Here is a 57,671-nt window from a genome sequence, read left to right on the forward strand (position 1 = left end):
CCAGACATGGTACGCCAAGAGTTATGGGGATTACTACTCGCTTACAACTTAATACGCATAATCATGCTTGATGCAACTAAAGAAGAAGATATCTTGCCTACTCAATTAAGCTTTAGCCAATCTATGCGGCAGGTAATCGCTTTCTTCATGTTTACGCCAATACATAGTGCAAGTAAGTTACCTGTTCATTATGATGAGTTACTGACAACACTTAGGTTGTTTATCTTACCCGATAGGCTACCAGACAGGCATTATCCAAGGGTGATAAGAAGGAAACCAAATAAGTATCCTTACAAAAGAAAATGCCAGTCAGCTCTTAACTGACTGGCATTAGCCAATTGGCGGGTTTTTTAATACTTTCAACAAAGGCCTAAATTATAGGTCGCCTTCGTTTTCAGAAAGGAATTTAGCAACACCTTCAGGGCTTGCATCCATACCTTTTTTACCTTCAGTCCAACCTGCTGGACATACTTCACCGTGCTCGCTGTGGAACGCTAGTGCGTCAACCATGCGAAGCATTTCATCAATGTTACGGCCTAATGGTAAATCGTTAACTACTTGGTGACGTACTGTACCTTCTTCGTCGATTAGGAAAGAACCACGGAAAGCAACACCTGCTTCTGGGTGCTCAACGTCGTACGCTTGACAGATTTCGTGCTTAACGTCTGCAACTAGTGCATATTTAACTTGACCAATACCGCCGTCAGCAACAGCAGTGTTACGCCATGCGTTGTGTGAGAATTGTGAATCGATAGAAACACCGATTACTTCAACGCCACGCTTTTGGAACTCTTCAAAACGCTTGTCGAAAGCGATTAACTCTGAAGGACATACGAAAGTGAAGTCTAACGGGTAAAAGAAGATAACTGCTTTTTTACCTTTGATAGTGTCTTTTAGGTTGAAGTTTTCAACGATTTCACCGTTACCAAGAACAGCTGCTGCAGTAAAGTCTGGTGCCTGACGGCCAACTAATACACCCATTTTTATCTCCAAATATTTGAGTTTATTTCCAATTGCCTACGCAATACTCACATATATATGGTTCCGAAAAAACAAAAACCAAGAGTAAGTATCGATATTTAGCAAGATAGTTTAAAGAGGTTACAGGCAAATGAACAATCGAAAAAAGCGATATATGCAATCGGAAAAATTGATATAAAAAAGATATGCGCTATGTCTATCGAATTACCTTATGATGCAGGGTGATTATGAACCCACCTTATTGTTAAATAAATACAAAAAACCCAGCTTAAAGCTGGGTTCTCAAATATAAAAAGGCGCATAACTAAGGGCTGTTAGTCCATAATATCTTCTGGCATATCACCACGGATCTGCTGCCAGATTTCACCCGTTTGATGGCCGTATTTACGCATAAGCGAAATAGCCCCGTCGTGTTCATGACGCTCAGCAAGCGAGGTTAAATCTTTATAAAATTGGCGAGCAAGCTCACGTGTACGCGAATCAGAGAAGTAATGGCAACCGATTTTTGAGTAAAAACCTTTAAAGCCATTTAAGATAAGTACATAGATTCTGTTGTTACCTGCGACAGCAAGTTCATGATGCACTTTGTAATCGTAGTCTGCAAATGCTTGCGCGCTGTCTTCAAGCTGTTCACTTTGCGATAAAATTTCGATCACGCGTTCAGGTGCTAATTTTATTGCAGCACGAGTGTAAATGGCACTAATGTTAGTGCGAGCCGATAGAAGTTGATCGGTAAGCTCTGGCATTTTGTCTTCATCTAGTCGTGCTAACGTCTCTAGAATGTTAAGGCCTGAGGTTTCCCAGAAATTATTAACGCGAGTTGGTTTACCATGTTGAATCGTTAACCAGCCATCACGCGCCAAACGCTGTAGCACTTCACGCAAAGTGGTACGTGTAACACCTATTAACTCTGACAACTCTCGTTCTGCTGGAAGAATTGAGCCAGGCGGAAAGTCACCATTCCAAATAGATTCAACAATGTATTCTTCAGCAAAACCTGCTGGACTTTTCGCTTTAAAAATTCTCATTCAATTTCCACTTGAGTTAGCACATACTTCTATCGCACAAAGCGATCAACCCACTGATTGTACCAGATGCTCTGTAACTAACAAGTAAAGTCCATCCAGTGTACATAAAAATCTAAAGATAATAACGAAATAATTAGCCTAGTATTAATAAACCACACTTAAGTTAATAATTAACAATCGTTATCGTACTTTAGCTATACTAAAATTACACTAACAGCATATTTACTGTTAACGCTAAGTGAATTAACTTATTAGCGTTATCATCCCATCTAATAAGGTACTGCAATGCAGCAACGAGTTCTGCCGGCAATCTTTAAAAACTTTTTAGGGAATTCGCCACAATGGTATAAATACACCATTCTTGCTTTTTTATTGTTAAATCCGATTTTATTTCAATTAAACCCTTATATTGCTGGCTGGGTGCTGGTACTAGAGTTTATTTTTACCCTTGCTATGGCATTAAAATGCTATCCGCTTCAACCCGGTGGACTTCTGGCGATAGAAGCGATGTTTATTGGAATGACTTCAGCGGGTCAGGTCGAACATGAAATAGTTCAAAATGTGGATGTCATCTTACTGTTGATCTTTATGGTTGCGGGCATTTACTTTATGAAAGATCTGTTACTGTATATTTTCACTAAGTTAGTTGTCTCAGTTCGCAGTAAAACAGTGCTGTCGCTGTCTTTTACACTTGCTGCTGCATTCTTATCTGCATTTCTTGATGCCCTAACTGTCATGGCGGTTGTTATTGCCGTTGCAATGGGTTTTTACAGCATTTACCACAAAGTTGCTTCGGGGAAAGACTCCTGCAGTGAACATGATATAAACGACGATAATCAAGTGCGTCCTGTCAATCGTCAAGAATTGGAAGAATTTCGGGCATTTTTACGCAATTTGTTGATGCATGCTTCAATCGGTACTGCATTAGGGGGCGTATGCACCATGGTTGGTGAACCGCAAAATTTAATTATTGCAGAACGTGCTGGCTGGTTTTTCGGAGAGTTTTTCTTTCGCATGCTCCCCATCACCTTGCCTGTAATGATTGCAGGTGTAGCGACAACTATTCTACTCGAAAAAACGAAGACATTTGGTTACGGTGCTAAATTGCCAGTTCCTATTCACACCATATTATCTGAGCATGCTAAAAAGCTTGAGAAAAAACGAACAACGCGTGACAAAGTCAATTTGGCTATTCAAGCAGTAATAGCGGTGTGGCTCATCATTGGACTTGCTTTACACTTAGCAACCGTCGGGTTAATTGGTTTATCGGTGATTATTTTTGCCACTGCCAGTGCAGGGATCATTGAAGAGCACCAATTAGGAAAAGCATTTGAAGAAGCACTCCCCTTTACCGCTCTGCTGTGTGTATTCTTTTCAATTGTTGCAGTAATAATCGACCAACATTTGTTTACGCCGGTTATCAGTTGGGTGCTGACATTTGAAGGGCAGTTACAATTGGTGATGTTCTTTATTGCGAATGGATTACTTTCTATGGTGAGCGATAATGTTTTTGTTGGTACAGTTTATATTAATGAAGTCGCTGCCGCGTTAGAGGCGGGGCAAATCAGCCGTGATCAATTTGATTTGTTAGCCGTTGCAATTAATACAGGGACTAACTTGCCTAGTGTGGCGACACCAAATGGTCAAGCTGCATTTTTATTTTTACTCACCTCGACACTTGCCCCCGTGCTCAGGCTTTCTTACGGACGAATGGTCTTTATGGCACTACCCTATACAATCGTATTGACTGTTGTAGGTTTAAGTATGACGTTATTTAGTTTGTCTGATATGACTGAATTACTCTATCAATGGGGACTTATTCAACACCATTCGGGTGGATTACCTGGCTCATTAGGCGGTCACTAATAAGCAATGTATAGCGAGCAGCATACAATGTGCTCGCTTTTACTTATGCGACAGTGTTAATCAAGCACTTTAGCATCATTCGCTTTATTCAATAAGCTACGACTTTGTGTCAAGAAATGTGCCGTTGCATCTGAAAAATACGCTTTAGCTTCTGCAAAGGCATCTATAAGAGCGGCTTTATCACCCGCTTTTAATTTTTCTAATGTTTGCGCAAACGTATCTTGGTAGTTAGCCAATAAGGCTTCGACATCATCAAATTGCGCAAGCATAATATCAGAGTAAAGCTCTGGCGATTGCGCAAATAAACGACCAACCATCATGAGCTCTAGCTGATAAATGGGTGATGAACAACTTCTCAATTCTGCGAGTGTATGACTTTGTTTTGCTAAAAACTGACCATAAACAAAAGTCGTTAAGTGGCGCATGACCTGGATAATTTGCATTGCTTCATCATGCTTTTTAGCATCCATTTCCACTACCTGACAGCCCCACACTTGTAATTGTGCCAATAATCCTTGCGCAACTTCATGATTACGTCCTTCACATACCACAACAGTCTGCTTTACCCAATGAGATATATCGGGGCCAAACATTGGGTGTAAACCAACAACAGGGCCTGAATGAGCTGCCATTAATGCTTTTAATGGCTTTTGCTTCACCGAGGTTATATCAACCAATAAACACTCATCATCAAGCGTTGGTAATGCAGCTACTACCTGTTCTAACGCATTGATTGGCACACTCACTAACACCAGCTTTGCGCCTGCTAAAATAGCTTCACTATCAGCCTGCTGTTGTTTATCTAAAATACGGACTTCATACCCAGAACGAATAAATTGTTGGGCAAATAATTGCCCCATAGCCCCTTGACCACCCACAATGACAATCGGAGATAGCTGAGGAGCAGAACAGGCCAAGCTCCCTTGCTGATTTTGATACGCTTCTCGCATCATACGACGCAGGATATCTTCAACAAGCTCAGGGTTAACGCCTTGACTCATTGCCTCTTGGCGACGAGCTGCCAGCAAATCGGCTTCACGGTCGGGCGCATGTAATGGCGCCCCTGTTTGCTGCTTAATAGCCCCTATTTGTTCTGTAATACCATTACGCTTTGCTAATAACGCGACTAATTGCGCGTCACATTCATCGATCCCTGCTCTTAATTCTGCTAGCTTATCCACTGTTACTACACCTCAAACCCAAAACGTAAACTAAAATATACAAAAAAGTAAACCTTTTAATACGAAATATAGTACCAGCATAAGCAGCAAAGTACAAAGTCCTTGGGCTAATCACGCAGGGGAAATACGCCAGTTCAAATATTGCTGTACGGGAATTATTGAAAGAGGTGTGAAAAGTAAAATAAGAAGAAGCCAGCTAATTTCAATCCACAATAATGCTTCATCATTTTGAGGGATTAAACCTCTCGCTACCTGCGTTAAAAATGTCTGATTTATGACTGCATGGATGCAGAAGGTAGAGCAATGCAGGAGCTATTGCCGAGAATGACTAAATAACGACATTTTTGCCTTGTTATCAATGACGTTTTATCGCTTCAAAACTGCTCTCTTAATTAAGCGAATTAATACAATAGAAAAATTGTTCCCTTAAAACCAAAACGGGTTGCAACCCGAAGGCTGCAACCCGTTTTTTTTTGCGTTGATAAACAGCGCGTATTAGTTAAGTTTTTCTCTAATACGTGCAGATTTACCAGAACGCTCACGTAGATAGTAAAGCTTCGCACGGCGAACTGCACCGCGACGCTTAACTGTTACGCTGTCGATAAGAGGGCTGTGCGTTTGGAATACACGCTCAACACCTTCACCGCTCGAGATTTTACGAACTGTGAAAGCTGAGTGAAGACCACGATTACGCTTAGCGATTACAACACCTTCAAAGGCCTGTAGACGCTCTTTGTTACCTTCTTTTACACGTACCTGTACAACTACTGTATCACCAGCGCCGAATGCTGGTACGTCTGTTTTAAGCTGCTCTTCTTCAAGCGCTTTAATAATATTTTGGTTTACTTTTGCCATTATATTTCTCACTTTCCTAGGTGTAACTGTCTTCTAGCCACAAGCTTGTTGGTACTCTTGCTTGAATTCTGCAAGAAGTGCCGCTTGCTCCTCAGTCAGAGCTAGGTTATGCAACAAGTCAGGACGACGTAACCAAGTTCTACCTAATGACTGCTTTAAGCGCCATTTAGCAATTTCTTGGTGGTTTCCGCTGAGCAATACAGCAGGCACCTGTTTATCATCCAATGTTTCTGGCCGTGTATAGTGAGGACAATCAAGCAATCCATCCGAAAATGAATCTTGCTCTGCTGACTGATTGTGACCTAGTACACCAGGCACTAATCGCGCAACAGCGTCAATTAATGTCATAGCGGGTAGTTCACCACCACTCAGAATAAAATCACCTATTGACCATTCTTCGTCAACATATGACTCTATGATTCGCTCATCTATACCTTCATAGCGACCGGCAATCAAAATCAGTTTATCGGAATTGGCTAATTCAGCCGCACCTTGCTGATCTAATTTGCGCCCTTGCGGGGACATATAAATTACTTTTGCACCATCGCCTGCCGCTTTTTTAGCGTCAAGGATGGCTTGTTTCAATGGTTCAACCATCATCAACATGCCGGGACCGCCCCCATAAGGACGATCATCCACGGTTCTATGCTTATCAGTAGCGTAGTCACGTGGATTCCAGCAGTTAAAGTCAATTAAACCATTTTTAACTGCGCGACCTGTTACCCCTTGAGTGGTAATAGCATCAAACATGTCCGGGAAAAGGCTTATCACCCCTACCCATAACGAACTCGTTTGTGACATTAAAACCCTGGGTCCCAGTCTACGGTAATTTCTCTTGCTTCGTGTTTAACTTCTTTAATAACAGAGTCTGTTAAAAAAGGAATTAAACGCTCAGCTTGGCCAAATGCATCTTTTTTGTTTGCTTTCACAACCAAAACATCATTTGAACCTGTCTCCATTAGGTCATCAACCGTGCCTAAGTCGTAACCTTTATCGGTTACAACAGACATGCCAATGAGATCTCGCCAATAGAATTCACCTTGCGGTAATTCTGGTAGTTGCGCCGCGTCAACAGAGATTTCAACATTGGTGAAAGCCATTGCTTGGTCTCGATCGTTTACTTGCGCAACTTTAGCGATAAAGCCTTTGTTGTGGCGACGCCAGTCGACCACCTCTAAGGTCTGCCATTTACCTTGTTGCCCTATCAACCATGGGCTGAAATCGAAGATCCCTTCGGGATCATCAGTAAATGAATGCACCTTAAGCCAGCCCTTTATACCATAGGGGGCGCCGAGCTTTCCTACAACAATTATCGAGGTGTTCTCTTGACTCATGGTTACACTTACGCCTATTAAGCCGCTTTACGAGCGTCTTTAACTAATTTAGCTACGCGATCTGAAAGAGATGCGCCTTGACCTACCCAGTGTTCAACACGAGATAAATCTAAACGTACTTTTTCTTCCTGACCAGAAGCGATTGGGTTAAAGAAACCTACTTTCTCGATGAAGCGACCGTCACGCGAGAAACGGCTATCCGCAACCACAATTTGATAGAAAGGGCGTTTTTTAGCGCCACCACGTTGCAAACGAATAGTTACCATACCGTCCTCTAAATAGATTGACTGTTTTCATTAATAAGATTTACTCCCCAGTACGGGGAGCTGGGGAATTGTACGAGTTTTTTGCAACATTGCAAGTAAGAAGTGATGCAAAATGTAAGTTTAGTTGATTAAACACTGATCTGTGCGTTAAATCTTACATTTGCGCCTAAGTTCGGCATAATTTATCCATTAAAAAAGGAGCTATTTGCTCCTTTTTTACACGAAACGGACTTTTTGAAAATTAAAACTTAGGTCCGCCACCCATCATACCTGGTGGTAACATCCCTTTCATGCCGCGCATCATTTTCATCATGCCGCCTTTACCTTTCATTTTCTTCATCATCTTTTGCATCTGCGTAAATTGCTTAAGCAATTTATTGATTTCTTGTACTTGAGTACCAGAACCCGCTGCAATACGTTTTTTACGTGAGCCTTTAATGATTTCAGGGCGGGCGCGTTCTTTTGGCGTCATTGAGTTAATAATCGCCTCCATTTGCACAAATGTTTTATCACCCATTTGCCCTTTTACTGCATCGGGTAAATTTTGCATACCTGGCAATTTATCAAGCATCGACATCATACCGCCCATGTTTTTCATTTGGCGCAGCTGCTCAGCAAAATCATCAAGTGTAAAGCCATCGCCTTTAAATACTTTTTCAGCAACTTTAGCGGCTTTCTCCTTGTCGACTTTCATTTCGACTTCTTCGATCAATGAAAGTACATCACCCATGCCTAGAATACGCGACGCTATACGGTCAGGATGGAATGGTTCAAGAGCATCGGTGCGCTCACCCACACCCATGAACTTAATCGGCTTACCGGTGATATGGCGAATAGATAAAGCAGCACCACCACGGGCATCACCATCAGTTTTCGTTAGAATCACACCACTGAGTGGTAATGCTTCATCAAACGCTTTTGCTGTATTTGCAGCATCTTGACCTGTCATTGCGTCAACAACAAATAAGGTCTCAATAGGATTAATCGCACTGTGTAGTGCCTTGATTTCATCCATCATGTCGCTGTCAACGTGCAAACGGCCCGCTGTATCAACTAAAACAACGTCAATAAACTTTTTCTTCGCGTGGGCAATCGCATTACTGGCAATATCAACAGGCTTTTGCGAAATATCACTTGGGAAAAACTCAACCCCTACTTCAGTAGCTAGAGTTTCAAGCTGTTTGATTGCCGCAGGACGATATACGTCAGCACTCACCACAAGCACAGATTTCTTTTTGCGTTCTTTTAAGAACTTAGCAAGTTTACCCACACTGGTCGTTTTACCGGCACCTTGTAAACCCGCCATCATCACAACTGCTGGCGGCTGCGCATTCAGGCTTAGCTCTTCATTTGCTTCGCCCATGGCTTTTTCAAGCTCTTCACGAACGATTTTAATGAACACTTGGCCTGGACTTAAGCTTTTAGTTACTTCAACGCCAACTGCGCGTTCTTTAACTTGCTTAACAAAATCACGAACAACGGGTAACGCAACATCCGCTTCCAAAAATGCCATGCGGACTTCACGTAATGTATCTTTAATATTGTCTTCAGTTAAGCGTCCGCGGCCACTGATATTTTTTAAGGTTTTACCTAAGCGTTCTTGGAGATTCTCAAACATGTAAAGGTTCCGATAAAACGTGTTTCACCTGTAAAGCGCGCAAAAAACACAATTTAAGTTGCAATACAGGCAATATTAAATTTCAATTCCTAGCAGTATACCGTAAATGGTGGTCGACAATACAGTGTTCAAGTGCGCTGTTTGAGTTTCTTTTTACAAACTCTATGCTTTTGCCTTGCTATAAAATACAATGGCATCAATGAGACAAGGATTTATTGATATAAATTAAGTGGCCAAAACACGATGATTATTAGTTTAACTATTATTGCTAGTTTGTTTTATGTGTTAGCAACGTCGCATGTGCTTTCACGCCTTTTTCACAAACAAGGCCCAAGCCAAAAGCTCACGGTGATTTTAAGCACCGTAGCAATCCTTGCACATATGTTATTACTGGTGAATTCTGTTTTTCGAGCAGACGGCCAAGATTTAAGCATTGTTAATGTGGCACTTTTAACCTGCTGGGTCATTGTGGTGTCTGTCACGGCGGTGTCGCTTAAGTTTCCTGCAACGTTGCTATTGCCTGTTGTTTATGGCTTTGCAGCTATTTTAACGCTTGCTAGCCTATTTATACCGCATCATGTGATTATTCATACCATTGATGTAGAACTAGGCTTAGTGACACATATCTCGCTATCTTTGCTAGCTTATTGCGTACTTATTATCGCGACTTTATACGCTATACAATTTTACTTTATTGATAAGCGCTTAAAGCGTAAAGATTTAGCCATTGTGCACAGCCATTTACCCCCGCTAATGGTGGTCGAGCGTCAGCTCTACCAACTATTAACTTTAGGCACTATTTTACTCACCTTCGCACTTCTGTCTGGTTTTATATTCTTAGACGGTATGTTTGCCAGTGAGTTTATCCATAAAACGGTTTTATCATTGATTGCGTGGCTTATTTTCACGGTTGTTACGCTTGGTCACTTACGCCAAGGTTGGCGAGGAAAACCCGTGGTATTTTCGATCATGATAGCTGCATTTATCCTATCACTTGCTTATTTTGGCAGCCGTTTCATTCAAGAAGTGATACTAAATAAGTTTTAACTTGACTCAGCAAGCTCTCTCTAGCTTAATATGCATTGGTTTATAAAAAAAGGATCCATCGTTGGACGACATATCGACTAGTACCCTGTTTATCGTATTGGGATTATTGATACTTATTTCTGCTTATTTTTCGGGTTCTGAAACCGGAATTATGTCAATTAACCGTATTCGTTTACGCCATCTTGCGAAAGAAAACCATCGCGCAGCGAAACGCGTCAGTAAACTCTTAAGTCGCCCAGACAGACTTATTGGTCTGATCTTGATTGGTAACAACCTAGTTAATATCGCTGCAGCACAGGTTGCGACGATTATTGGTATTCGCTTATACGGTGACGTTGGCTTGGCTATTGCGACAGGTGCTCTGACTTTAGTGGTGTTAATTTTTGCTGAAGTTACACCAAAAACGCTCGCGGCTCTTTACCCTGAAAAAGTCGCGTTTCCTAGCTCTATCGTGCTTAAAGGCTTGCTTAAAATACTCTTCCCGTTCGTTGTAATGGTAAACTGGCTGACCAATGGTATGTTACGTTTATTTGGTATTACGACCGCGCAAATCGAGGAGCACAGCTTAAGTAAAGAAGAATTAAAAACCGTGGTTAATGAATCGGGTGCCTTATTGCCTGCACGTCACCAAAGCATGCTGACGTCTATCTTAGATTTAGAGCAAGTGACCGTCGAAGACATCATGATCCCACGCAACGAAATTGTCGCCATTGATATTAATGACGATTGGAAACTAATCAGTCGCCAACTAACACATGCACAGCATACTCGCGTATTACTTTATCGCGATCAAATTGATGATGCGGTTGGTTTTATTCACTCACGTGATGCACTTCGTCTATTGACGAAAGAGCAGTTTGATAAACCATCATTACTGCGTGCGGTCCGCGAGATTTACTTTATCCCTGAAGGTACCTCGCTGAACACACAGCTTTTGAAATTCCAACAATCAAAAGAACGAATTGGTTTAGTGGTTGATGAATACGGTGATATTCAAGGCCTTGTAACTCTTGAAGACATTCTTGAAGAAGTGGTAGGTGATTTCACCACAACGCAAACACGTACTCCAAGTGAAGAAGTGACAACTCAAGATGATGGCACAGTGCTTGTTGATGGTGGTGCAAACATCCGTGATCTAAATAAAGAGATGGGGTGGGAATTACCTATCGACGGCCCTAAAACTTTGAGTGGCTTAATTGTTGAATACCTTGAAGATATCCCAGATTCGAATTTAAGCCTACGAATAGCAGGCTACCCAATAGAAGTATTGGAAGTGAAAGAGAATATGGTGAAACTGGTGAAAGTTATTCCCAGTAAACGAACTGAATAACAGATAAGGAGTAGCTTGCTACTCCTTTTTTTATAGCTTATTTCATAATTCTACCCCGAAGTTTCCTATTTCATACCTATAAACACACATTAAGCTGCTAATTCGTCTACTATGGCTTGCATATTTTAACGTCTCGTTACATGGAGCAAAAATGGACGAAATATCGATCGAAAAAGTATATAACCAAGCAATTGAGCTACTCATGACGTATGGACCAAAGTTTATTTTAGCGATTTTGGTGCTTGTTATTGGTTGGTGGCTAATTGGCAGAATTGCCAAGATGACCGAAAAATCAATGTATAAAGTAAAGTTTGAAGCAGGCCTGACACACTTTCTAGTGTCGTTTATTTCTGTCATTCTGAAGATACTATTACTTATTTCTGTCGCCTCAATGATTGGCATAGAAACCACCTCATTCATCGCAATGCTCGGTGCTGCAGGTTTAGCTGTGGGTATGGCATTGCAAGGCAGTCTGGCTAATTTTGCAGGTGGTGTGCTGATCTTATTCTTTAAACCTTTTAAAGTGGGCGATGTTATTGAAGCACAAGGTTACATGGGGAAAGTCGTTGAAATTCAGATTTTCGTCACTATTTTGCTTACCTACGATAATGAAAAAATAATCATCCCGAATGGGGCCCTGTCAAACGGCTGCGTGAAGAATAAGTTTGCGGAAGCCACTCGCCGTGTCGACATTGAATTTGGTATTAGCTATGGCGATGACGTTCATAAAGCCCGTGAAGTACTTCTGAATGTCCTTAATGACTACGAATTAGTGCTTAAAGACCAAGAAGCGAAGAAACCTGTTGTGCATGTTAGTCAACATGGTGACAGCCACATTGGTATGCTCGTTTGGGCATGGGTTGATTCTGATAACTATTGGCCTGTGTATTTTGGCCTCTATGAAAAAGTGAAAATTGCTTTCGATGCAGCAGATATCACTATCCCATTCCCGCAGCGCGATGTGCATATTCACCAATTTCCTGGCAAGTAATCACATGCACAAGTGTACCTAACAGTAACAGAGTGGGTACTCTTTAATGTTATAGTGCAATTTAATGTTATAGTGCAATTGAATGCAATAAAAAAGCCCGTAGTTACGGGCTTTTTTATCTTTGTACGTGTTTAGCCAAATAAGCGCTCAAACCAGTTTTTATCAAGCTCATCTTCACACTGTTTAAGCTGAGCACCATACCGGCTCGCACGGTGTTTTACTTTATTAGCTACACTCATTAACCACTTTTTGCTTTTGTAGGTACCGCGCTTATACCCGCCCCACCCTTCGTGGTAATTTAGGTATTGTGCGTAAGCATCCCACTTTGATACACCATTCACTTTATGTGTTTTATAAACAAACCAAGCCATAAAATCGATGGCATCATCAAAGTCATCTCTGTCAGCGCCACTGTTGCCGGTTTCACGAATATAGTCTGACCACGTAGGTGTTTTTGCTTGCGAGTAACCATAGGCAGAGCTTGCTCGGCCGATAGGAATGATCCATAAAAAGTATTCCATCGGTGGAGCGGCATCATGACGGAATGAACTTTCTTGATACATCATGCTCATCAGCACATGTTTTGGCGAGCCCCACTTTTCTTGTGCATCACGTGCATCATAATACCAATCAGGTTTTTCTTCGAAAATCTTACAAATATCATGCGGTTGCTCTGGTGGAGCCGTGGCACAACCCGCCATAGAAGCGACCAGCGATAAAATAATTAAATTTTTTTTCATTTTTTTTAATATCTCGCTGAACTTTTTCTTATTGAGTCAGTCTGACTTTATGAATGCAGCAGTATAGCATTGTTTCATCCCTGAAGAATCTTTGACGCAGCCAACCTAGGCTGCGTTTTTTTATGCCTAAAAGCCGCTAAGCTTTAGCAAAGTAATCATCTAAAAAGGCCGTAAAAGATAGCGTATCTGCTGCTTTTACTTCACGCTCTTTTGCAATCGAATTGACGGCTTGTTCCCTTAAAAAAGCCGGATCGTAATACTGATAATCCGCAGCTAAATGATTTTCTTTATATTGCTGTGCAAGTGCTAAAGCAAACTGGCCGTTATCTTGGTTTTCTTTTGCAAGTGTTGCAACATAACGCCCTGAAAACGTTTTACTTGACTCAGTTACCCAACTCGACAGCTCATGAATTGTTTCGCTGTAGTAACTTACGCCATACGCACTGTCCATATAACGCGCAACAGGGATTAGACTCTCAAAAATAGTCGATGCCCAATCAACCAAGCTAACTGCTTCACCTTGTTTTGTTAATTGTAATTCAGGGTTGCGCCCTTCATTAACTACCGCATCAAGGTTCTGCGTGCTTAACTGTTGCTCTTGCCAATCCATTGTTGGAGATTCGCTTAAAAGACAATACGTTAAAAAGACATCGAGGAAACGGATTTGCTGTAAATCGATCCCTGTTTCACTGAATGGATTTACATCAAGTGCACGCACTTCTATGTACTCAATGCCCCCTCGTAATAGGGCATCTGTCGGTGTTTCGCCTGATGTAGCATTACGTTTTGGTCGAATTGGCGAGTAAAACTCATTTTCTATCTGTAAGATATTTTTATTAAGCTGCTTTGGTTCAGCACGGGTGTAGTCGTCAATATGACCGTAGATATCTGAAGGCGTATGAATGGCAGCTTTCAAACCTGCTACGTACTCCTCAAGCGAGTTATACATCACTCGCAACGATGATTGAGCGCTGTTTGTGTAACCTAAATTACCTAATCGCAGTGCGGTGCCAACCTCAAGGTACAATGTGCCTTTGCCCAACTTTTTAAATGGCAGATCAGTTTTTCGCCCTTGTAAAAATGAGCTACATAATGCAGGTGACGCACCAAATAAGTAACTTATTAACCAAAGCTCACGCTTAAAGTTTCGAATAAGCCCCAGATAACCATCTGAAATAAACGTGCTAAGTGGTTGCTCACTGGCACTCAACGCGTGCAAGCTCTGCCATAACTCATCAGGAAAAGAGATATTAAAATGCACACCAGCAATAGCTTGCATCATGCTGCCATACCGATTCTTTAATCCTTCTCGGTACAACGTTTTCATGCGCCCTATGTTTGAGTCACCAAACTGAGCCAGCACAATGTCATCTTGATTATCAATAAAGCATGGCATGCTGATAGGCCATAGCAGCTCATCATCCATCTGTGACAAGGTAAACTTTTGCAAATCTTTAAGCTGCGCTAATGTTTGCTCAGCCGATGTGCTAACAGGCGTAATGAATTCTAATAAAGACTCAGAAAAATCAGTGGTGATATGGTCATTGGTTAAAGCGCTTCCCACTCCTTGTGGATGACCCTGTTTTGAGATAACACCATTTGGTTTAATCCTTAATGCTTCTCGCTCGATGCCACGTTTAATCCCATTTATTGCGTGTGGAAAATGTGCTGTTAACGCTTCTAGCGTTTTATTTAAATTATGTTTTATCAAAAATGCTTCCTCGAGCCGCGTGGCTTTAATCCTAAGTGTATGGGGGCAAAAAATAAATACTCAAGAGTAAATAGTTGTTTGATTTTATGCTCCGTCACTCATAGCTCATCTTGCCATTGTGAATACTATTATACAATTGGTTTGAGGGCACTTCATTGATGCTAAATTGCTTCATCACCCCCATCAGCAAGACCGATTATTTCTGACATTCATTTCATGCAATACAAAAGGGTTAGTTTAAGCATAATTTATCAGACAAGTTATTGTTTTAGATCAAGGGATGAATAAAATTTCTAAAACTTTAGCAGTAATCAGCTTGTCCCCTCTTCCCTTACATTTTTCTGAGATTATAATCCGCACACCGTAACAAAGTATATTTCAAGGACTCATATGCGTCGTGGGCAAGAAATCATTAATCAAGAAGTGACATACTCTGAACAACAGGAGCTTGTCTCGACAACCGATTTACGTGGGGTAATTACCTACGTAAACACAGAATTTTGTAACATAGCGGGCTATACCGAAGATGAGCTATTAGGTAAAAACCATAACATAGTGCGCCACCCTGATATGCCTAAAGCCGCATTTAAAGAAATGTGGGAAAAGCTTAAACAAGGCCACTCTTGGCGAGGCATGGTAAAAAACCGCTGTAAAGATGGACGTTATTATTGGGTTGATGCCTTTGTCACACCCATTTACGAACATGGGCAATTAGTCGGCTATCAATCAGTGCGTACAAAACCCTCTGAACACTTGAAAACACGCGCTACGGCTTTGTATCAAAAGATTAATGATGGCAAATCAATCGCCTCGTTTCGCGAAAATGTGTCACTAAGACAAATAGTGTCTTTGATTATTATTCTTGCGGGGGTTATTGCACTTGGTTTTACCACATCGTTGATGACTGTATTAGCGACACTTGCCATTATTTTACTGCTTGCTGCGCTTAATTATGATGAGTTAATAGTGACTCCTTCAGCACTTAAATCACAGCGTGCAGAGTTTGATTCTGTGTCACGCTATGTGTATTGCGGTGCACACCCATTTAGTATTGCGCTATATAACCAGCAGATGCTATTTGCAAAATTACGAACAGTGCTGGGTCGCGTTAAAGACTCGACCTACTCCTTTAAGAATATCGCAACAAACTTAGATACGCAGTCATCGCTTACTGAGCAGGGTATAGCGGCACAAGGTCAGCGTTTAGGTGATATTGCGACTGCAATGACGCAAATGAGCGCAACCATTGGTGAAATATCAGCAAATACGCACCATACAGCTGAAAAGGTAAATGATACATACCAAAGCTGTACAGATATCAAACTGCATATTGAAGACAATAGCGCGATGGTATCAGACCTTGCTAACCAAGTTGAACAAGCAGCAACAACCGCTAATTCATTAGCCAGTGAAGCCGATAAAATCGGCCAAGTGATGACTGAAATTGAAGGTATAGCTGAGCAAACAAACTTACTTGCCTTAAACGCCGCAATTGAAGCTGCCCGTGCAGGTGATCATGGTCGAGGTTTTGCTGTCGTTGCCGATGAAGTGCGTGCACTTTCTTCACGAACACAGAATGCCACTGCGCAAATTCATAGTTCAATTAAAGAAATTCAAGATACATTATTTAGTTGGTCTAAAGTAATGCAGTCAACTAAGCAACAAGCTGATAGTTGTGTTGAAACAACCACACATACTCAAGCTGAGCTTGCGAGTATATTCGCACAGATAAATGAAATATCTGGTTTGGCGACCGAAATCTCTACCGCAGCCGAAGAGCAACAAGTTGTCAGTGCAGATATACGTGAAAACGTTGAAAGTATTAAAGGACACAGCGAAGAGAACTTAAAGCTCAGCTATAACGTAGCTAAAGATGCCGCAGGCCTCGTTGAGGGGTCGCGCAAAGTAAACGATATGCTATTAACGTTTAAAGTTTAGTGTTTCTTAAATAAGCGATTTATTAAAATTGTTTAATCAAACACAAAAGCCGCATCATTTGATGCGGCTTCTTTATTTTCCGATATTAACGAGTTGAAAAAACCAACCCATTTTCATCTGCATCAATATGGATAATAGCGCCAGGTAGGTATTCACCTCCAAGCAAGCGCTGCGCTAGCGGGTTTTCTATGGTGTGTTGAATTGCACGTTTTAACGGTCGTGCACCATAGACAGGATCAAAACCACTTTCTGCTATACGGTCAAGGGCAGCATCAGTTACCTCAAGAAGATAGCCTTTTTCGGTTAAGCGTTCACGCAGTTTACTTAACTGAATATCGGCAATTTCTTTAATATGATCATTCGCAAGTGGATGGAATACCACCGTTTCATCAATCCGGTTTATAAACTCGGGTCTGAATTGGCTTACCAACACTCCCATCACTTTCTCTTTTAGCGTTGCATAGTCGTTCGAACCAGCTTGCTCTTGGATGATGTCTGATCCTAAGTTTGAGGTCATAATGATCACCGTATTTTTAAAATCAACGGTACGACCTTGTCCATCAGTTAAACGGCCATCATCAAGCACTTGTAAAAGTATATTGAACACGTCGGGGTGCGCTTTTTCTACTTCATCAAGCAAAATAACAGAGTATGGACGACGACGAACAGCTTCTGTTAAATAGCCACCTTCTTCATATCCAACGTAACCCGGCGGTGCTCCCACTAAGCGTGCTACTGAGTGTTTCTCCATAAACTCAGACATATCAATGCGCACCATGGCATCTTCAGTGTCAAACATAAAACTTGCAAGCGCTTTAGTAAGCTCTGTTTTACCTACCCCTGTTGGGCCTAAGAATAAAAAAGAACCTATTGGGCGGTTTGGATCAGCAAGCCCTGCACGTGACCGACGAATCGCATTCGCTACAGCAACCACGGCTTCATCTTGGCCAATGACTTTGTGATGAAGTTGATCTTCCATTTGCAGTAGTTTTTCTCGCTCGCCTTGCAGCATTTTAGAGACGGGTATACCTGTCCAGCGCGATAAAATTTCTGCAATTTCATCTTCACCAACTTGGTTTTTAAGTAAGCTCATTTCTTGCATTTCTGCTTGCGATGCAAGATCTAACTTGCGTTCAAGTTCAGGAATACGGCCATACTGTAATTCAGACATCCGTTGTAAATCACTTGCTCGGCGCGCGACTTCTAAGTCTAAACGAGCTTGTTCAAGCTCCGCTTTAATCACTTGTGTGCCTTGCAAAGAGGCTTTTTCGGCATTCCATACTTCATCAAGCTCACGATACTGCACTTCAAGTTCAGCTATTAGCTCTTGCATTTCAGTACGACGCTTTTGACTTGCTTCATCTTTTTCTTTGGCAAGTGCATTATCTTCGAGTTTTAACTGAATAATACGACGCTCAAGTTTATCAAGTGACTCTGGTTTAGAGTCAATTTGTAAACGAATTGACGAGCCCGCTTCATCAATCAAATCAATCGCTTTATCGGGTAACTGACGATCGCTAATGTAACGGTGCGATAGCTGCGCCGCTGCAACAATTGCCGGATCGGTAATATCAACAGAGTGATGTAGCTCGTAACGCTCTTTTAAACCACGAAGAATCGCGATGGTGTCTTCTACCGATGGCTCTGCTACGAATACCTTTTGAAAGCGACGTTCAAGTGCTGCATCTTTTTCAATGTATTGGCGATACTCGTCAAGCGTTGTGGCTCCCACACAGTGAAGCTCACCACGTGCAAGAGCAGGTTTTAACATGTTCCCTGCATCCATCGCACCATCAGTTTTACCTGCACCAACCATGGTATGAATTTCATCAATAAAGAGGATTACTTGGCCCTCTTCTTTGGCTAATTCATTTAAAACTGATTTTAAACGCTCTTCAAACTCACCACGGTACTTAGCACCCGCAACTAATGCCCCTAAATCAAGCGACAACACGCGTTTGCTCTTGAGCCCTTCGGGTACCTCACCATTAATAATTCGTTGTGCTAAGCCTTCAGCAATGGCTGTTTTACCCACGCCTGGCTCACCAATTAACACGGGGTTGTTCTTCGTACGACGTTGTAAAACCTGAATGGTACGGCGTATTTCGTCATCGCGGCCAATCACAGGATCAAGCTTACCTTGCTCGGCACGCTCAGTAAGGTCGATGGTGAATTTTTTTAATGCCTGACGAGTTTCTTCCGCATTCGGGTCATCCACTTTTTGACCGCCACGAATAGCCTCTATGGCCGTTTCAATTTTTGTTGAAGTGATATTGAGCGCTTTAAATATATCTCCTAGCGGGCCTTTATCATCGCACGCAGCAAGTACAAAAAGTTCACTCGATATATATTTATCTTTACGCTTTTGAGCATATTTATCACATAAGTTAATTAACGAAACCATATTATTCGATAGCTGTACGTCGCCACCAATGCCTTCTACTTTAAAAAGCTTTTCGATTTCTTGTGATAATTTTGTATTTAACTCGTCTGCACTCACGCCAGCTTGCGCAAGGAGTGCACGAACACTAGAGCCACTTTGCTGAAGTAATGAATACATTAAGTGCACGGGCTCAATAAATTGATGATCGCGCCCAAGTGCTAATGACTGCGCATCTGAAAGCGCAGATTGAAATTTACTTGTAAATCTATCTAAACGCATGAAGGTTTACCTATTAAAAAAACTAATTGCTTAATTAATGGGTATGATATGTAGTTTGTTCAAGTAAGAGATGAAAATTTAATCACTAAAAAGTGCGATTATTTGCGCCAGATCAAGCTTGCCATTCGCCCTGTTTGACCATCTCGTCGATACGAAAAAAATAATGATGGCTGTGAGTAGGTGCAATACTCTGCGCCATAAATACCCACAACACCAAGCTGACTGAGTTGCTGCTTGGCAAGTAAATAAATATCCGCTAAGTATTTTTCACCTTGGGCAGTAAACGCATGCTGATGAATCTGGTTTTGATCGCAAAAACAATCTTTAACATCCTGCCCGACTTCAAACTGCAAAGCCCCGATAGCAGGACCAAACCAGGCAATGATGTCAGCAGGCTCAGCCTTAAACTTACTCAGTGTATTGGCAAGAATTCCCTTCGCTAATCCGCGCCACCCACCATGAACCGCAGCAACTTCATCCCCTGACGTTGAACACAATAGCACGGGTAAACAATCGGCCGTCATGATGGCAAGCGGTTGCTGCTTTAGGCGAGTATAAAGTGCATCAGCGCTACTTACTGAATGAATATCAACGCGTTCATCAACCACCACCACATCCGCACTATGTACTTGATTTAACCACACAGCAGGGCTTGGTAATTGCCTCGTTAAAGCAGTGCGATTTGCCTGCACAGCTTGCTCATCATCACCAACATGAAACCCCACATTAAAGCTATTAAACGGTGCCTTAGATACCCCGTTTTCACGAGTTGTACTGAGGGCTCCAATAGTGTCAGGGGCAGTCCATGTTGGCGTAATCATAGTGTTTAATACTCAATATTTGGATTGGCTTTCGTATCAGCTCGCAATGCTTCTGTCATAGCGGCCATATCCTCTGGAATAGGTGCCTGCCATGTCATTAACTCACCTGTGATAGGGTGCGCAATTGACAATTTAACCGCATGCAATGCCTGACGTTTAAAGTCTCTCAGCATTTGAAATAGCTCAGGCGTTGCGCCTTTCGGTGGACGTGGGCGCCCGCCATATAACTGATCACCAACCAGTGGATGGTTTAAATACGCCATGTGCACACGAATTTGGTGAGTACGGCCAGTTTCTAGGCGTAAACGTAAGCGTGTGTGAGCACGAAACTTTTCAGCAACACGGTAATGAGTCACCGCAGGTTTGCCCATTTCATGAACAGCCATGTGAGTACGTTTTGTTGCATGGCGGCCAATTGGCTTTTCAATCATACCGCCTGCCGTCATAGTGCCATTACAAATTGCTTCATATTCACGTGTGAAGTTTTCACGCTTTTGCAGTGCAGACACTAAGTGCGTTTGCGCAGGAATTGTTTTTGCTACCACCATTAAACCTGTGGTGTCTTTATCAAGACGGTGCACGATACCTGCACGCGGCACGTTAATTATATCGGGGTAATGATGAAGCAAGGCATTCAATACTGTACCGTCTGGATTACCAGCCCCTGGGTGTACCACTAATCCCATCGGTTTATTGATTACTAATATATCATCGTCTTCATAAACGATGTTTAATTTGATATTTTGTGCCTCGTACTCGCGCGGTGCTTCAATGGTTGTTTCAACACTGACCAGTTCACCACCGAGTAATTTTTCACGCGGGGTGTTCAATATTTCACCATTCACGGTGATTTTATCATCCAAAATCCACGTTTTTATACGTGAACGAGAATAATCAGGGAACAATTGCGCCAATACTTGGTCTAGACGTTTACCGCCAAGGTCAATTGGAACCTCGGCTTGGAGAGAAATTTGCTCTGACATTAGTAACTTTACCCAATTTACCAGTGCAAGCTTTGCTCGACTGGGTTAGAATCGCTTTAATTAGCATTGTATGTATAGTTTACTCGGTTTTCCTCACTTGGCCTAGCCGAAGACATCGAAGGTAATAAATAAAATGATAAATAAAATAGGGAAACGTGCGTTCGCCATTGTTTTTTCAGTTTCATTACTTGGCCTAGGAGCCTGTTCATCTGCTCCTGATCAAGAAGATATTCAACGCGTTCCGAATAAATCTGCACAAGCTTTATATGAAGATGCGAAACAAACGTTAGATTCGGGCCTTTATGCACGAGCTATTGAGTTATTAAGCGCTATTGATTCACGCTATCCATTTGGTCCACTATCAAAACAAGTACAAATGGATCTCGTGTATGCACATTATCAAGCAGGCAATACTGAACAAGCTCTCGCAACAATTGACCGTTTCATTCGTTTAAACCCAAATCACAAGGATTTAGATTACATGTACTACATGCGTGGCTTGGTTAATATCAAAGCAGACAAAAACGCATTCCAAGAATACTTTGGTGTAGACCGTGCTGATAGAGATGCAAATCGCACTCGGGTTGCATTTACCGATTTATCAACCTTACTGAAACGTTTCCCAAATAGCGTTTATGCGCCAGAAGCGAAAAAACGTTTAGTATGGTTACTTAACAAAATGGCGCGTTATGAACTAAAAGTAGCAGAGTACTATTACGAGCGTGAAGCTTATCTTGCCGCTGCAAACCGAGGTAAATATGTCGTTGAACACTACTCGCAAAGCAGTTACCTGGATCAAGCATTAGAGATCATGGAGAAAAGCTACGAGAAGCTAGGTTTACCTGAGCTAAGTGCGCATGCTAAAGAAACGCGCGAAGCAAATAAGCGTAAATAACCTAAGCGCTGAATAAGCATTAAAAAGGCGCCAAATTTGGCGCCTTTTTTACAGTGTGTGACTGCGGTTTCGTTAAATTGCGTCTTCATCTTCTTCTGCGGTTCGAATACGCACAACACGCTCAACATCTGTGACAAATATTTTACCATCACCAATTTTGCCTGTTTGTGACGTTTTAACAATCACATCAATGGCTCTATCTACATCTTCATCACTTAGTACAATATCTAGTTTTACCTTGGGTAAAAAATCAACCATGTATTCAGCACCGCGATAAAGTTCTGTGTGCCCCTTTTGACGGCCAAAACCTTTAACTTCACTAACCGTCATCCCGGTGATGCCTACCTCTGATAATGCTTCTCGAACATCATCAAGCTTGAATGGTTTAATAATTGCTTCGATTTTTTTCATTTTAAGGCTACTTATTATTTCTTGATTGCCTCGATTTTAGACAATACGGCTCTCTATAGCAAACAAAGCTATGAAATACGGTGATAAAATCAACAATCATGATATTATTAAATAAAGTATTAAAAGTAGAGACAACAATGAAATCATTACAAAAGGGCTTTACACTCCTCGAACTGATGGTCACCATTTCAATCGTGGGCATTGTGGCTGCCATAGCACTGTGGGATAGCTCTGATTTGCTAGAAAATGACCGCGCCGAAAGCTACTTACAAGAATTAAAGCGCAGTATTAGCTTTGCACGGGCAAAAGCCACCAGTAGCGATGCAATTGTTGTAGTCTGTAGTGGAGCAACAGCAAATATTGAGAGTAATACAGCAATGAATTGCTCTAATGGGTGGGACCAAGGCACGGTCTTTGTATTTTTTGATTCAGATCAGAATGGCAGTTATAACCCTGCTAATGGCGATACCACTTTGAGAGTCCTCCAAGAAATCCCTAAAACGAGTAAACTGAGTTTCAGTGGCAATAACGCACTTATTTTTGATACTAGTGGCATGATCACCTCTGATTCAGGCACCTTTACTTTTTGCCCTTCTGGCGCAAATGATAACAACAAAGCATTGCAGGTATTTAAATCTGGCACTGTTTTATACCTAGGTGATACAACAAATACCTGTGATTAAGCCCCATAATTTGACACCATTTCAGGTCCAACTATAGTTAATTAAACTGTCACAATTTGGAGTCTTCACGGATGAAGACCTTAAACACATTACACCATAGGAATGGTGCAACACTCATCGAAAGCTTAGTGGTGCTATCAATAGTCGCAATACTTATGAATATTGCGCTGTTTGAATATAAGCCTTATCTAGCTAAAAGTCGCCTAGAAAACCGCACTCACTTAGTTAAACGCGCATTAAGCGTAAGCCGCCATAACGCAAAAACCCACAGCACATACGTTACTTTTTGTGGGCTACAAGAAAATCAATGCAATCGAGAGCATTGGCACAAAGCACTCACCGTATTTATCGACAGGGGCGATATTGGAGTGCTTGATGAAGGTGATACTATTATTTGGGAACTTGAAGCAGTCGATAAACTTGATATGCTAACTTACCCCCGCCATTCAATCACATTTCGTTCAGATGGCACGCCTGTGGGATTTAATAATGGTACCTTTGTGTACTGTCCTGAATACAAAATAGCAAGCCTTAAAGGGCTTGCTATTTCAATAAGCTCTATTGGGCGTACTCGGCTAAAAGACACCAACAAATGCCAATCCTGATATTTCAATTATTCAATGAGGGATTACTTACCCCAGCAGGTGCTCGCACTCGCAGAGCCCGTTGAGGTTTTTAATCCTGTATCTGAAATAGTTAATGTTGCACATTCGCCATCTTGTAAAACGGGCCCTGCTACGGGTGTAGCAGTAAACGCGAATGTACCGGCATCGTTATCGACAACAACTGAAATTTTATAAAAATTATTCTCAGTTGTAGCACTGACCCCTAAGTTAGCCAAAGTTGTTGTATACTGCCTGTTATCGACAAAAAACTGCTCTTGCTTATTGGCAGCATCAAGTAATGCAGTAATGGCTTCTGTTCTGGCGGTGCGTTTAACATGCTCAAAGTAACTTGGTAACGCAATACTGGCTATAATGCCTAAAATTGCCACGGTAATCATCAGTTCGATTAAGGTAAACCCTTTTACTTTATTAGTTACTCTTGTCATTTACTTCTCGCTTATAAATATAGGTTTGCTGTGTTTTAAAACCAAAACCAATCGGAGTTGCATCATTAACCAGTTGTATTTTTCCATCTTTAACCGTTAAACCCGGACCTTGTATTTCTTTCACTTTAAAGGGGTTTTGCTCGCCTTTAAGACCTGGTCCTATGGTTAAGAACTGACTCATCTCTTTGACTTTTTCGTCTGTATCCTTAATCTCATCTGGGTTATCAGCATCCGGGCTTCCATCACAAAAACCATTGTTATTACTATCAACACAGCTATCACCAACACCGAAATAAAGCTGAGGGGTATCAGGTACATCATTTGAGGTCGTAAATTTTAGACTATCATACACTTTTGTACCGTAGTGTAAGTGGAACGCATATAATCCCCCTGAGCCTCCCGTTAATGAACACTGATTCGCTGTTTCTGTTGAAGAAGCGGGTGCGTAACTGGTGAAATAAGCGACTCCTCCAATAACCGTACTTGCTGCCAGTGATTTTTCACCAGCCATTGGAAGGGTATAATACCAACCATGGTATTGACCTAATTCAACTTCTAAATCGGTAAATTTATCTACACTATCAAGTGCATTACCAAACGGGTCAGCATCCATATTCATTAAATTAGCCTGGGTGATCGCCGCTGGAATCTCATCGCTTTGGAATGAGCGCGTCACTGTATTGATATCGCGGATCATAAACAATTGATCACTCGTTGTGGTGCCCGTTGGTTTAGAGCGATTCCCACTACCTAGTAATACTGCATCAAAGGGGGTATCAATACGTGTTTTAACCGACTTACCATTTACGTCTGTTTCAGAGACCTTACTAAACATTGTTCTCGCAACCATCGGTTTATAAAAGAAACGACGATCTTGAGATGCAAGTGCACTGCCTAAACTCGCAAGTTTAAAGTGTGTCCAAGGACTTTCTGTGCTCGTTGGGCTATTTGAAGGCATATCAATACGCCATACATCACCGCCTGTGTCGGATGCATATAATCGATCAGTGTAACCGTCATAATCAGAATCCAAAACACTAATATCAGAAGCAATACTGTGTTTACCTGCAAAGCCATTTTCACTCGACGTTAAAGCCCACACTTTTTTGCCGCTCTGTGCATCAACAATATAAATACCGCGCCCTTTTGTGTCTTCAGTACGCAGAACATTGTCTTTATTGGTGTCGTACCCTGCACCAAAAACAAGCAGTGGTCGATTTTCATACCCTTTTAAGTTAATGTATGTCACCGTAGGTTTAGACCATGATTGCGCAAGTTCTTTAAAGTCTCCCGTTCCACCAATAATCGGTCCCCCCCACATGAGTCGAGGTGAATCTGGGTTTGTAATATCCAGTCCATAATAATTATTGCCGCCACGTCTTAAGCCAAAAAACGCCCAAACACGATCAGTGCCATTTACAACTCCATCACCATTTTTATCATCAAAGAACACAGAAATAGGTCCATCAACACCATAGACCTTTGATTTTTCTTGATTCTCTCGTAATGGTTTAATAATTTTGTATAAGCTACTGGGTATAAAAGCCCAGCTTTCTTTTAATACATCATTTTTATCTTGAAAAAAGTGTAGGTAACCTGCATTGGTGCCAATTAAAATGCGCACATCATCATTACCGTAATCAATTGTCACAGGTTTTGAGTGCAGAGGATCACCAAAAATATCTTGTCGTTGATCACTGGTACTGCCATCACCGTCTTCATCATCCACATCTATTCCTCGGCTCCACTTAATCGTTTTATCTAACTCGGTCGATAAGAGCCCAAGAGTCAACGAATTGACACTTGTTGCTGTAGTTAAATTAAACTTTAACGCTGCCGCTAAGTCGCCACCTAGTGCCGAGGAAACTGCAGATTTAGTAAAATCAACTAATCCAGCGCTCCCGGCATCGGTATAAATGGTCCGCGATGAAAGGTTAGAGAGCATCAAATTAGCCCCACCTTGTTCTACGCTATTCCCATCTGCACTTTCATTTACAGGCAACCAAAACGTTTTTGCCTCATCGTCAATCAGGCCATCTTCATTAAGTGCTGGTTTACCGTTTAAATCAACAATTTCATCACCCGATACTTTTAACTTTTTGAGGTTTCCTCGCCAACGAGCGCCTTCTTTAGGAAAAAACATCGCGTAATAAATACCATCACGACTACGTGTTTGGTCTACATTATTACTGGCAATGGACGGTGATGTGAAAGTATCATTCACTTTTCTTATAGCCGAAACAGCCTGATTCAACGCTTTTACCAACTCTTCAGGAGTGCCTGCCACTAAATGTTTGCCTCCACCGTAGGTTTCTGAGGCTGCTTTCAATAAATTTTGGCCCTCAGCACTCATACCAGAGCCAAAACCAATGGTGTAAAGACGCCCTGTTTCATGAATATCAGGTGTGGCAGGATATAAATCTACTTTTATATCTTTTGTACCATGTATCACCTTGGCTAATTGGTGAAGATAATTATTGTAAATATAATCATTTCTCCCCAAAGCATTACCAAATAATGAGTTGTGTTGATTACTAATATCTGTATCACTGTCATTGTCATTATCTGTAGAGGGGTCTCCATCAGTCATGTAAATGATATTAACGGAGTTATCACATCGTTTGGCTTCTGCGACGCTATCAGCAAAGGGAGAGATATATGAATAAGTAAAATTATCTATCCAGACATCTTTACAACGATATCCTGACCAAGTCCATCTACACTCCTGCTTTTTTATCGGATTATTTATTGCTGATTCAATGCTAGTGTCTCTACCATTTACATTTTGTGCGTATAACAAGTCTTTGCCTGTTATATATAAGTAAGCTTCCCAGAGTGTTTCAGCCAGTGGCGTGCCTCCGTTGGCAGGTAAGTTCGAAATAGAATTTTTAATTTCAGATGCAGGGCTACCAATCCCTTTTAATACATAACCACCACTTACTTCTCTGTAACGCATTAACCCAAAGTCAATATCCGGATTTGTATCAATTAATTGATTCATTGCATTTTTTGCTGCAGCCAAACGGCTATCACTACAGACAATCCAGCCATTACGATCTTGCCCACAATCATCACCTGTTGTAGAGGAAAATGCCATACTTCCAGAGGTGTCAAAAATAAGTAAAACACGCGGTTTTTCATTTTTGCTAACATTGTAGTTAACGTATAGCTCAATGTCTTCAGCATACACTGCAGTAACCATACAGGTTACAAAACCAGTCAGTATACTGCGCACTAACGTTTTCATTTTCATCATGAGTCTCCGTTAACGGCCTGAATTACGGCCTACCATCTCTTGAGCAACACCCGTTGTGATTGTGAGTGTGTGATTACTTTTAGAGCCATAGGTAATTGACGTATCTATTTGCAACATGTTGCATGACACACCCGCTGTAAAATTAAACTTGCGTGGACAAGGAATATCACTCGGGCCGTTATTTAAATTAACCATCGAACTTGATGCATCGCCAATATTCCCTAAATCATGAACTCCGCCAGGTATTGCTGATGCTCTTTTAAAAAAGGCACTATTTGCCCCTGCAGCAGCTTGGTTGGCTATTACGCGCTGTACCGTGCCAATTAACTCATTTTCTGCAGCTTCACGTTCTTGTGCTGCATTGGTGATTTTAATGTCAATACTACTGCTACTCATGAGAGTAACTGCAATGCCTGTAACCGCGACAACCATAATAAGAGCAACAATTAACACAACGCCTTGTTGTCTTTTTGCTAACGTTATATACGCCATAAATTAGCTCCCACATTATTTAAGCGAATAGTCGTGGTAAACAATGCTCGACGGTAATTATCAGTAAAAGTTAGCTCTCTACTACTTTGATCTTCACCCAAGGTATACGTTTGATTTTGAATATTTAAATCGCCATCTGGGGTAAGCGCTCTGACTAATAGGAAAACTTGCACAGTTAAGATGCCATGACGGTTTTCCCAATCAGTATTCGTCATTTGGTTAATACTTTTATACGTATCAACACGACTATTATTGGTTGTATCGAGACCAAATACAAAATGCATGTCCTCAACACCTTCCATTATCGTTTCTGTAACCATGCCTGAGCCTGGTTTTAAACGTCTGCGCATTAAAACGGGCACAGTGACAGGTTGGTCATTTATTGTGTAATTTTGCTCTGAGATATAATAAACGTGATGACGATAACGCCACACAGTCGCGTTAACATTAAGTGAGGCACCATCAATTGGCCCTTGTACAAACTGAGCTCTTTCTTGTTCGGCAACAAAGTAATAACTGCCAGCACCTGTATCATCAGGTCGAATTTGCAAACCTTCAAGAAACTTTAACTGCAGAACATCTGTATTTTTTTTAGCGTTTTTTATGCAGCCTAATGCATCACCAGTCGCGGTTAACACTGCATACACCGAGCGAAAGTTACTCGTAGCTGTTTTAACCGGGAAACTGCCATTGTTAAGCCCCTGAGAACAATCGGGAGTAGGATTAGCGGTTGACTCTGTATTTGCTGGCGAAAACGAGTCTTCATAAAACGTTCCCCAAAAGCCTATTTGCTCAATATCACGTTGCATAATATTAATCGCTAATCGGCCTGTTTCTTGTAACTCACCAATTGTCATGGTGTCACGCGTGGTCACTTTCATACTAATATAGGTGAACATAACGCCACCTAAAACAAGTCCGCCTATAAATAGCGCAACCATCATTTCAACTAACGTAAATCCTGCATGCTTTCTCATATCAAGACCTTAAGTAAATATAGCTTTCAAGTACAATTAAACGACGCTTATCATTGGCTGCACCGCATTCAATTGCCGACGTACCTGCATTTGCTTTAATTGCTTGTCGACCTTGCCAACTGATCACCACGTTAATATTAAATTCACTTGCATTACCCGCTGCGACAGGCGTGCTCTTGATACACACCGTTGCATCATCTAGCGCCCCGGTATTTTCACGCGCTTGGATAGCCCGCACCCATTGCTGTTTATCAAGGGCTGCAAGTTGCTGAGCATTACACGCTGCGTTGTAGCATTGTAAATTGGTATTTAACGCAGTGTCACTTGTGAAAGTGCCATTATAGAGGGCTGCAAATCCTGTGGAATCGTTTGCTCGCATCCGTTGAATAATATCGTTCCCTAACGCCACCGCTGCAGCACGCTGCATTGAATCAAAACTAGCTTGCTTAGCTTTTGCCTGCAGCGCTACAGCGCCTAACAACCCAAAGCTTAAAATCACAAAAGCAATAAGTACTTCAACTAAGGTAAAGCCTTGAACATGTGAATGCCGTGTCATATTAAAATCAGCTCATAGATTTCCATACAATAAGCATAAAAGGACAATAATAAATAGCAATGAGGGTTTAGATGAACGGTCAAATTAATTGATAAGCGGTCCGTACATACCGACTAAAAAGCATCGAAAATTGGCACCGTAAAACTGTGTGATAAAACTATTCACCCATCGCTTGTTTTACGGTTTTAAGTGCTCGGCGGCTAATGGTGAGAGGTTCATCATAATGTCGCACTCTTAAATGATGACCACTTGACACAGAGCAATGAAGGCTCTGTATATGCAGCTTATTAACCAAGGTATTACGATGAATACGCAATAATTGTTGTGAGTACGTACTTTCAAGCTGTTTCAAGCTATGCTCGATAATAGCTTCACCGCCAACAAAAATGAGTCGCGTATATTTTTGCTCTGCAACACAGCACACCACATCGTCGATATTGACTCGGCGCATAGCACCCGCTAACTGATAAGTGATATGTGAATGAACAGGCCTATTAACTTGTGTACGATTTAGTTTGCTAAGTTGCAGTAAGGTTTTTGTAAGTGCTTGCTCGGTTACAGGTTTTACTAAATAGCCATCTACCGCTAACTCAAATGCTTCTAGAGCATGTTCAGAATGGGCCGTTAAAAACACCACAGCCGGAGGTATAGCAAGCAGCTTTAATGCCTTTGCGACCTCTAAGCCGCTTAATTTTGGCATATTAATATCTAATAACACGATATCTGGTTGCAACTCTTTACACAGCTTTACCGCCTGCTCACCATTGTCTGCATCGCCAACAACATGGTAGTTAGGATGCATGGTTAATAAACGCCTAACACGTGCCCGAGCGAGCGGTTCATCGTCAACAATCAAAACATTGCTCATGTAATTTCCTGCCTTGGAATAACGAGTTTAGCTCTAAACTCACTATCGCGATGTGTGGTGGTTAGCTTGGCGCGATAGTGATAAAACAGCGCCAACCTTTGGCGAATGTTTTCAAGTGCCATGCCATTGCCAGCGCGGCGCTGCTCTGCATTTTCAACCACAGGATTAATAATAATAAACGTATAGCTTTTATCGGTTATATGCATCTCTATGGTAATTTTTGTGCCCTCAGAAGCCGGTTCAAGGCCATAATACACCGCGTTCTCAATAATAGGCTGTATCGTTAGACACGGAATTTCAACGTCTGGGACGCACGCTGGCATCTGCCAATTAACCGTTAATCGCTCGCCATAACGCCAACGCTCAAGTGCAATATATTGCTCACATAATATCAGCTCGTCTTGCAAAGAAATCGCTTTACCGCTTTTCATTGCAGCTTGTGATAACGCAGCTAAAGCCAAAATAGCTTGCTCGGCGGCTTCGGCATCATAATGCGTTAGCTCGGCAGCTGTGTTCAAGCTATTGAATAAAAAGTGTGGACGAATACGTGCTTGTAACGCATCTAACTCAGCATGCGCTAATGCTTTGGTTTGTAGCTCTTTTTGGTTTTGTATAACAACAAATTGACTAAATAATGCCGCCACTAAAAAGATTATGAGTACATTACTCGCGATAAAATAGCCTGCTGATTCAATATAATAAATATCTGCAAAGAGAGATAATACAGCCACACTGTAAAAACACGTTGATAGCAATAATGAAATAGTCAGGATAAGTAGTTGGAAATTATTAGAACAGCGTGCCAAGTATTTTCTAAAAATATACAGTGCGGCAACACTTGTCAGAAAGATTAAGTGCAAAAAGAAACTGAAAATGGCAAGACGAAGCCATACATCGCCTTCGGTTGCAGGGGCAAACGCTAGTAAAATAGCAATAACTTGACTTACCACGAGTGTAGCAAGCACACCTCGGGATTGAAAAAGAGCCGCAATCAACAAGCCGTTTTGATTTGGCTGTGTGCTCATGGGCTCTCCTAGTATCTGTTGTTAACTACTCGTTTAGATTAGCGTAGCTCAACAGGAACGGCAAATACTATATTCTCTTCTTCGCCAGGGTTTTCAACAACTTGGTTTCCACCCAATTCTTTTAGACGAGTAATTACTTGCTGCACTAACACTTCTGGTGCAGATGCGCCCGCAGTAACCCCTACGGCATTGACGTTGTTAAACCAATCAGCTTCAACGTTACTTGCATCATCAATTAAATACGCTTTAGTGCCCATTTTATCTGCAAGTTCACGTAAACGATTTGAGTTTGAGCTATTCTTAGCTCCCACAACCAGTAACACATCAACTTTATCTGCTAAGTCACGCACCGCATCTTGACGGTTTTGTGTCGCATAACATATATCATCTTTACGCGGACCATCAATTGCAGGAAACTTTGTACGTAAAGCATCAATAACATCGGCAGTGTCATCAACCGACAAGGTTGTTTGACTGCAATAAAATAAATTGTCAGGATTTTTAACCGTCAGATTTGCAACATCTTCCGGTGTTTCTACTAAGTAGATCCCCCCTGCTTCGTTATTATATTGCCCCATGGTGCCTTCTACTTCAGGGTGACCATGATGACCTATTAAAATGCACTCGATGCCTTTACGGCTCGCGCGCGTTACTTCCATATGTACTTTGGTAACTAGCGGACAGGTTGCATCGAAAACTTTTAATTCACGACGCTTAGCCTCACTGCGTACCGCTTGAGATACACCGTGAGCACTAAAAATAACAATGCTGTCATCAGGAACTTGATCAAGTTCTTCAACGAATACAGCACCGCGGTTTTTAAGACCGTCTACTACATAGCGGTTATGCACCACTTCGTGTCGCACATAAATAGGCTTTTCAAAGATATCTAGTGCTCGCTCAACGATACTGATTGCGCGGTCAACACCTGCACAAAAACCACGTGGGTTAGCTAATAAAATATCCATTACCCTGTTACCTCTAAAATATCGACTTCAAAGGTTAAACGCTGGCCAGCAAGTGGATGATTGAAATCAATCGTTACAGACTCACCTTGTACCTCACGGACAAGTCCTGGTAATTCAGTGCCATCAGGTTGAGTGAAGGCAATAATGTTCCCCACCTCAGCTGGAGTGTCAGCGCCAAACTTACTGCGGTCTACATAGTAAATATTATCTGGGTTTGGTTGCCCAAAGGCATCTTCAGGTTCAAGTTCAAATGACTTACTCTCGCCTGCGGCTAGGCCTAACAAACACTTTTCAAAGTTGGCGGTTAGACTACCATCGCCCATTCTTAATTTTGCCGGCTTATTGTGCACCTTCGTCGAATCAGCTGCTGAGCCATCTTCTAATTTAATTGAGAAATGGAAGATCACTTCAGACTTTTCACCAATTACTGCTTGGCTCATGCTTTTTGCTCCTTAGGACTTTCGCCTGTAAAGGCATCATATAAAAGTAATGCTGCACCGATACAAATTGCACTGTCGGCAATATTGAATGCTGGGAAGTGCCAATTTTCATAATACACATGCAAAAAGTCTATGACATAACCATAAACAATACGATCGTATAAATTACCAATCGCACCCGCGAGTACAAGTGCATACGCAGAGCACAACACCTTATTGCTGGCAGGTAAACGTTTTAACCACCATGTTAAAAGCACACTAATAACCACAGCAATTAAGCTTAAAAACCAGCGTTGCCAACCACCAGCATCACTTAAAAAGCTGAAGGCAGCACCATAGTTATGCACATAGGTAAAATTAAAGAATGGCAAAATTTCAATAGATTCTTTGTAGGTCATAGTATTTACAACAAGTGTTTTTGTCGCATGGTCTACTACTAAAAGTAGTAGACTCAGCCATAACCATACTAAGCCACTTTTTCCGGCTAGTTTGCTCACAAACAACTCCTATGCGAACTGACGTTGTTCACCGTCGCCATCAACATTGCTAACACAACGGCCACATATTTCAGGATGAGCAGGCTCAGCACCTACATCATCACAGTAATGCCAACAACGTTCACATTTTTCTGCCGTTGTTGCTGTAACGTTGATGAACAAGCCATCAATTTCAGTTGCTTGGCTACCTTGTGGTTGTTCAGTAACCGTTTCAACAGTGACACCAGAAGTTAATAATACAAAGCGTAATTCATCACCTAATGCGGCAAGTTTTGAACTTAACGCTTCAGTTGCATAAATACTGACATTTGCTTGTAAAGTCGCACCAATGATGTCTTCTTTACGCGCCGCTTCTAATACGCGGTTCACTTCATCACGTACATTCAGAATTGTGAGCCAATCATCGTTACTGAACTTACCTTGCGTAGAGGCTTTAAGCCCATCGTACCACACTGATGTGAATACAAATTTATCACGTTCGCCCGGTAATGCTTCCCAAATCTCTTGTGCAGTGAAGCTTAAGATTGGTGCCATCCAACGCGTCATTGCTTCTGCAATGTGATAAAGCGCTGTTTGACATGAGCGGCGTGCATGGCTATCGCTTTTCGCTGTGTATTGACGGTCTTTGATTACATCTAAATAGAATGAACCAAGCTCACCCGTACAGAAATTCATTAATTTTTGCGTTACAAGTAACATTTGGTACTTGTCGTAAGCAGCTAAAATTTCATCTTGTAACTCGGCAGCACGACCAACAATCCAGCGGTCTAGTTCAACCATATCGTCGATAGCAACGTGATCTGTTTTTGGATCAAAACCATTTAAGTTAGCAAGTAAGTAACGGCTCGTGTTACGGATACGACGGTAACGATCTGCCGAGCGCTTGAAGATTTCATCCGAAACCGTCATCTCTGCGGTAAAGTCAGTTGATGCAACCCATAAGCGAAGAATATCAGCACCCAGCTTGTTCATCACATTTTGCGGTGAAATAACATTACCCAGTGACTTAGACATCTTACGGCCGTTTTCATCAACGGTGAAGCCGTGCGTTAACACTTGCTTGTAAGGTGCATGGCCATTAATTGCAACCGATGTCATCATTGACGACATAAACCAACCACGATGTTGGTCAGACCCTTCAAGGTAAAGATCTGCTGGGCCCGTCAAGTCTTCACGTGCATCAACAACACACGCGTGAGTCACACCTGAATCAAACCAAACATCTAAGGTATCTTGTACTTTCATGTACTGATCAGCGTCATCACCAAGTAATGTTGCGGGGTCTAAATCGTACCACGCTTGAATACCTGATTTTTCAACTAGCTTAGCCGCTTCTTCGATTAATGCTTGCGTATTCGGGTGTAACGCCCCTGTGTCTTTATCAACAAACAACGCAATAGGTACACCCCATGTACGCTGACGTGAAATACACCAATCAGGTCGGCCTTCAACCATGTTCGCAATGCGGCTTTCACCCCACTCAGGTAACCACTCTGTCTTTTTGATTTCACTCAATGAATCTTGACGAAGGTTCGCTTGATCCATGCTTACAAACCATTGTGGTGTCGCACGGAAGATGATTGGCGTTTTATGACGCCAGCAATGTGGGTAACTATGATTGAGTGCATGATGATGCAACAGCGCGTTATTTTCTGTTAATACATCAATAACACTCGCGTTGGCTTTAAATACATGTTGACCTGCAAACAGTGGCGTATCAGGTAAATAAACACCATTTGCACCCACCGGGTTTGCTACTTCTAAACCATATGCAAGACCAGCCGCGAAATCTTCTTGACCATGACCAGGTGCAGTGTGAACAACCCCCGTACCCGAATCTGTCGTTACGTGATCAGCAACAATCACAGGCACTGTAAAGTCATAAAAAGGGTGAGCAACGTGTAAGTTTTCTAAGGCAGCACCTTTAACATAACCCAGTACATGGTAATGATTGAAACCGTAACGATCCATCGCATCTTTAACGAGTTCAGAGCCTAAGATCAAACGCTGTTGCGCGCCCTCGTCATCAACTTGAACTAATGCATACTCAAGCTTCTCATGAACAGCCACTGCGCGGTTGGCAGGAAGTGTCCACGGTGTAGTTGTCCAGATAACAGTGCTTACAGCGCCTGTACCTTGATGACCATCGGCAAGTTCAAATGCGTTAATAACGGCATCTTGATCTGCAAACTCAAAGCGTACGTCGATAGCAGGTGATTGTTTGTCTTGGTACTCAACTTCTGCTTCAGCAAGTGCTGAACCACAATCTGTACACCAATGAACCGGTTTAGCACCTTTGTGTAAATGACCATTTTTAATAATACGGCCTAATACACGGATTGCATTCGCTTCAAAGTCAAAGTTCATGGTCAGGTAAGGCTTGTCCCAATCACCAAATACCCCTAAGCGTTTAAAGTCTGTTTTTTGACCTTCAACTTGCTTTTTAGCATATTCGCGACATTTTTCACGAAACTCAGCCGCTGACACTTTAACACCAGGCTTGCCAACTTTCTTTTCAACCATTAATTCAATAGGTAGACCATGGCAGTCCCAACCAGGCACATAAGGTGCATCAAAGTCAGACAAGGTTTTTGACTTAACAATAATGTCTTTAAGAATTTTGTTTACAGAGTGGCCTAAATGGATGTCACCGTTTGCATACGGAGGGCCGTCATGCAAAATGAAGGTTTTTTTACCTTTTTTAGCGCTGCGAATTTGACCATATAGATCGTCTTCATACCATGTTTTAAGCATAGTTGGTTCACGTTGTGCCAAATTGCCGCGCATTGGAAACGCTGTTTCCGGTAAATTCAAAGTATGTTTGTAGTCGCTCATTAATCCTACTTTCCGTATCGGCTACCTAATTTAAACCAAAACACTGCTTAGCGGCGGTTACATCATCTGCAATCTGCGCCGTCAGTTGTGTTAATGTCTCGAATTTTTTCTCATCGCGAAGCTTTTTTACAAGCTCCACATGCATAAATTGTCCGTAAATGTCCTGCGCAAAGTTAAAAAGGTGAACTTCTAATAATGCGCGTGTCCCGTTAAATGTGGGTTTGTTGCCAATATTTGCAACCCCAAACAGCTGTTCATTGCCAACGGTCGCTTTCACCGCAAATACGCCATTTACTGGGCATACTTGACGTTTCAAGGCAATATTTGCCGTTCTAAAACCAAGCTCACGGCCTTTTGCCCAACCGTGAATAACACGTCCAGAAATCGCATACCCATGACCCAGCATCGTTTTAGCCTCTTCTAATTGCCCTGCTGCTAGCGCATGGCGGATTAGTGTGCTACTTACTCTGTCATTAAGACGACGAAAGCTGGCCGTACTTTTAACATCTATATTCAGCGCTGCACCCATATTTTTTAGCAACGCAAAGTCACCACTGCGACGTTTTCCAAAACAAAAATCATCACCGACAGTGAGCGCTTTCACGCCGAGCTTATCAACCAAGACTTCGTTAACAAACTGCTCTGCTTCCATGTTAGCAAACTGCTGATTAAAACTAATACAAATTACGCGTTCAACACCCAGCTCTGCTAACAATCGAAGCTTATCACGCAAACGTGTCAATCGAGCGGGTGCGTTATCTTTAGCAAAAAACTCTTGTGGCTGAGGCTCAAATAACATAACAGTGCTGGGTAACTGATGTTTTTGCGCATCAAGTAGCAAGCCTTTAATCACTTCAGCATGGCCTAAATGCACACCATCAAAGTTCCCAATCGTTAACACGCAACCATAGTGTTGTGCGCGAATATTATGAATACCTCTAATTAACTCCATGCCACCTATTTGCCTTTGTCAGCACGCCCAAAACATGTTCATCGGGCTTGAAGCGCCGATTATAATCTTTTTTTTAGTTGGATTCAGTAGTTGCAACACTTTTTATCGTATTTAGTCGTATTCCTAAAATAAAGAGCACAACAAAGTATACCAATACAGCCAGCACAAGCAGCCCTGCCAACAACATAACTTGTTCACTAAAGTGCCAGCTTCGCCATGCAAAGTGCTGACCTGCATACCATACCGCAGTCGCCATCAAAATACTCGAAAACAAACACTTAAATGTAAAACCGACGCTCATTGAAGAAAACTGATAAACCCCTTCTTTGCGTAACTGCCGATAAAGTAAAAACGCGTTACAGCTGGCCGACATAGACGTGGCTAAAGCTAACCCTAAATAACCAATAAAAGGCGCTAACATGATGTTAAATACCATGTTTAGAACCAAGGTTTTTATGCCTATTTTCACGGGGGTTTTAGTGTCTTGTCGCGAGTAAAAACCAGGCGCTAACACCTTGATTAACATAAAACTGACTAACCCTACCGAGTACGCCATCACGCCATAACTAACCGCTTGAACGTGATCAATTTCACCGTCTTGAAACGCACCATGGTCAAAAAGCACCGTGATGATCAACGGGCTTATCACCATTAAACCAAACATGGCTGGTAAACCTAAGAAAATAACAAATCGCACCCCCCAATCAAGCGTATGCTGAAAATCAAGCGTGCTTTTCGTACTATGTAGTTTAGACAGTGCCGGTAAAATCACTGTTGCAATACCAATACCGAATAACCCAAGAGGGAACTCTATCAATCTGTCTGAATAGTAAAGCCACGCAATAGAGCCTGTCATAAGCATTGAGGCAATCATGGTATCGAGCAATAAATTAATTTGACTAATCGATACACCAAACAAGGCCGGTAACATCAACTTTCGTACTTTCACGACATTTTCGTCTTGCCACCCCCACTTAGGTCGGCTCAACATGCCCGCTCGATACAAAAATGGCAGCTGAAAAATCAGTTGCACCAAGCCACCAATGAACACCCCTATTGCTAATGCATAAGCACCTACTGCAAATTTATCATGCAGAAAAATAGCACAGGCAATAATTGAAATATTCAATAATACAGGGGTAAATGCGGCCACGGCAAAGCGGTTATACACATTCATTACTGCGCCACTAAGAGCAACAAGACTCACAAAAAACAAGTACGGAAACGTGAGCTTTAATAACGCACTCGCTAATTCGAACTTAGCGGCATCCTCTCCCCCTTGCCACCAATCAATAAACCAGCCAGTACCAAATAAAGCGGCAATCACTGGCGAGGCTATCACACCAAATAAAGTGACGAGCAGCAAAATTGTGCCCAAAGTGCCCGCAGCCTGCGCGACAAAGAGTCTAACCTTGTCGTCACCTTGCTGCTCTTTTATTTCAGACAATACGGGCACAAATGCCTGTGCAAATGCGCCTTCGGCAAATAGACGTCGTAAAAAGTTAGGGATTCTATTAGCAAATAAAAACACATCAGCTGCCGCACTTGCACCCAGCAAGTTAGCAACAACCGCATCGCGAACTAACCCTAAAATACGCGAAATCATCGTCATCGCACTGACAATCATCCCGGAACGAAATAATCCTTTTGCCACCTTAAACCTATTATCAAAAAACCTTTAAGATGGGCGATTATGCCTAAAATATCTCTAAAGCACTAGGCTCGGACACGACGCTTTGTTACAATGGCGATATTAACTGCTAAAGCGGCAAATTGATGTTCGTTATAAGGAGCAGTTTTTCTTGAGCTGTCAAAAATTCATTGACATTCATGATAAAAACAGGCATATTCCACGGCCTTTAAATTAAGCTTATTTTAAGATTGTTAGGAGCAAACCTTGGCTAACATCAAGTCTGCAAAAAAACGCGCTATCACGAGCGAAAAAAATCGTCAACATAACGCAAGCCGTCGTTCAATGATGCGCACTTACTTCAAAAAAGTAGTTGCTGCAATTGAAGCGGGCGACAAAGAAGCTGCACAAGCAGCATTTGCTGTTGCAACACCTATCCTAGACCGTTACGCAACTAAAGGTCTAATCCACAAAAACAAAGCAGCTCGTCATAAGAGCCGTTTAGCAGCTAAAATCAAAGCGCTATAATTTGTTTTTGAAAGATATAAAAAAACCGGCTTTTGCCGGTTTTTTTTTACCTGAAATTTGACGTTACACAATTTCCAGCTCTGGGTAGAACTTTTTCAACATTGCCGCAATTTTCTTCGGTGTAAACGGCTTAACAACAAACCCTTTAGCGCCTTTATCAATTGCATCTTTCACATTTTCAACTGTTGAATGGGCTGACACCATCACCACATTCGCCTCTGGTGAAATGTCGTTAATATGAGAAATAATTTCTTTACCATCGCCATCTGGCAATTCAATATCTAAAAAAATGATATTAAACTCTTTCTCTTTACATTCACTTAAACACTGCGCAGCCGTTGAAGCCTCACGCACGTCATCAATCCCCAAGTGCATGAGCGTTTGATTTAAAAAGCTACGGACTGTTCCCACATCGTCAACAATAAGAATTGAAAGCTGCGTATCCATACTATTCCTCTTAAGCAATAAAGGTTCACACTAATTGAATGTAACTCTGTGACGCAATAAGACAATCAGTGTTATATGATCTGAATTTGACTATTATATCAAAAACTTCGTTATAATCTCATTATAGAGAGCTATGTATAAAAGGCCAGATAAGCTTTATGTCTAATAAAATAAAAAAACAATCGCTGTTAGGTAAAACACCAGCACGAAAAAAACCAACATCGACAACAAAACGACGACCTGCAAACCCGCAACGTGTCCCCCCCCAAACGGTGCAGCAGGCTGGCGCCTCCGAACCGGTTAAAAAAAGTGCAAGCCGTTGGTATGCAATTGCCGCTGTTGTATTAATTATGCTAATTACGCCCAAGCCCGTTCTCATTACCTATGAAAAACTAGGGATGGTATCTCAAAGCGTGTATTGGCCAGGTGTTTTTGGCTTCGGGGCAAACCTCTTTGACTCAACCCTTATACCCCGTGCAGACCTTAGCCGTAATGTGATTTACTTATGCCAAGATAAACGCGACCCTGCGAGCTGCCAAAAATACCGTGTAACAGAGCAAAGCGGTTTTTTTGCGGCAATGAAAAAGCTAATAATGGATTAAAAAATCTAATCTGAAAATAAAAAATTACTTGGTTGAAAGCTGTGTAAAAGATCACCATAATGGCGCTCCTTTTTCAACACAGACACTATTAGATACGACCATGCTAAACGAGCTAGATTGGCTTTTAAACTTTACGTTACTTGCACTAGGATTAGGTGCTTTTTTTATTAATCAGTTAACCTTATTGCGTTTTGCTGCTATTAGCGCGTGTAGTTTATTATTTTTATCGTTTAGTTTAGATCTGATGTCATCAAGTGTGATCTCAAATATGAGCTTAGTGTTGATCAACACATTTTATTTATTCAAGGTCTACACTTTTGGCCAATTGAATATTAATCAAGGTTAATCTTCTCCCAAGATTATTTGATAGAACACTTTAACGCTTCTATCATCCTTTACGCCCAAACATCGCTATGTTTGGGCTTTTTTTTACTTACAATATGACTGAACTGAGATACCATATATTCCGTATAAAGATATTTTAGAGGTGCCTTATGTCATTAAACGACTTCGACTTATTTCTCTCTTCTATGGAAGATGTAAAGCCTCTCAAGCACGATACTGTAAAACTCGATACCACCAAGCAAGGCCCTTCTCTGTCACAACAAGAAAAACGTAAAGCCGCTGAGTCTGATCTCGCAATCGATGAAAACTACCTTCGCAGTGAGTTCGTTGAATTACTTGATCCACACGCAGTTTTAGCGTTCAAGAAAGATGGCGTTCAAGCCCAAGTTTATAAAAATCTTCGCTTAGCGAAATATCAGCTTGATGCAACCCTAGATTTGCATGGACAGGCACTCCAACATGCCCGTAGCACCTTATTCAATTTTATTAATGATTGCCACCTGCGCAATATTCGCGTGGTGTTAATTCGCCATGGAATTGGTATTAAAAATAAATCAAAACCGGGTATCTTAAAAAGCTACACCAATAAGTGGCTACAAGAAATACCCGCTGTACTTGCGTTTCACAGCGCACTTAAGCAGCATGGTGGCAACGGTGCTACCTATGTAATGATCAAAAAGTCAGATGAGAAAAAGCACGAGAATAGAGAGCGCCATTCTAAGAGAAGTTAATAACATAATTTAGATGTAATCAGGTGCAACGCTCACTTTGCGAAGCACCTCTTAAAACGTTATGATTGACTTTGTACAATTTCTGGTACGTCAACACCTGCAGCATTGGCTTGATTAAACCATGCAGATATACCTAATACGATTACAGACACCACCACTAAGCTAAGTTTTGCCCCACCTTGATTAGATTTCATAACACCTCTTATTATTATTGTTGTTGGTTTATTGTCCACCAACAGCATAGCAAAGTTACAGATGTTAACAAGCTGTTTAATAAAATAATTTATTAGATGTCAATAACCTTTTGTTCTATCAACCAGATTTACTAGCCATTCCCCATTTAGTAATCTTTTTACATTACCTGCAATTTGTTCAGTTACCGTGTTTATATCCGATAAAGCAGCACAATGAGGAGTGAGTGTAATTTTATCATGAGACCAAAATGGGTGCCCTTCAGGTAAAGGCTCTTCAGCGAACACATCAAGCGTTGCGCCACGTAAGGAATTGTTATCTAAAGCCGCCAGCAAATCGGCGTCAACGACATGCTTACCACGGGCGACATTAATGAGCACCGCATGATTTTGCAGCTTACTTAATAATGCAGCATCAATAATGCCTGTAGTATGTTGATTAAGAGGCAACAAACACACCAAGTAGTCAACCTGTTTTAGCATTGTATTCAAGCCATTTTCTGTATGGTAACAAGTAACCTGTTGTTCTTGTTTTTCGCTATTTGACCATGCACTTACCGTAAAACCATTCGCCACTAAACGTTTGGCACATGCCTTTCCAAGCTCACCATAGCCTAAAATACCCACATGCTGATGTGCATAGGCTCGTTTGGGTTTCCATGCTCCTTGTGATTGTTTTAAAAAATATTCTTTCAATCTTAATTTTTGCGCTAATACATGGGTCAACACATATTCAGCCATATCGCTGGCAAGGGCCTCGTCGACAATACGTACCACAGGAACAGAGGGTGCAATCGCCGTTAAGTCAATGCTGTCTACGCCTGCACCAAACGACGACACAGCTTTTAAATTAGGGAGTTTCGCCCATAAGTCTGCAGGCGCATTCCACGCCAATACAAATTCAACGGCGCTATAATCTGTACATTCTGACCACAACTGTACTTCCACTTCGGGTAATAAAGTACGTAATCGTTCAATTAATTGACTGCAATCTCGGCCAGTGATTGCCACAAGTAAAATCATTTTGTTCTCCGCTTATCGTTAGCGCTCTTTAAAAAGTCACACAACTGCAACTTAACTGTCACAGCGAGCTTTTACCCTACTTATATCGCTAGATGCGTTTAAGATTGAGGTGTGTATGATCAGTGTTGATAAAGTAATAGAAGCAAATTTACCACAGTTAGAAAATTCACCAAAAGTAAAAGGGTTGGTAAAAAAGGGGTTAGGCTATTTATTACATGAACAAGAGTTTGTTGCCTTTGGCGATGCCTACCCTCACTTACAGGGACTCGAGTTTGTTGAGCAAGTACTCGATGAACTTGACTTTGATACACGTTACAAACCAAAACAAATGGAACACATCCCCAGTGAGGGCCATGTTGTTATTGTTGCGAACCACCCAATTGGCTCGCTCGATGCATTAGCATTAATCAAAGTGCTATCCAGCATTAGACCCGACCTTAAAGTCGTTGCTAACCGCATGCTGATGTCAATCACGCCAATGCACTCATTGTTATTACCCGTCGACAACTTATCGGGGACAAGTAAAAAGAAAGAGCTGGCCAATATTCAACAGCATTTAAAATCAGAAGGCGCATTGTTAATATTTCCGGCTGGTGAAGTGTCACGACTAAGCCCTACAGGTATCAAAGATTGTAAGTGGAACAGCGGCTTTTTACGCATGGCAAAAAAAGCCAACGCGCCGATCTTGCCAATTTATATTAAAGCCAAAAACAGCCCACTATTTTATGGCACTTCGATGATCTACAAACCATTAGCAAGCTTGTTATTGGTCAAAGAAATGTTTAAACAACGACAAAAATCGTTAGAGTTTGAAATTGGTGCATCAATACCGCCTGAGTCATATTTAATTGAGAATTTAAAAGATAAAGAAATTGCGCAATTAATCAGAAAGCAGCTTTATCGCCTGATCACTAAAAAGCCATTACCTTTAAAAACACAAACGCCAATCGCAAGCCCAGAGGCCACTAAGGATTTAAAGAAAGCCATTGAACAGTGCGAACTGCTCGGTGAAACATCAGACGGAATGAAAATTTATCTTTATCAATATAGCGGTAGCTCTCCGATTTTTCGTGAACTCGGTCGTTTACGCGAAATAGCCTTTCGTGCTGTCGGTGAAGGCAGTGGTAAGCGACGTGATATTGATAAATACGATATGGATTATCAGCACCTCGTACTGTGGGATGCAAAACAACTGGAACTAGTTGGTGCATATCGTCTTGCGTGTGCAAAAGATATTATAGAAAAACATGGCCAAAAGGGACTGTATACCGATAGCTTATTTAGTTACAGCGACGAAATGGCGCCATATTTCGCACAAGGTATTGAGCTGGGTCGCAGTTTTGTACAGCCCAAATATTGGGGCAGAAAAAGCCTCGATTACTTATGGTTTGGTATTGGTGCATTTGTAAATAGGTACCCGCAATATCGCTATTTATTTGGTGCTGTTAGTGTATCAAATGCCTTACCTGAACAAGCAAAATCTTTACTCGTTCATTACTATCAGCATTATTACGGTGCGCAGCAAACATTAGCGATACCCAACAATGAATTTCGTCATACTGAACAACAGCGTGAACAATGTACTCAGTTATTTTCAGGAAATGATATTAAAGAGGATTTTGTAGAGCTGAAGCATATTCTGGCTAATATTGGCGCTCAAGTCCCCACTTTGTTTAAACAATATACCGAATTATGCGAACCCGGCGGCGTACAATTTCTCAGCTTTAGTATCGATCCTGAGTTTAATAATTGTATCGATGGTCTTGTACTGGTTGATCTTAATAAAGTAAAGGCCAGTAAAGCTAAACGCTATTTGGGCGAGTCTCGCTAAAACACACAGTGGATATCGGCCAATCGGCCGATTATCTAAGCTTTTTAGGTGTTAACATTGCTAAAGATATTAACCAACAGCTCGCTGTAAATTTTTTCAATGAGTTGTAAGTCGGCCACAGGAACATGTTCATTCACCTGATGAATAGTGTGGTTTCGCACACCACATTCAATTACTTGCGTATGCTCACTCGCAAAAAAACGGCCATCTGATGTACCACCGTGAGTGCTTAAGACTGGAAATGTGCCTGTTACTTGATGTATCGCCTGCTCAACCTGTTTGAGCAAACAGCCGCCTGATTTATGGGGGGTGTAATAAGACTCACATGGGCGCTCCCACTGCACCTGTAGGTGCTGCGAAAAGTCAGCCAAGGCAGCCTGAATTTCATTTTTTATATCGGTACTTTTATAGCCATGGCTGTAACGTACATTAAACGTTAATTCACACTGTGCAGGCACAAGATTATCGACCACATTGGCAATATTAATACCGGTTACTTGTAATGTCGTTTCTGAGCTTGGTTCATCTTTAAACCAGTTAATGGCGATGAGTCGCTTTACGACCTCTGCGCTAATATGTGCCGCATTCACGGTGTTCTCAGGATAAGCAACATGCCCCGCTTTCCCTTTTATAAATAAACGTGCAGAAAGCGCTCCGCGGCGACCATTTTTAATCGTATCACCAACATGCAAATGACTGGTTGGCTCACCCACGAGGCACCCATCCAGTATGACGCCTTGTTGAGCCAGTTTCTGTGCAATTAAAAGAGAACCATACTCGGCTTCGCCTTCTTCATCTGAGGTGATCAACCAATAAAAGGTTCCTCGCACGTTTTTGCGTTGTTGCAGCAGCGCCTGTGTTGCACATAACATGGCAGCTACACCGCCTTTCATATCTGCGGCGCCGCGTCCATACACAGCGCCATCAACAATGTCACCCGAAAACGCATCAACTTTCCAATCCCCCTGTGCAGCAGGAACAACATCAATATGCCCTGAGAAAGCCACTACAGGTCCATCACCAAATGAGACTTTAGCGATTAGATTCGTTACTTGATTATCGCTAAACACATCACACTCAAAACCAACCGTGGTTAATTTTTTTGCTAACCAATCAATCGCTCCTGCTTGTGCGGGTGTGACAGATTTAAATCGAATTAAGGTTTGTAAAACATCAACCACCTCATCATAGGCAGATAAATGTTGCTCAACGTGTGAATTTAGTACGCAGTTCATAATAACCCTAGCCACTGAGATAAGTAAGGGTATTACAGCGCGCTTTTATTACCGCAATGTGAAAGTGAAAGTAATGACTGTTCGCCATGCATTATCGTCATTTGCATTCATTAATAAGCCTACTTTGCACAGCACGTTACTGTTGCGAAAACCATGATGAATAATGCCCCTCTCTGCCAAGGAAGGGCACAATTGCAGGCCCTTTTTTAGTAATGATTAAGATGTACTAAATACAAATAAACAATAAAAAAGAGCGGCTATAGAGGTTCAAAAAACCGATAAAAGTCAATTACTTTTTTTCTGTTCTTGGTTAAAAACTTAATCTAAATCAAAAAAAAGCTTCACTTCGTTCAAACATTTTTGAAACTTTGATCTAGAACAGGTTTTAGCTGTGTCGACTCGGTAATAATAGCCTCAACCAAACAAGACAAGTAGTTCGTGGAGAACAGCATGAAAACTAAATTAAGCATTGCATTACTGACTTCATTATTAGCACTCTCTCCTGTTGCAAACGCTAACTTAAGCGTCAACGTCGGTGCGATTAATGTTAACCCTGATAACGACAGTTCAAAAATCAACGAAGCACCTACTTTAGGTTTACGTGGTGATGACAATACACAAGTGGGTATCACTATCGATTACGCATTTAATGATAATTGGGTACTTGAGTTAGTTGCAGCAACCCCATTTAGTCATGATGTTCAAGGCACGGGTGGCTTAGCAGGCAACAAGATTGCTGACATTAAACAATTACCACCGTCGTTGATCGCGCAATATCACTTTTTAGATTCAACTTACAAATTCCGTCCATTTGTGGGTGTCGGTATCAACTATACAACGTTCTTTGATGAGCAGCCTTCAGCAGCGTTAAAAGCAACGCTGGGTACAAACGATGTAGAAGTAAAATTAGATGATTCATTTGGTTTTGCAGCACAAGCTGGTTTCAACTACATGATGAATGAAAACTGGGGTCTACACGGTATGGTTGCATTAATCGATATCGATACTGATGCAACCGTGTATGCAGATGGCGCAAAAGCACTCACATCAACGGTAGAAATCGATCCAGTTGTTACTATGCTTGGTGTTAAATACAAATTCTAACTTTCATTTTGTAAAAGCCCATACGCACAAAAAGGCCGCAAAGGCCTTTTTTATTGTCTTTTTATTCCTTTCTTCACAGCGCTAGTTGTATAAAATTAAAAGTAAAAATCTGCGAAGTATTAAATCTAAACTACACTTAACACTCGGTGCACAAACAAAGCACTAAAATTACAGTTTTGGTTATAAAAGTAGATGGCATGTTGCATTTATGAGGACAATATCTGAATTTTCAGAGTCAATGTTTGGTTGTTCCAATCTGTTAACGTCGATAGAATGCGTCCGCAGTAAATATTGCCCTAAAGAAATGTAAATAAAGTAAAAACGAGGATCATTTGTTTAAAGTAGTTGTGAGTTTTTTGCTTTTATTTGTTTGTCTTGGTTTAGCGGCATGCAAAGTAAAAGATCCAAATGAAGATAAACCTCAACAACAAAAGCAAGATGTGATCGACGCACATGAATCACTTTTAACAGGCCATGCTAGTGTCTCGCTGACTATAGTTAATGACGACTTAACTCCCTTAAGTAACATTCCTCTGACTATTGCAGAGCAACAATATACGACTGACAATGATGGTCAGGTATTCATTGATAAGCTGGGTTACGGTAATCATGCCATTACAATTCAACAGAATGGTTACTTTACCAAAGTAGGTATTCTTGTAAATCACCCAAACTCGACAACCACACAAATCAAACTCCATGCCAAACCTGCAACGAGTAAAAGCCTGGTATTTGGGGGTGATTCAATGTTTGGACGTCGTTACTTAGACCCGAGTCTCGCAACAATGGGCACCACAATCCCCAATGTGAGTGACGCACTCATTCGTCCAGCGACAGCCGCAGCTGATAGCATCGCAATTACTAAAGATATTGCTTCCCTGTTTAAATACGCAGATTTTGCTTCAGTCAATTTAGAGTCACCGATTACCAGTAACCCTGCTGTCGTTCATCCGACCAAAGAATTTAGCTTTTTTTCGTTACCTGATTCGTTACAAGGCTTAACAGAAATTGGGATTGATTACGTGGGCCTTGGTAATAATCATATCTACGATTATTTACAAACAGGTTTAGAAGACACACTACTTGAAATATCAAACACAGGGCTGCTGTATAGTGGTGCAGGTCTTGATGAATTTGCTGCATTCAGCCCTATTACAGCTCAGCTCGACACATTCAACTTAGTACTCTTTGCCGCTACAACAGTTACCGGAAAAGAACACGAACTTACTTACGTCACCGATGCAATGAAAGGCGGTGCCGCAGATTTAACAAATGCAGAGTACGTGCAAGAAACGCTTGAAAAAATACACCCAAGTAATTTTGTTATTGCGCAAATACATGGTGGTGAGGAATACACCTATTCTCCTTCGCGTTTTATTGCAAGTCACTTAATTGATTTATCAACGCAAAATACCGACTTACTCATTGCTCACCACCCTCATGTAGCACAAGGCTTTGCAGTATATAATAATGTGCCTGCCATTTTAGGGTTAGGTAACCTCGTGTTTGATCAAGCTCGCCTCGATACATTATTAGGGGTAACGGTGATGGTCGAACTAGACTCACAAACTCAAACCGTTCAGCGTGCATTTGCTTACCCTATTTTTATTGAAGATTACAAACCACGTTTTACAACGGGCTTTTTAAGTCACTATTTATTAAGGCGCCTAGCCGAATTTTCAGACGATAATATTACGCTTATCCCCCGCGATAATTATGCTGAGGTGTACTTTAAAAAAGCACACGCAACCAAACGTAATCACAAAGTCAGCGTTGAAGTAAATTCACAGACTCCTATCCTTGATTTACGTGAGTATGCTCCCTCTCATGCCGCCTATCTATCGGCAATAGAAGTCACCAATGGCACTTTAAATGAGCTTACTTTTGGGCGAGATTTAATGATTTTTGGGGACTTTGAAGATTGGGATAACGACAGCGATGCATTTGAAATTAGCCGCTGGGATCATAGCAGTAATAGCGTTTTACCGTGCACTGAAAACCCGCACAATGGCATTCAAGCTTTATGCTCAACACGCGATGAGTTTGATAATACCCCCTCAATCATTCCCTTCAGACACACAATGAGTGTGATGAAACTAACTGATGAAAATTTTCAACCAATGCTTAGCAAGCAGTTTTCTTTATTTGGCTACATTCAATCTGAAAACGGCGGCAAGCAAGAAAGCTTACTCACCTATACCACAGAGGTAGATGATCTGGCTTTTTCACAACATCAGGTCTTAATTAGTGAAGGTGGTGACAGAGCATGGCAATCCTTTAGTCACGATTTCACATTACCATCTGATGAATTTACATTAGATCAAAAAAAACAACCACCTCGGGGTGTAAAACTACAATTTAGGCACTATGCTCCTAATAAGGGAGAGGCCATGACTCGCTTTGATGATATTGCGATGATTTCATGGCAAAAAAGTGTTGCACTGCAAAACAGTCAGTGGAACACAGATAAAATGCACGGATATGACTTTTTAAAAGTCTCTGTAAATGATACAGCAAGCTTAACACTCACTTTTACTTCACTTGATTAAGGAAGAAGCGTGGCTGTCGCTCAACGATTATTGTTATTAAAGAATCACCATATTTTTTGGCTTACGCTTGGCTTGTTTGCTTTAGTGGTGATAAATAATGTTTTGAATCTTTTTCAAGCTAGCAATGCTTATTTCTATCAAAAGTTAGCATCGTTTGGTGAAACACAGCACACCAATATCGTACTTATAACAAGTAAGAACTTGGCTAAAAACCATTCAGAACTTATTGAAAAAATAACTGAATATAACCCCAAGGCCGTTATCGTTTTATCAAACCAAAATATAACACCTTCAATTACCAACCGTGTTTATTATCCTATAACGCAAAGCGAATACTGTGTACCACGTGTTGAAATGTGGTCAAGTTACCACATGCGAATCCCAGCCAATGATAAAGAGTCTCTGTGTAATAGCATCTGGCAAACTGTTTTTGGCTATGAAGGTCAGCAACCTCGGCTAATTGATTTTAAATTAGCGGTCAGTGCTCTCCCTAAATTCAGTGCTGAGCGGGTTCTAAGCTCTGATGTTATGAGTGAACAATTAAAGAATAAAGTCATTATTGTTGGCCAAACAAGTTCTGCGTTTAATGTAAATATTCATGCTCCTAAGTTAACGGGATTGAACGATCCTCTCCTGCTTATGGCCTATGCCGCAGACAGTATCGAAAAAACAACCTCGGTGATAGAGCTTAGACCTAGTTATAGCGCCCTCATTGAACTTGCTCTGGTAATTAGCCTGCTGTTTAGCTTTCAAAAACTGGCTGTTATTTACTCATTTGTCATTGCCTTGGCAAGTTGCCTTTTCTGGGTCGTGGTCAGTTACCTTGGTATCGTGTTTGCTGCTGTTTATATCCCTGTTGGCCAATACATTATTGTTATCTTTTCGACCCTTTTTTCGGCTTTGATTGTACGAAAACTATCTGAAGATAAAGCGCTAACGGGGGTTGTAAATAATATCCAACAGAAAATGATGGGCCGTTTTTTTCCGCAAACCTTTATTGAGCAAGCCTCTCCATGGGATCCAATAATTCAACTAATAAGCCAGCAATTAGATCTCGAAAAATCAATTTTTTTGGCGAGAAAAGAAGATGATCATCGCATTGTTGAAATAAGAGCGATCAATTGCGAACTCGACAATATCCAAGAAATGCGCCGTGACTACAAACGTTCCCCGTACAGTGACGCATTAAAAGCACTGGGTATTGTAAAGATTAGCCGACCTTTTTTTAAAAATGTGCTCAACACTGAAATAGAGTTTATGGTCCCCCTCGTATACGCGGGTGATGTTCGGGGTTTTTGGGCTTTATCGGTTATTCCAAATGAGACTTTTGATCGACACGCCTTTGAGAAAAATGTGAACAAATTTGCAGCACAAGTCGCTGAACTGCTCTTTCATTATCATATCTATAAAACAACTCAGGCGAAGAATCAGAACTTACTCAATAGACTTGTCTCGTTCAGACTGCATGAACCAATCGATCAGCAAGTTAAACGTTCGCTCAATGACATGGAGCAAAAGTTAACAACCTTAGAGTTGGTGTTTAATCATACACGCTGCGCAACAGTTCTCTTTAACCTGTTCGGTCAAGTCGTACAAACAAATGCAGCGTTAGAACACTTTGCTAAACAACATCAGCTTACCATTTTTGAAATGACAGCCTTAGATTTGTTATGTCATAGCTGCGCCCTTGATAGCGAAGTAGCCAAAGGTAAATTGCGCTATGTCACATTAAATAAGGCGGATATTCATTTACCGGCAGTCCTTAATAATCAACATTATGTTTTAAATATAAAAGCGATTCATACCGATGGATCGCAAACCGCTTCGGGTGAACCATTTCAAGTATCGGGTATTTTATTTGAATTTCTCGATACCTTTGAGAATGAGCCACAACTCGACGACGGTTTTGATGAAACCCTGAGTGAGCAATAATGGACTTTGTCTTAGCTCTCTTTCCTGCAGGCAGTGGCCTTGGACAGTCAGTTATTACCACCGTGTGGGTGGGTACGGCCGTTGTTTGTCTATTGAACTTACGTTTTGGTTTCCCATTAACGGGGCTTGTGGTGCCAGGTTATATCGTGCCTTTGCTCATCATCAGTCCCACATCTGCCGTCGTTATCATTATTGAAGCAATCGTTGTTTATGGCTTAATGCGATTTAGCGCCCATTACATAATGGAAAAATGTGGTTATGGCGAGATGTTTGGTCGTGACCGGTTTTTTGCCATTATATTGCTGAGTATTTTAGTACGTGTTTGTATGGACACGTTAGTGTGGCCTCCCGTTGCCAATCAATTAAGTCAGTGGGATATTACCCTAGACTACGCGTCACAACTGTACTCTTTGGGTCTTGTGATTATTGCTTTAACAGCAAATGTAATGTGGAATGGCGGCTTCAAATACGGTCTAAAAGTCACCTTTATTCAACTTGTGATCACCTTTGTGCTCGTTCGCTTCGTACTGATGCCGTTTACTAATTTCAGTATTGCTAATTTAGGTATTATGTACGAAGCCGTTGCGGCATCCATTATTGCCGCTCCCAAGGCCTATATTATTTTAGTGATCACGGCCTTTATTGCCTCAAGAGCAAACATAAAATACGGCTGGGAATTTAACGGAATAATGCTACCCGCCTTATTAGCACTTCAGTTAACTCAACCCAGTAAACTGTTGACCTCTTTCGCTGAAACAGCGGTCATTTTAGTGTTAGGCGGCTCGTTAATTCACTTTACTCGCCTTAAGCACGCCAATATTGAAGGCGCTCGATTACTGCTATTCTTCTTCACTATTGGCTTCGTGTATAAACTTATTCTCAACTACATTGTGGTGTGGTATTTCCCCGCTATAAAGGTCACCGATACGTTTGCATTTGGTTATATGCTTGCCACCTTACTTGCACTCAAAATTTACCAAAAAAACGCATTAGGGCTGGTGATCAGGGCAACGTTTCAAACTTCAGTCGTTGGGGGGGCATTTGCCATTTTGGTTGGTTTTATTGTGATGCTTGTTCCGTCAATGCTGTCAAAACACATTGAGACTTCAGACATTCAGAGTCACCACGTATTCACCCTTGACCAGCAAATCAGCCGTTACAAAAGTTATTTATATACCGCACAGTCAAGCAAAGTCACCGTGAGTAGCTATAAAGCAAATCAAGCTGTCACTGATTTTAAATATGGGGTTTACCAAGTTAATCAGGCGATTAAAAATAATCAATCGATAGCCAGTCTTAACGCGCTGCTTAACCCGATAGGATTCAGACTTGAAAGTGATGAAGACTATATTTATATAATAGACACGTTTGAAGATCAGCAGCGCGGCCTTTTCGTATTAAATAAAAATCCGCAATCAACGCCTTTATTGATCACCGTACCATTTCCTATCACCGAAAGTTTAGCAAGTGATTCAGCAGGGCTTATATTTCAGCACCTCAATAGCAAAGCGCTGGTTTATGGTACCGCAAAGACACCACAACAAACGTTAGCACAAGAGAATCAACAAAGTCCTTTCTATCAAGCATTTATTACAGCACTTAACGCTGATGAAGTATTGCAGGTACGTGAGTCTAACCACTTTACTAAAGTCTCTTTAACTGATTCTCCAGCAAAATCACAGAGCCAATATTGGATTTATAATCAACTTCCTGCATCAATAAGCCAACGAGAAATTCACCAATTTATGGGGTCTGAAGAAACGTTCTTTGGTAGCGCAACAGTAAATAGTCTACCCACCTCACAATTTTCGGGCTCCTTGCTTGAGGTGTTTTTAGATAGCGACAACTACGCGAGTATATTAGCCAATGCTTATCGCGATAATAAACGCTACAGCACACTTCAGTTTAATAAATTAGAACGAGACATTAACCAAATCATTGATGATTTTTCTGTGCATATCAGTGAAAAAGGCAGTTTTAAATATCAACCGCTGTCTAAAAACCAGGTGGCCCTTTGGGAGTTCGAAATACTCAAACCACTGTATAAATTAATTGCACAGATAGGAAATGATCCTCTCAATGAGAATAACCTAAATCAGTTAAAACAAATTAATGGCACTGCTGAGTTACTTAACTACCAATTACAACAGGTCCAGACAATGAACGGCCGCTATTTACTATTGAGCCCTCAGGACAAAAACCAAGCGTATCAGCAAGGTCAGGGCTTATATATCTTTAAGTTAAGTGAACATGAGTCTATCACTCTTAGTGTTCCCCGCCCTTTATTTGAAAGTAATACATTGGCTGTTGCCAGCGAGTTGTTCAGCCGCACCAATGCAGCTTACTTAGCAATTGCGGGTGCTCATCCGTATGCACATCCAAAAGCGAATGTATTAGCCGTCGATAATGTAGAGTCGTTATTTAATATCGTTCATCAAAGCTACTTACGCTTTAATGAAATGACACCCAGTTTAAACATTCAGATAAGAAGCCACAGCGCGCCTTCTTGGGTGCGCCCGAATGCTATCGCGTTCTCGACGACACAGATTAATGAGCTTGCCACACCACTGATGAATCAACTGAGTAATCAGTTAACAGCTTTGGGAATTAAGTATCAAGTTGTTGAAGGACAAGCAGCAACCAGAGGGCTTGAAATTGGTAACTCTCCTCAAGCGGGCTATCAACAATTTAATGCGAATAGCGAGCTGACAACCTTGTGGTTAGCGTCTGATTTCAAAACACAATTTTCAGTAAGCCAAACCAGTTTGTTACAGCGTTTACTGGCTATTTCGAACACCCCAACACTGACAGTGATCAATCTCGCTACTTTGTCGCCGTCGAACTGGCAAGCGTTAAGCGACCTTGATAAGCAAAATATGAAGAGCATTATTGATAGCTACGCCGCGAACCAACGTCTCACGTCTTTAGCACGATTATGCAACGAAATGAATAAGTGTTCACTGCACACAATTGAGTTAGAGCATGTCAATAAATATGCTTTGATGTTCAAACACAACAGCAAAATCACAGCCATATATTACCCCACTAAAAATCAGCTATTTGACCTAGATGGGTTTAATCTTATGATGAGCGGAGGCGACAGTGTATTTAATTAAACGCTTGCTTGCGCTACTTGTTATTGTCAGTGTGGTATTCACCCTACTGTTCTTTGGTCGACACTTTTTTGTTTGGCTCGATTCAGCTGAGCCTATTGGTGCCAGCACAGGCGAAGAAACACGCTCTAATGTGCAATGGTTGAGTAGCGATAAGCCGCTGCGATTCAATTTTTCGAATCAGCGGACCCACTCGTTGCGCATTCTTTCTAATGCCGTATTTGATAACTCGATTTCTTTTGATCAACCGGTTAACTACGCTATTAAGTATGTTCTGTATGACCAACAAGAGCGTGTGATTTTAGACGATGTTTATCATCATGCTTCTAAGCTGTACACCGACTTAGACGGCCAAAAAATTAAGCAAATTATTGAAAACAAACAATCCTTGAGTGTTGCCTCGGGACAATCTTTTTACTTACCCATAGCTCATTACCCACATGCAACCAGCTTAGAGCTGACTATGATCCCCGAACAGGCTAATCTTCAAGGAGTGGTCGTTCGTGTGCATGCTAAAACCCCTGAACAAGGTATTGATCCTCTTAACACATGGCTTAAAAGACCATTAGATCGCCGTCAACGGGCAACAAACTATTTAACATTAGGTGAAAATGCCTTAACCAGTAACGAAATCAGTAATGCGATGGCTTACTGGTGGCAGAAAATCGCCCCACAGGGTATTCCAGATATCGACTTTAAATCTGATATTCTCTACGAAAGCCTCCCCTATAACGTGTTGACCTATGACTTTAGTGCTGAGCAGCACGATTTAGGTGCTTACTTTACCGAAGAGGGTTTATGCGCCAGCGTTCGCTTAGATGAACCCGACAGCCTTATTTTCACCGTCAAAGAAGGCGCAAAACTGCCACATTTAATGTGGTATGACAAACTGCAACTCTCGGCGCCGACGCCTGTCAGCTTTGCTCCTACCGATATTGAAAACCGCTATCAAACACAGCTCATTGCAGCTGGATTAGTGAGTATTTGTAGTGATGAAGCGATACTTACTCAATGGCAAACTCTCTCAGACACCCCAATTTTAACAAGTTATGCTGGCAGTTATTTAATAAATGAGCAAGGCAATGTCGAGTTTGATATTGACCCCAAAAGTGACTTAAAGCTAGACGTACGCGCTTTAGAAACAAGTCAGTTAGAAGTCGTATTATTTGATCAAACACACACAGAAATCGAACGCTACTCTTTAGCGCATAAAGGCGACGTCTCACACGACGATCGCCTTATCGACGATACAACGCAAAGGCAGCGTGTTGGTTTACTCACCTCGTATTATTTGCGCACGCCAGCTAATGCGTATCGAGTACAAATAAACGCGAATAAAGACGCTTATGTCCTGTTGCGCGCTCGTTACGCACAATTTCATTATCAGCGTGTAGTTGCTCATCAAAATATCACAACGCCGATTGATCAATTTTATGATATTGCAGCGTGGTACGAACTACGCGCGAATAATCACTTTGAATTAACGCAGCAGGCACGTTTTGCCAATATTCGAACCTTTACGCCCCCTGCTGAAGTTGAGCCAATGACGACCTTTTATCAGCCAAGAGAGCTTTACACTCTACTGCCTATTTCAAATGTGGCCCTCGCACTTAGCCCTGACCGTTACTTTATACCTAAACAACCGGCACAAATTTTTAACTTTGGACTTTACACACCTAAGACCCCAGCCAGTTATTCTGATACGGGTGATAACAAACTGATTTTTAGGTTGTCTAATACCCGTGCTCAAGAACGTAATGCATCAGATGTGTCAGCGACTGAGTTAAAACAATTACAAAATAAAGCAACGGCAACCTATCAAAACTGGCATGGTGAGAGACCGTGGATTAAACAACGCCTCTATCAACTCAATAAAAATACGCCTTTAACACTCAACTTTGATGCGCAAGAACAACCAATGAGTGTGGTCTTTAAGCTGTTTCGTTCGCGCAGTGCACAGCCTATTGAGTTTAACATTCTTGAAAAAGCTAATTACAAATCAGGATTAACCAGCGAGTACAGTATCGCTAAACAGCGTGTTCAATTGCATAGCTCAGAATTACTTAACGCGTTTCTAATTCATCCAAAAAATAGCCAATTAAATAGCTACCCTAGCGTCACGCATACGGTATCAAGTGACATAAATAAACTGCACTCACTGACAATTAGCGCATCTGAGACAGTCTGGTTATCGATACTTCAGGAGTACCCGCTGGGGGAGCAAAAAGTAAGGTGGTGGAACAATGAATATTAAGTTTATCATCATTATCATGGGGTTATTGGTCTCGGCATGCCAAGCTGAATCAAACATCTCTGAACTTCATACCGACTTTCAACAGTGGTTAAAAAATAGCGAGGCCGTCCCTTCCCATTTCACGTTAAAGGATGGAGGGTTATACGCAAAGGAATCATTAGATTCTGGCGGTGAAATACATTTTAAAGAAACCGGATATGCCTGTATTGCGTATGCCCCACACCGCTTCTATGACCTGCATACTTTAGATATTGCACGCTCCCTATTTAATGACTGCCAGGTACTCCTTACCAATACCAAGCACCGCACAAGTCGCGACGCAAATGGCGTGCTGATTGACTTTGGTAAATATAAAGAAAGTGCTGCAAATGCATTTATTTTAGCCTATGCGGATACCGTTGAGTCTTTTACCATTTTCCAATTACATGGATTCGCCAAAGAAAAACGTAAAACTAATCAAGGCAGAAAAGCCGACATTATTGTCAGTCAAGGTCGTGAAAATGCATCGTTATTTACACGTAATATCACCGACTGCCTAAATGAAAAACTAAACGTTACTGTGATGCTCTATGGCCGAGATATTTATGAGCTTGGAGGAACAAAAAATATACTCACAACCCTTGCGCCAAGCAATAGTCAATTTATCCATATTGAATTAAGCCGCGAAATTCGCGAAAAATTAATTACTGATAACCACTTATTAAAGCTGTTTAAACAATGCCTTACTTCGTAATTGCTCTCGTTAGTATAACGCTGCTGCTATGTCAGCCAGCCAAAGCCTCACAGCCAAAACACGCCGTGCTGATGCCCCCTACTTGGTTAAACACATCACCACACTTATCGCCTTTGGCGACAACGCAGCACCTAACTTTTGATGCCAAACAGCACCGTTATTTGT

General features: G+C 41.5%; 51 protein-coding genes and 1 pseudogene (1 of these 52 running past the window's edge). 21 read left to right on the plus strand and 31 right to left on the minus strand.

Features of this window, described 5'->3' with window-relative positions; genetic code table 11:
• Positions 1-324: pseudogene (locus BM378_RS20450) on the plus strand (IS4 family transposase); the annotation flags it as partial.
• 51 nt (positions 325-375) lie between these two features.
• On the opposite strand, the gene BM378_RS15325 reads toward BM378_RS20450, so the two are convergent.
• A complete protein-coding gene (locus BM378_RS15325) occupies positions 376-981 on the minus strand; it encodes a peroxiredoxin C (protein WP_036967121.1) in 606 nt (201 codons plus the stop codon).
• 314 nt (positions 982-1,295) lie between these two features.
• Positions 1,296-2,009: a fatty acid metabolism transcriptional regulator FadR gene (fadR, locus tag BM378_RS15330; RefSeq protein WP_036967119.1), complete on the minus strand. Its 714-nt coding sequence runs from the start codon at positions 2,007-2,009 to the stop codon at positions 1,296-1,298.
• A gap of 285 nt (positions 2,010-2,294) precedes the next feature.
• Between fadR and nhaB the strand changes: the two genes are divergently transcribed.
• Complete coding sequence (nhaB, locus tag BM378_RS15335) at positions 2,295-3,875, plus strand: sodium/proton antiporter NhaB (RefSeq protein ID WP_074989538.1); 1,581 nt, start codon at positions 2,295-2,297, stop codon at positions 3,873-3,875.
• Between the two features lie 56 nt (positions 3,876-3,931).
• Here nhaB and tyrA read toward each other — a convergent pair whose 3' ends face one another.
• From tyrA to ffh, 6 genes are all read right to left on the minus strand, one after another.
• Positions 3,932-5,056, minus strand: coding sequence for a bifunctional chorismate mutase/prephenate dehydrogenase (gene tyrA, locus BM378_RS15340; RefSeq protein ID WP_036967115.1), 1,125 nt, complete (start codon positions 5,054-5,056; stop codon positions 3,932-3,934).
• 495 nt (positions 5,057-5,551) lie between these two features.
• Entirely contained in the window at positions 5,552-5,911 is a 360-nt protein-coding gene (gene rplS, locus BM378_RS15345) for a 50S ribosomal protein L19 (protein ID WP_004587324.1), read from the minus strand.
• 33 nt (positions 5,912-5,944) lie between these two features.
• Positions 5,945-6,712, minus strand: coding sequence for a tRNA (guanosine(37)-N1)-methyltransferase TrmD (gene trmD / locus BM378_RS15350; protein ID WP_036967113.1), 768 nt, complete (start codon positions 6,710-6,712; stop codon positions 5,945-5,947).
• Positions 6,712-7,245 carry a ribosome maturation factor RimM gene (rimM, locus tag BM378_RS15355; RefSeq protein WP_036967112.1) on the minus strand — a complete coding sequence of 178 codons (534 nt, stop codon included), beginning with the start codon at positions 7,243-7,245 and terminating at the stop codon, positions 6,712-6,714. The genes trmD and rimM overlap by 1 nt, the downstream gene beginning before the upstream one ends.
• A 17-nt stretch (positions 7,246-7,262) precedes the next feature.
• On the minus strand, positions 7,263-7,511 hold the full coding sequence (gene rpsP, locus BM378_RS15360) for a 30S ribosomal protein S16 (protein WP_036967110.1): 249 nt from the start codon (positions 7,509-7,511) through the stop codon (positions 7,263-7,265).
• Positions 7,512-7,752: 241 nt separating this feature from the next.
• Positions 7,753-9,129 (minus strand): signal recognition particle protein, encoded by a 1,377-nt coding sequence (gene ffh / locus BM378_RS15365; RefSeq protein WP_036967108.1) that lies wholly within the window; start codon positions 9,127-9,129, stop codon positions 7,753-7,755.
• A gap of 243 nt (positions 9,130-9,372) precedes the next feature.
• Between ffh and BM378_RS15370 the strand changes: the two genes are divergently transcribed.
• From BM378_RS15370 to BM378_RS15380, 3 genes are all read left to right on the plus strand, one after another.
• A complete protein-coding gene (locus tag BM378_RS15370) occupies positions 9,373-10,176 on the plus strand; it encodes a cytochrome C assembly family protein (RefSeq protein ID WP_036967105.1) in 804 nt (267 codons plus the stop codon).
• Positions 10,177-10,237: 61 nt separating this feature from the next.
• Positions 10,238-11,506: an HlyC/CorC family transporter gene (locus tag BM378_RS15375; protein ID WP_141687232.1), complete on the plus strand. Its 1,269-nt coding sequence runs from the start codon at positions 10,238-10,240 to the stop codon at positions 11,504-11,506.
• A gap of 151 nt (positions 11,507-11,657) precedes the next feature.
• Entirely contained in the window at positions 11,658-12,497 is an 840-nt protein-coding gene (locus BM378_RS15380; RefSeq protein WP_036967099.1) for a mechanosensitive ion channel family protein, read from the plus strand.
• A 131-nt stretch (positions 12,498-12,628) separates the two neighbouring features.
• On the opposite strand, the gene BM378_RS15385 is transcribed toward BM378_RS15380, so the two are convergent.
• Positions 12,629-13,237 carry a transglycosylase SLT domain-containing protein gene (locus BM378_RS15385; RefSeq protein ID WP_036967095.1) on the minus strand — a complete coding sequence of 203 codons (609 nt, stop codon included), beginning with the start codon at positions 13,235-13,237 and terminating at the stop codon, positions 12,629-12,631.
• 136 nt (positions 13,238-13,373) lie between these two features.
• On the minus strand, positions 13,374-14,948 hold the full coding sequence (gene gshA, locus BM378_RS15390) for a glutamate--cysteine ligase (protein ID WP_036967091.1): 1,575 nt from the start codon (positions 14,946-14,948) through the stop codon (positions 13,374-13,376).
• 390 nt (positions 14,949-15,338) lie between these two features.
• Between gshA and BM378_RS15395 the strand changes: the two genes are divergently transcribed.
• On the plus strand, positions 15,339-16,886 hold the full coding sequence (locus BM378_RS15395; protein WP_074989539.1) for a methyl-accepting chemotaxis protein: 1,548 nt from the start codon (positions 15,339-15,341) through the stop codon (positions 16,884-16,886).
• 85 nt (positions 16,887-16,971) lie between these two features.
• On the opposite strand, the gene clpB is transcribed toward BM378_RS15395, so the two are convergent.
• From clpB to rluD, 3 genes are all read right to left on the minus strand, one after another.
• A complete protein-coding gene (gene clpB, locus BM378_RS15400; protein ID WP_074989540.1) occupies positions 16,972-19,548 on the minus strand; it encodes an ATP-dependent chaperone ClpB in 2,577 nt (858 codons plus the stop codon).
• Positions 19,549-19,646: 98 nt separating this feature from the next.
• A complete protein-coding gene (gene pgeF / locus BM378_RS15405; protein ID WP_074989541.1) occupies positions 19,647-20,369 on the minus strand; it encodes a peptidoglycan editing factor PgeF in 723 nt (240 codons plus the stop codon).
• A gap of 5 nt (positions 20,370-20,374) precedes the next feature.
• Complete coding sequence (gene rluD, locus BM378_RS15410; protein WP_074989542.1) at positions 20,375-21,352, minus strand: 23S rRNA pseudouridine(1911/1915/1917) synthase RluD; 978 nt, start codon at positions 21,350-21,352, stop codon at positions 20,375-20,377.
• Positions 21,353-21,485: 133 nt separating this feature from the next.
• Here rluD and BM378_RS15415 point away from each other — a divergent pair, with 133 nt between their 5' ends.
• Positions 21,486-22,247, plus strand: a complete 762-nt coding sequence (locus BM378_RS15415) for an outer membrane protein assembly factor BamD (protein WP_036967077.1) — start codon at positions 21,486-21,488, stop codon at positions 22,245-22,247.
• Between the two features lie 72 nt (positions 22,248-22,319).
• On the opposite strand, the gene glnB is transcribed toward BM378_RS15415, so the two are convergent.
• Positions 22,320-22,658 (minus strand): nitrogen regulatory protein P-II, encoded by a 339-nt coding sequence (gene glnB / locus BM378_RS15420; protein WP_036967074.1) that lies wholly within the window; start codon positions 22,656-22,658, stop codon positions 22,320-22,322.
• A gap of 137 nt (positions 22,659-22,795) precedes the next feature.
• On the opposite strand from glnB, the gene BM378_RS15425 reads away from it, so the two are divergent.
• Positions 22,796-23,341 carry a GspH/FimT family pseudopilin gene (locus BM378_RS15425; RefSeq protein WP_074989568.1) on the plus strand — a complete coding sequence of 182 codons (546 nt, stop codon included), beginning with the start codon at positions 22,796-22,798 and terminating at the stop codon, positions 23,339-23,341.
• A 71-nt stretch (positions 23,342-23,412) separates the two neighbouring features.
• Positions 23,413-23,946: a GspH/FimT family pseudopilin gene (locus BM378_RS15430; RefSeq protein WP_074989543.1), complete on the plus strand. Its 534-nt coding sequence runs from the start codon at positions 23,413-23,415 to the stop codon at positions 23,944-23,946.
• Between the two features lie 23 nt (positions 23,947-23,969).
• Here the strand turns inward: BM378_RS15430 and BM378_RS15435 are convergent, their stop codons facing one another.
• From BM378_RS15435 to murJ, 13 genes are all read right to left on the minus strand, one after another.
• Positions 23,970-24,392, minus strand: a complete 423-nt coding sequence (locus BM378_RS15435) for a type IV pilin protein (protein ID WP_074989544.1) — start codon at positions 24,390-24,392, stop codon at positions 23,970-23,972.
• Positions 24,376-27,639, minus strand: a complete 3,264-nt coding sequence (locus BM378_RS15440) for a PilC/PilY family type IV pilus protein (RefSeq protein ID WP_405127520.1) — start codon at positions 27,637-27,639, stop codon at positions 24,376-24,378. Before BM378_RS15440 ends, BM378_RS15435 begins: the two co-directional genes overlap by 17 nt.
• An 18-nt stretch (positions 27,640-27,657) precedes the next feature.
• Complete coding sequence (locus BM378_RS15445) at positions 27,658-28,140, minus strand: pilus assembly PilX family protein (protein WP_036967062.1); 483 nt, start codon at positions 28,138-28,140, stop codon at positions 27,658-27,660.
• Complete coding sequence (locus BM378_RS15450; protein WP_036967059.1) at positions 28,128-29,117, minus strand: PilW family protein; 990 nt, start codon at positions 29,115-29,117, stop codon at positions 28,128-28,130. Before BM378_RS15450 ends, BM378_RS15445 begins: the two co-directional genes overlap by 13 nt.
• A 1-nt stretch (position 29,118) precedes the next feature.
• On the minus strand, positions 29,119-29,673 hold the full coding sequence (pilV, locus tag BM378_RS15455) for a type IV pilus modification protein PilV (RefSeq protein WP_036967056.1): 555 nt from the start codon (positions 29,671-29,673) through the stop codon (positions 29,119-29,121).
• Between the two features lie 157 nt (positions 29,674-29,830).
• Positions 29,831-30,541 (minus strand): LytR/AlgR family response regulator transcription factor, encoded by a 711-nt coding sequence (locus BM378_RS15460; RefSeq protein ID WP_036967053.1) that lies wholly within the window; start codon positions 30,539-30,541, stop codon positions 29,831-29,833.
• Positions 30,538-31,566 (minus strand): sensor histidine kinase, encoded by a 1,029-nt coding sequence (locus tag BM378_RS15465; protein ID WP_036967049.1) that lies wholly within the window; start codon positions 31,564-31,566, stop codon positions 30,538-30,540. The genes BM378_RS15460 and BM378_RS15465 overlap by 4 nt, the downstream gene beginning before the upstream one ends.
• A gap of 38 nt (positions 31,567-31,604) precedes the next feature.
• A complete protein-coding gene (gene ispH, locus BM378_RS15470) occupies positions 31,605-32,534 on the minus strand; it encodes a 4-hydroxy-3-methylbut-2-enyl diphosphate reductase (RefSeq protein ID WP_036967044.1) in 930 nt (309 codons plus the stop codon).
• Complete coding sequence (fkpB, locus tag BM378_RS15475; protein WP_036967041.1) at positions 32,534-32,974, minus strand: FKBP-type peptidyl-prolyl cis-trans isomerase; 441 nt, start codon at positions 32,972-32,974, stop codon at positions 32,534-32,536. Before fkpB ends, ispH begins: the two co-directional genes overlap by 1 nt.
• On the minus strand, positions 32,971-33,471 hold the full coding sequence (lspA, locus tag BM378_RS15480; RefSeq protein WP_036967038.1) for a signal peptidase II: 501 nt from the start codon (positions 33,469-33,471) through the stop codon (positions 32,971-32,973). The genes fkpB and lspA overlap by 4 nt, the downstream gene beginning before the upstream one ends.
• 9 nt (positions 33,472-33,480) lie before the next feature.
• On the minus strand, positions 33,481-36,306 hold the full coding sequence (gene ileS / locus BM378_RS15485; RefSeq protein ID WP_065978563.1) for an isoleucine--tRNA ligase: 2,826 nt from the start codon (positions 36,304-36,306) through the stop codon (positions 33,481-33,483).
• A gap of 25 nt (positions 36,307-36,331) precedes the next feature.
• Positions 36,332-37,258, minus strand: a complete 927-nt coding sequence (gene ribF, locus BM378_RS15490) for a bifunctional riboflavin kinase/FAD synthetase (RefSeq protein WP_065978564.1) — start codon at positions 37,256-37,258, stop codon at positions 36,332-36,334.
• A gap of 73 nt (positions 37,259-37,331) precedes the next feature.
• Positions 37,332-38,870 (minus strand): murein biosynthesis integral membrane protein MurJ, encoded by a 1,539-nt coding sequence (gene murJ, locus BM378_RS15495; RefSeq protein ID WP_036969136.1) that lies wholly within the window; start codon positions 38,868-38,870, stop codon positions 37,332-37,334.
• Positions 38,871-39,155: 285 nt separating this feature from the next.
• Here murJ and rpsT point away from each other — a divergent pair, with 285 nt between their 5' ends.
• Positions 39,156-39,416: a 30S ribosomal protein S20 gene (gene rpsT / locus BM378_RS15500; protein WP_036967030.1), complete on the plus strand. Its 261-nt coding sequence runs from the start codon at positions 39,156-39,158 to the stop codon at positions 39,414-39,416.
• 63 nt (positions 39,417-39,479) lie between these two features.
• On the opposite strand, the gene BM378_RS15505 is transcribed toward rpsT, so the two are convergent.
• The gene (locus BM378_RS15505) at positions 39,480-39,863 is read right to left on the minus strand and encodes a response regulator (protein ID WP_036967027.1); all 384 of its coding nucleotides are present in this window, start codon (positions 39,861-39,863) and stop codon (positions 39,480-39,482) included.
• Between the two features lie 158 nt (positions 39,864-40,021).
• On the opposite strand from BM378_RS15505, the gene BM378_RS15510 reads away from it, so the two are divergent.
• From BM378_RS15510 to smrA, 3 genes are all read left to right on the plus strand, one after another.
• On the plus strand, positions 40,022-40,465 hold the full coding sequence (locus tag BM378_RS15510) for a hypothetical protein (protein WP_036967023.1): 444 nt from the start codon (positions 40,022-40,024) through the stop codon (positions 40,463-40,465).
• Positions 40,466-40,565: 100 nt separating this feature from the next.
• Positions 40,566-40,811: a hypothetical protein gene (locus tag BM378_RS15515; RefSeq protein WP_036969134.1), complete on the plus strand. Its 246-nt coding sequence runs from the start codon at positions 40,566-40,568 to the stop codon at positions 40,809-40,811.
• 148 nt (positions 40,812-40,959) lie between these two features.
• Positions 40,960-41,541, plus strand: a complete 582-nt coding sequence (smrA, locus tag BM378_RS15520; RefSeq protein ID WP_036967020.1) for a DNA endonuclease SmrA — start codon at positions 40,960-40,962, stop codon at positions 41,539-41,541.
• 59 nt (positions 41,542-41,600) lie between these two features.
• Here smrA and BM378_RS20660 read toward each other — a convergent pair whose 3' ends face one another.
• Both BM378_RS20660 and BM378_RS15525 read right to left on the minus strand, forming a co-directional pair.
• Positions 41,601-41,735, minus strand: a complete 135-nt coding sequence (locus tag BM378_RS20660) for a hypothetical protein (RefSeq protein ID WP_036967016.1) — start codon at positions 41,733-41,735, stop codon at positions 41,601-41,603.
• A 99-nt stretch (positions 41,736-41,834) separates the two neighbouring features.
• Positions 41,835-42,755 (minus strand): 2-hydroxyacid dehydrogenase, encoded by a 921-nt coding sequence (locus BM378_RS15525; RefSeq protein WP_074989546.1) that lies wholly within the window; start codon positions 42,753-42,755, stop codon positions 41,835-41,837.
• Between the two features lie 115 nt (positions 42,756-42,870).
• Between BM378_RS15525 and olsF the strand changes: the two genes are divergently transcribed.
• Positions 42,871-44,586, plus strand: coding sequence for a bifunctional ornithine lipid synthase OlsF (olsF, locus tag BM378_RS15530; RefSeq protein ID WP_036967009.1), 1,716 nt, complete (start codon positions 42,871-42,873; stop codon positions 44,584-44,586).
• Between the two features lie 44 nt (positions 44,587-44,630).
• Here the strand turns inward: olsF and dapE are convergent, their stop codons facing one another.
• On the minus strand, positions 44,631-45,821 hold the full coding sequence (dapE, locus tag BM378_RS15535; RefSeq protein WP_074989547.1) for a succinyl-diaminopimelate desuccinylase: 1,191 nt from the start codon (positions 45,819-45,821) through the stop codon (positions 44,631-44,633).
• Positions 45,822-46,271: 450 nt separating this feature from the next.
• Here dapE and BM378_RS15540 point away from each other — a divergent pair, with 450 nt between their 5' ends.
• The 7 genes from BM378_RS15540 to BM378_RS15570 all read left to right on the plus strand — a co-directional run.
• The gene (locus BM378_RS15540; RefSeq protein ID WP_074989548.1) at positions 46,272-46,925 is read left to right on the plus strand and encodes an OmpW/AlkL family protein; all 654 of its coding nucleotides are present in this window, start codon (positions 46,272-46,274) and stop codon (positions 46,923-46,925) included.
• A gap of 332 nt (positions 46,926-47,257) precedes the next feature.
• Positions 47,258-49,474 (plus strand): CapA family protein, encoded by a 2,217-nt coding sequence (locus BM378_RS15545; protein WP_083422924.1) that lies wholly within the window; start codon positions 47,258-47,260, stop codon positions 49,472-49,474.
• A 9-nt stretch (positions 49,475-49,483) separates the two neighbouring features.
• The gene (locus BM378_RS15550; RefSeq protein ID WP_074989549.1) at positions 49,484-51,406 is read left to right on the plus strand and encodes a hypothetical protein; all 1,923 of its coding nucleotides are present in this window, start codon (positions 49,484-49,486) and stop codon (positions 51,404-51,406) included.
• Complete coding sequence (locus tag BM378_RS15555; RefSeq protein WP_074989550.1) at positions 51,406-54,522, plus strand: poly-gamma-glutamate biosynthesis protein PgsC/CapC; 3,117 nt, start codon at positions 51,406-51,408, stop codon at positions 54,520-54,522. The genes BM378_RS15550 and BM378_RS15555 overlap by 1 nt, the downstream gene beginning before the upstream one ends.
• Positions 54,509-56,773 carry a hypothetical protein gene (locus tag BM378_RS15560; protein ID WP_074989551.1) on the plus strand — a complete coding sequence of 755 codons (2,265 nt, stop codon included), beginning with the start codon at positions 54,509-54,511 and terminating at the stop codon, positions 56,771-56,773. The genes BM378_RS15555 and BM378_RS15560 overlap by 14 nt, the downstream gene beginning before the upstream one ends.
• Entirely contained in the window at positions 56,763-57,506 is a 744-nt protein-coding gene (locus BM378_RS15565) for a hypothetical protein (RefSeq protein ID WP_036966995.1), read from the plus strand. The genes BM378_RS15560 and BM378_RS15565 overlap by 11 nt, the downstream gene beginning before the upstream one ends.
• Positions 57,491-57,671: the 5' end (the start) of a hypothetical protein gene (locus BM378_RS15570; RefSeq protein ID WP_074989552.1), read on the plus strand. Its footprint extends 4,094 nt past the window's final position; only the first 181 of its 4,275 coding nucleotides appear in the window; the start codon lies at positions 57,491-57,493; its stop codon lies off the right edge, out of view. The genes BM378_RS15565 and BM378_RS15570 overlap by 16 nt, the downstream gene beginning before the upstream one ends.

The sequence above is a fragment of the Pseudoalteromonas lipolytica genome, from assembly GCF_900116435.1.
Lineage (GTDB): Bacteria > Pseudomonadota > Gammaproteobacteria > Enterobacterales > Alteromonadaceae > Pseudoalteromonas > Pseudoalteromonas lipolytica.

What these genes read in the sequence shown, in the direction of transcription:
- BM378_RS15325 (WP_036967121.1), bottom strand. Translation starts at nt 981, where the DNA reads ATGGGTGTATTAGTTGGCCGTCAGGCACCAGACTTTACTGCAGCAGCT.
- fadR (WP_036967119.1), bottom strand. Translation starts at nt 2,009, where the DNA reads ATGAGAATTTTTAAAGCGAAAAGTCCAGCAGGTTTTGCTGAAGAATAC.
- nhaB (WP_074989538.1), top strand. Translation starts at nt 2,295, where the DNA reads ATGCAGCAACGAGTTCTGCCGGCAATCTTTAAAAACTTTTTAGGGAAT.
- rplS (WP_004587324.1), bottom strand. Translation starts at nt 5,911, where the DNA reads ATGGCAAAAGTAAACCAAAATATTATTAAAGCGCTTGAAGAAGAGCAG.
- trmD (WP_036967113.1), bottom strand. Translation starts at nt 6,712, where the DNA reads ATGTCACAAACGAGTTCGTTATGGGTAGGGGTGATAAGCCTTTTCCCG.
- rimM (WP_036967112.1), bottom strand. Translation starts at nt 7,245, where the DNA reads ATGAGTCAAGAGAACACCTCGATAATTGTTGTAGGAAAGCTCGGCGCC.
- rpsP (WP_036967110.1), bottom strand. Translation starts at nt 7,511, where the DNA reads ATGGTAACTATTCGTTTGCAACGTGGTGGCGCTAAAAAACGCCCTTTC.
- ffh (WP_036967108.1), bottom strand. Translation starts at nt 9,129, where the DNA reads ATGTTTGAGAATCTCCAAGAACGCTTAGGTAAAACCTTAAAAAATATC.
- BM378_RS15370 (WP_036967105.1), top strand. Translation starts at nt 9,373, where the DNA reads ATGATTATTAGTTTAACTATTATTGCTAGTTTGTTTTATGTGTTAGCA.
- BM378_RS15380 (WP_036967099.1), top strand. Translation starts at nt 11,658, where the DNA reads ATGGACGAAATATCGATCGAAAAAGTATATAACCAAGCAATTGAGCTA.
- BM378_RS15385 (WP_036967095.1), bottom strand. Translation starts at nt 13,237, where the DNA reads ATGAAAAAAAATTTAATTATTTTATCGCTGGTCGCTTCTATGGCGGGT.
- BM378_RS15395 (WP_074989539.1), top strand. Translation starts at nt 15,339, where the DNA reads ATGCGTCGTGGGCAAGAAATCATTAATCAAGAAGTGACATACTCTGAA.
- clpB (WP_074989540.1), bottom strand. Translation starts at nt 19,548, where the DNA reads ATGCGTTTAGATAGATTTACAAGTAAATTTCAATCTGCGCTTTCAGAT.
- pgeF (WP_074989541.1), bottom strand. Translation starts at nt 20,369, where the DNA reads ATGATTACGCCAACATGGACTGCCCCTGACACTATTGGAGCCCTCAGT.
- rluD (WP_074989542.1), bottom strand. Translation starts at nt 21,352, where the DNA reads ATGTCAGAGCAAATTTCTCTCCAAGCCGAGGTTCCAATTGACCTTGGC.
- BM378_RS15415 (WP_036967077.1), top strand. Translation starts at nt 21,486, where the DNA reads ATGATAAATAAAATAGGGAAACGTGCGTTCGCCATTGTTTTTTCAGTT.
- glnB (WP_036967074.1), bottom strand. Translation starts at nt 22,658, where the DNA reads ATGAAAAAAATCGAAGCAATTATTAAACCATTCAAGCTTGATGATGTT.
- BM378_RS15425 (WP_074989568.1), top strand. Translation starts at nt 22,796, where the DNA reads ATGAAATCATTACAAAAGGGCTTTACACTCCTCGAACTGATGGTCACC.
- BM378_RS15430 (WP_074989543.1), top strand. Translation starts at nt 23,413, where the DNA reads ATGAAGACCTTAAACACATTACACCATAGGAATGGTGCAACACTCATC.
- BM378_RS15435 (WP_074989544.1), bottom strand. Translation starts at nt 24,392, where the DNA reads ATGACAAGAGTAACTAATAAAGTAAAAGGGTTTACCTTAATCGAACTG.
- BM378_RS15440 (WP_405127520.1), bottom strand. Translation starts at nt 27,639, where the DNA reads ATGAAAACGTTAGTGCGCAGTATACTGACTGGTTTTGTAACCTGTATG.
- BM378_RS15445 (WP_036967062.1), bottom strand. Translation starts at nt 28,140, where the DNA reads ATGGCGTATATAACGTTAGCAAAAAGACAACAAGGCGTTGTGTTAATT.
- BM378_RS15450 (WP_036967059.1), bottom strand. Translation starts at nt 29,117, where the DNA reads ATGAGAAAGCATGCAGGATTTACGTTAGTTGAAATGATGGTTGCGCTA.
- pilV (WP_036967056.1), bottom strand. Translation starts at nt 29,673, where the DNA reads ATGACACGGCATTCACATGTTCAAGGCTTTACCTTAGTTGAAGTACTT.
- BM378_RS15460 (WP_036967053.1), bottom strand. Translation starts at nt 30,541, where the DNA reads ATGAGCAATGTTTTGATTGTTGACGATGAACCGCTCGCTCGGGCACGT.
- BM378_RS15465 (WP_036967049.1), bottom strand. Translation starts at nt 31,566, where the DNA reads ATGAGCACACAGCCAAATCAAAACGGCTTGTTGATTGCGGCTCTTTTT.
- ispH (WP_036967044.1), bottom strand. Translation starts at nt 32,534, where the DNA reads ATGGATATTTTATTAGCTAACCCACGTGGTTTTTGTGCAGGTGTTGAC.
- fkpB (WP_036967041.1), bottom strand. Translation starts at nt 32,974, where the DNA reads ATGAGCCAAGCAGTAATTGGTGAAAAGTCTGAAGTGATCTTCCATTTC.
- ileS (WP_065978563.1), bottom strand. Translation starts at nt 36,306, where the DNA reads ATGAGCGACTACAAACATACTTTGAATTTACCGGAAACAGCGTTTCCA.
- ribF (WP_065978564.1), bottom strand. Translation starts at nt 37,258, where the DNA reads ATGGAGTTAATTAGAGGTATTCATAATATTCGCGCACAACACTATGGT.
- murJ (WP_036969136.1), bottom strand. Translation starts at nt 38,870, where the DNA reads ATGACGATGATTTCGCGTATTTTAGGGTTAGTTCGCGATGCGGTTGTT.
- BM378_RS15505 (WP_036967027.1), bottom strand. Translation starts at nt 39,863, where the DNA reads ATGGATACGCAGCTTTCAATTCTTATTGTTGACGATGTGGGAACAGTC.
- BM378_RS15510 (WP_036967023.1), top strand. Translation starts at nt 40,022, where the DNA reads ATGTCTAATAAAATAAAAAAACAATCGCTGTTAGGTAAAACACCAGCA.
- BM378_RS15515 (WP_036969134.1), top strand. Translation starts at nt 40,566, where the DNA reads ATGCTAAACGAGCTAGATTGGCTTTTAAACTTTACGTTACTTGCACTA.
- smrA (WP_036967020.1), top strand. Translation starts at nt 40,960, where the DNA reads ATGTCATTAAACGACTTCGACTTATTTCTCTCTTCTATGGAAGATGTA.
- BM378_RS20660 (WP_036967016.1), bottom strand. Translation starts at nt 41,735, where the DNA reads ATGAAATCTAATCAAGGTGGGGCAAAACTTAGCTTAGTGGTGGTGTCT.
- BM378_RS15525 (WP_074989546.1), bottom strand. Translation starts at nt 42,755, where the DNA reads ATGATTTTACTTGTGGCAATCACTGGCCGAGATTGCAGTCAATTAATT.
- olsF (WP_036967009.1), top strand. Translation starts at nt 42,871, where the DNA reads ATGATCAGTGTTGATAAAGTAATAGAAGCAAATTTACCACAGTTAGAA.
- dapE (WP_074989547.1), bottom strand. Translation starts at nt 45,821, where the DNA reads ATGAACTGCGTACTAAATTCACACGTTGAGCAACATTTATCTGCCTAT.
- BM378_RS15540 (WP_074989548.1), top strand. Translation starts at nt 46,272, where the DNA reads ATGAAAACTAAATTAAGCATTGCATTACTGACTTCATTATTAGCACTC.
- BM378_RS15555 (WP_074989550.1), top strand. Translation starts at nt 51,406, where the DNA reads ATGGACTTTGTCTTAGCTCTCTTTCCTGCAGGCAGTGGCCTTGGACAG.
- BM378_RS15565 (WP_036966995.1), top strand. Translation starts at nt 56,763, where the DNA reads ATGAATATTAAGTTTATCATCATTATCATGGGGTTATTGGTCTCGGCA.